The organism is Sphingomonas sp. CFBP 13728 (genome assembly GCF_014841895.1).
Taxonomy (GTDB): Bacteria; Pseudomonadota; Alphaproteobacteria; order Sphingomonadales; family Sphingomonadaceae; genus Sphingomonas.
This window is the reverse complement of record NZ_JACYUS010000006.1, coordinates 57,672-113,293: the sequence shown is the minus strand read 5'-3', so window position 1 is coordinate 113,293 and position 55,622 is coordinate 57,672. Positions and strand designations below refer to the sequence as shown.

Genomic DNA, 55,622 nt, shown 5'->3' with positions numbered 1-55,622 from the left:
CGCCAAGATATCGCGACGGTCAGCGCCGCACGTCAGGGACAATGCCGATCATGAAGCTCCTGCTCTACACCGCCCTCCTCGCCGCCACCGCGACATCACCCGCGGCCGCACAGCTCAAGCTGCCGCGTCTGTTCAGCGACCACACCGTGCTGCAGCGTGATCGGCCGCTGCACGTCTGGGGTTGGGCGCGTGCGGACGCGAACGTTGCCGTGTCGTTGCATGGCCAACGCGTAGTGGCAGTCGCCGACCGCCTAGGCCGATGGGAAGCGTGGTTGAAGCCTGAAGCGGCAGGCGGTCCCTATGTTCTTGTTGTCGACGGAGGTGCAGCAGAGGGTAAGGTCCAGGTACAGGATGTGATGCTCGGCGACGTTTGGTTCGCATCGGGTCAGTCGAACATGGAGTTCCCGCTCAAGGGCTTCGACGGTGCGCCGCTAAAGAATGCCGCCGCGGAGATCGCTGCCGCGACCGACCCGCACGTCCGGCTCCTCCGTATCGAACACAAGAGCAGTTCCATCCCGCTACGCGACATTGGTGCTACCTGGACCACCACCACGCCCGCGACAGCCGCCGACTTCTCGGCCGTCGGCTATTTCTTTGCGCGAGAAATTGCCGCGCGCGAGCACGTGACGGTAGGCGTGATCGACTCGACCTGGGGCGGTACACCTGCGGACAGCTGGGTGTCGACCGAGGCGTTCGCGACCGACGCAACGCTGGCCCCGGCCATCGACGCGCGTGCTCGATTCCAGCAGGACCAGACCGACGCCGACCTCGCCACCATTGCCGAAGCGCGCGAGGATGCTGCCATCGTTGCGTCGGGCGGCAAGCCTCCCCCACACCCTTGGCACCCCCCCGAGGATGCGTACCGGCCGTCATCGCTGTACAACGCAATGGTTGCGCCGTTCACCGGCTACGGCATCAAGGGCGTCATCTGGTACCAGGGCGAGACGAACAGCAATGTCGCGCGGGCGCCATATTATGCCGACCTCTTCCGGGGACTGATCACCGACTGGCGACACAATTTCGCGCAAGGTGCTTTCCCATTCCTCTTTGCACAGATCTCTTCATTTAACTCACCCGAGGAAGAATGGGGTTTGGTACGCGATGCGCAACGTCGTGCGCTTGTGCTGACCGACACAGCCATGGTGGTGACGACCGACGTCGGCGATCCCGGCAACGTCCATCCGGGCGACAAGCAGACAGTCGCCGCCCGACTTGCACTCGCGGCCCGCAGCGTCGCGTATGGCGAGCGCGTCGCGTATCAAAGCCCGCTGTTCCGCCAAGTGAGTGGCGAACCGGGTGGAAAGCGCATCTGGTTCGATCATGCTGAAGGCCTGACGAGCCGGGGCGCAGCAGTCGTGGGCTTCGAAATCGCCGGGCCCGATCGAAGATTTGTTACGGCTACAGCGCGGATCGATGGCGAGAGCGTGGTCGTAACTGGTGCGGTATCGAAGCCCAGCTACGTTCGCTACAATTGGAGCAACGTTGTACCCGGCAGCCTCTACAATGCCGCAGGCTTGCCTATGTCAGCCTTCACCTCTGAAGAGCGCATCCGAGGTCATTTAACTTACCCTTAGAAGAACTCTTCGCCGCCCTGAGCTAACACAACAACGTGAAATTCCCGATGCTGCTTTTTGGCTGAACACCATACCCCGCCTACCCGTACTTTTAATCCAACAATTGTATTAAATCACCAGGAGATAAATTACCACATATCATGTTCCTCGTACCAGAAAGGGTATCGATTCCCAAAATTGCCGATCCTGTTCAAGCAGGTCCGAGCTACCAACTAGCGCGTTGGCTCACGCAATCATCAACGCCGTCTTGGCGGTGTTGCGATTGATCACACCGCGCCACGACACGATCGCGAATTTACGCGAACCACAGGACACAGACCCACTATCGGACGTTCACGCCCCTCCCCTCGCTTCCCAACTTCGGACGCTGGTTCATCTTTGCGAATGAACGATTTCGAAGGGCGGCTATCGCTTGCGAATTCCGTGAAGGGAGAGGAAAGCGGCCAGCCGCTTTTGGTGCTTCGATCGAATAAGCTGACGTCTAAAGGGACTCTTGTTCTTCCAATCTAGCCGACGTCTCAGTCTCGCGCCGCATGAATGTCCAATCGATAAGGGCTTCAATAGACGGCCCAAGTGCCAGACCGATTTCGCTCAGCGCGTATTCGACCCTGGGAGGAACCTGAGGATAGATCGTCCGGGTGACGATCCCATCCTTCTCCAATTCTTTTAGCTGTTGGATCAGCATTTTCTGGTTCACGCCTTCGACACGTCGTTCTAGCTCGGAGAAGCGCAAAGGCGCCCGTGCGGCAAACAATTGGAAGATGATCACCATCTTCCACTTTCCCTCGAGGACGCGGAGGGCCTCGCTGGTCGCCGCAGCCCAGACAAGCTGCTGCTGTGGGTCCTCGCATTGCCAGTCACGCTGCATAGCTCACTTACCTTTTGGTGGGTAACCCACCTTTCGGTAGGTTCTTGCCACTTCTGGTACCTGACCATAATTTCCGGTGCGAAGCAATGATCGCAGAGGAACGACACATGAAGATCGGCATTCTTGGGACAGGGCATATCGGCAAGACACTCGTCACCAGGCTGAGCGAGGCGGGCCATGAGGTAAAGGTGGCCAACTCGCGCGGGCCCGAGACGATCGATCCCGAGCTTCTGTCAGCCGGCGTCCGCGCCGTGACAACGGAGGACGCGCTGACCGACGTTGAAGTCGTCATCCTTTCAATACCTCTCAACCGCATAGCCGGAATTGCACCACTGGTGGCACGCCTACCTGACGAGACGGTCGTGATCGACACCTCCAACTATTACCCGTTCCGGGACTCCAAGATCCAGGCAATCGAAGACGGACAGGTCGAAAGCCTGTGGGTGGCTGAGCAACTTGGCCGTCTGATCGCAAAGGCATGGAATGCGATCGGCTCCGCGTCGCTCGCGAAGAAGTACAAGCCAGCAGGGACACCGGACCGGATCGCCATTCCCGTTGCAGCCGATCGGGAGCGCGATCGGCAGGTTACGATGGAGTTGGTCAGCGATACCGGCCTGGACGCCTTCGATGCCGGCTCGCTTTCGGCCTCTTGGCGTCAGCAGGCCGGCGCCCCGGTCTATTGCACCGACCTGACCCTCGCCGAGATTCCTGCGGCCCTCGACGCTGCGGAGAAGGACAGGCTCCCCAAGCGCCGGGACCTGGCGGTCGCGGTGATGCAGGAGCGCTTGGGTGACGGCACTACGAACCCTGACGAGGACTGGGGCGTTCGCCTCGTCCGCGCCATCAATATGTAAACGCCGCCCGAACCGCTCCATTCCGATAGCCATCTATCTACCAGAGGATCAGACCATGACCCGCGTTGTACGCTTTCACGAATACGGCCCCGCAGACGTGCTGCGCATCGATAACATCGAGGTTCCTGCACCTGAAGCCGATGAGGTGCAGATCGCAGTCAGAGCGATCGGGTTGAACCGCGCAGAGGTAATGTTCCGCAACGGCGCTTACCTGCAAGAAGCGGAGTTCCCCTCACGGCTTGGCTACGAAGCCGCAGGCACGGTCAAGACCGCCGGCAGCGCCGTGTCGGGCTTCGCGGAGGGCGACGCCGTTAGCGTCATCCCGACGCTCGATATGGCGCGCTGGTCTACCTACGGCGAGATCATCAACATCCCGGCCCGCTACGTCGTCAAGCATCCTACCGCCCTCTCGTTTAAGAAGGCAGCCGCCTCTTGGATGCAGTATGTCACCGCCTGGGGTGCGCTGATCGATCAGGCGAAGGTCACGGCAGAGGACTTCGTCATTGTGTCAGCCGCATCGAGCAGCGTCGGCATCGCAGCGATCCAGGTGGCTCGCAGCGTTGGCGCGACGGTGATTGCGACCACCCGCACGAACGCCAAGGCGCAGGCGCTGACTGATGCCGGCGCTCATCATGTGATCGCCACCGCCGACGGCGACCTTGCAGAACGTGTGAAGGAGATCACCAACGGAAAGGGTGCCCGCGTTGTATTCGATCCGATCGGCGGTCCTGCCATCGCCCAATTTGCCGAGGTCATGGCTGTGGGCGGCATTTTGCTGGAATATGGTGCCCTAAGCCCAGACGACGGTCCGTTCCCGCAGTTCGCCGTGCTGGGCAAGAGCCTGACGATCAAGGGCTATCTATACACAGAGATCGTCGGTGATGACGGTGCGCTTGCGCGAGCCAAGGCCTTCATCATCGAAGGTCTGGAAGGCGGCAAGCTAGACCCGCTGGTGTCGCGAACATTCCCGTTCGACCAGATTCAGGAAGCGACCCGCTTCCTCGAGTCCAACGAGCAGATCGGCAAGATCGTCGTGACTGTCTGATCCGCTATCGGGAGGGCCCCTCAGGGCTCTCCCGATATGAACTGGGCGTGGCAGCCTAGCGAATACAACTGGACCGCCGCGTTCGAGCTGAACGAACGGCAGCTTCTGGCTTTACGTATTCGCTCATCGAACGACGGTTAAGGGCGAACGCACCCCGCCTTCCGACTTCCGGCCAGACCCACAAGCCGCCATTCAACGGTACTAAGACGGCTCCCATCTTCGGACGCTCATTCATCGGCCCGCCCTTTGATCTGGCTAGGTGCTTGGTGATCTGAGGGAGATGCGTTCGAGTATCTGCGATGTAATTGCGACCCCGCGTTGGCCGCCGCAGTTGGTAAGCGCCGCGTACCCATGACAGGACTTCTGGTTCGGGTGAACGTCGAACTGCGGCGCCAGCTCGGCCAGCGTCTTCTTGCCCTTCACGGCAGCCAGGGCCACTTTCGACTTGAAGGCCGGCCTGTGGTTCCGGCGTGTTCGCTTCGTCATCTCATCTCCTGTTCGGCAGCCATGCTGGCTGCCTTCAGGCCGAAACTCGACTTAGCAGCCTGTCCAGATTTGCCGAGGCGCCTCTGCTTTCAGCCCGTCATGTAAGGTCAATTCTCTAACTGCGCCGGGCCGGGTTCACCAAAATTTAACCCCAAAACGGCAATTAATAGGGAGAGCTCCCGGGGGGAGATCCGGGAGTAGTCGTAATGCCACAGGATGATGGTGTACTGCCGCGTTGGGCAGTCACGCGGTGGTTGGTTGAATGTGCTGGAGTTGTTCCAGCTGAGATCCGCCCATCCCTGGTTCAAGGATTGTACGGATCGCTCCCGATCTTCCTGGGCGGTGTGTTCAATACGATTCTCGTCTCCTCGATCGTTGCCATTAGAATTCCCACACCGGCGTTCCTCTTCTGGGCTGCGCTGGAGATTGGGCTTGCTACACTGCGGCTTCCGCTGCTCGTCAAAGGGTCTCGCGCCGCGAAGAGTGGCAAACGAGCTCATATCGATCTCTACATATTGGCGGCGGTGTGTTGGGCCGCATCGGTAGGCTATGGTTGCTTCATAACGGTTCTAAGTGGGGACTGGCTTGCTGCCACCCTTGTCGTGCTTTCCGCTGCAGCCATGACTGGCGGCGTNTATCGATGTCGGCTGGCAGGCAACCCGTGCGCTGAGGCTGAGCGTGGGAGCGCAGAACGTCTTCGACATCTATCCGGACGAGAATATCGCCTCAACGGTCTCTAGCGTTGCGGTCGGGAGCAATGGCGCCGACAATGCCGGCACCCAGCCTTACAATGCCGTTTCCCCCTTCGGATTCAACGGCCGGTCCGTGTTTATTCGCGGGAGTCTGAATCTCTGAATCAAGCTGGGCTGCCGATCAACGCGGATCTTCCGCACCGGCGCAGTGTCTCATCCGGTTTGTAGATCGGTTTCTAAGATTGATCCCCGACACCCTCGATCAGAGGGCCAGTATGTTATGGCATATCACACTGGCACGGATGTATTTCGTGTGCGGGCCATCCTCGAGCGACCTCACTTCCCGCAGCGCCGGCTTTTCACCAACCTCTTCAGGAAAGTAGCCAATGTTGCCTACGGCCGAAAAATAACGGGTGCGCCGTCAGCTACGCGAACATCACTCTCATGTGCCTCGCGGCCGTTCGTTCGGCCCTGCGAACTTCGCCAGAGTCCGACGCTCCGAATTGTTGCGGCGCCGCGACCAGCGCATAAAACCGGTCGTGAACAGGATCGTGGGCAGTATACCCGCGACCAGCGCGAGCAGCCGGCCGGTGAGCCCGAACGCCTCACCGCCATGCAGCGGGTGGAGCCAGTTTAGCACCGTGTCGCCGCCACTCTACGCACGGCCGTCACGCACGGCAAGGATGCGACCATCATGGGGATCGAACCAGACATTGGTGCGCGGGAAGCGTCGGCTCGGCTCGCCGGGGCGGGCGAGATTGATACGGACGGCCCCTGTGGGGGTCGCCGGCGTTTCGATCCAGGCCAGCGCACCGTCGGGAAAGCGCCGACGTGCACGCATGATCAGCGCGTCGATGGTCAAGCGGGTGCTTCCGAGCATCACGGCCGGCTTGGGTGTCTGGTAAAGCGGCGAGACGCTGGCGATGATCGGCCTGGTCTGGTCGGGCAGGTCGAGCATCACTCCCGTCGCGGTCACGACCAGCAACAGGATCAGTCCGGCAAGGCCGGTCAGCTTGTGCCAGTCGTATAGTCGCCGGATCGGCAGGGCGTGCGTCTTGAACCGCAACGCGCGCCACCAGCCCCCTGCTCGCGGCCACCACGCCCATATACCGCTCGCCAGCAGCACCAGCATGACGATCCCGGCAATCCCCATCGCGATCCCGCCGGGCTCCTCCAGCAACAGGCGGTAGTGGAGATCGTAGATCCAGGTGACCAGCGTATCACCCCAGAAGCCGGTCCGGATCGTCGTCAAACGCACCGGATCGACCCAGGCAAGCAGCGGCGCAAAGGCGCGTCCGGTCGTTTCCTTCGGTGTGTAGTACCGGACGGGGATCGCGCCGCCCTCCCCCGACACCTCGATCCGCCACGCGCCGGTGCGCGCCGGATGCTCGCGGTGGAGCGTATCGACCACCGCCTGCCACGACGCCGGGCGTGCTCCCGTGGGCACCGCGCGCAGTGCTGGGCTGAGCACAGCGTCGATTTCCGGGTAGAACACCAGCAGGCTGCCGGTCAGCCCGGCAAACGCGAACAGCACGCCGATCGTCAGCCCGAGCCACAGGTGGACGCGCCGCATCGTCACGCGCAGCGAAGGACGCGTCGCCATTTTAGAAGTTCAACCGCACTGCGCCGAACAGGGAGCGCGGGTCCGCCGGCGCGTGAAGCCGCTGCGTGCCGTCGTACCAGACATATTCGTAATGATCGTTCGTGAGGTTCTTCAGCTGCGCCGACAGTTCGAGCTGCGGTGTCACCTTGTAAGCGAGTTCCGCGTTCAGCACGACATAATCGCCATAGCGCCCCTGCGTGTTCGCCGGGTTCAGTTCATAACTCGACTGTCCGTTACCCCAGAACGATACGCGCAAGTTCGGATCCGGGGTTAGGTCCAGCCCGCCCGAAAAGACGTTCTGCGGGACATGGTCGATCGCGTTGCCCGCCTGCGACGGCGTCGCCGGATCGGGCGTCACGATCCGTGCGGTCTGGTGCGAGTAACTGCCCCAGAGCGCAACGCCGCGCACCGGCTTCACGTCGAGCTGGAAATCGACGCCGCGCCTGCGCGTCTTGCCGAGATTGTCGAAATCGCCCGACGGGTCGTTCAAGCGACGCTTCAGTTCGCCGCTCGCGGTCTGCTGCCACAGTGCGACGCGTGCTTCCAGCCAGCGACCGCGCGTCAGTTTAACGCCGCCCTCGAACCCCTCGTTGATCGACGCCGCGACATCGACGACGCGGGGCGCCACCCGATACGCACCCGAGCCGGCACCGATCTGGAAGGTCCGGCCGTAATTGCCGTACACCGTGACGCCGCGCTTGGGCATGATCGCGACGCTCAGCTTGGGCTGGCTGATCGTGCCGTAATCGTTGATCGGCGCCGTCGTGCCCGCGAGCCGGTTGGTGAAATCCCCCTCGACCCGGTCAAGCCGCCATGCGGGCGTGATCTTCAGCCAGTCGGTCGGTTCGATCACCGCCTGCAGATACCCGCCGTACACGGTGAGGCCGAATTTCTGGTCTCGCGTCTGGCTGCTGAGGATACGCCGGTTGGTCAGCCAGCGCAGGCTCTTGTTGTCCTGCACCTGCACGTCGCCGCCCGCCTCTATCATCAGTGCGTCGCTGGCGTGGTAATGCAGCGCGAGCGTGCCGCCATATTGCCATTCCTCGGTCAGCCGGCGCTGTTGCGCGACGTTCGCCGAGAAGCGGACGTAGCGGTCGTCGCGCAAAGAGTTGGCATAGCCCTTGGCACTCAGCGCGAGATCGTCGGTGAGGTCGGAATCGAGGTGCACGCTGTACTGTCCGAGCCGGCGCTTGCCGCCATCGGTTTCCGAAACCGCGTAGGAGCGTCGTCGGTTCGTATAGGCATCGGCATCGGTCAGGTAGCCTGGCTCCTCGGCGGTCGCGTTCGAATGGCGGACGATCGCGCCGAGCCGCGTCGATCCGAAGTCGTAGAACCATTTGGCCGCAAGATTGAGCCGGTCGAGATCGGCATGGTCGCGAAACGCATCGGTGCGTCGGTAGCTGACCAGGTAGTTCTGGCTAAACTGGCCGCGTTCCAGACCCGCGGAGACCTGACCGTCGATCGTCCCGAACGCGCCCGCGATGGCCCGCGCGTCGAGGTAGCTACCACCGATCCGCGTCAGGATGTTCGCGTTGCCCGCGATATTATGCAGGCCCCAGCGCGGATCGGAGGTGCCGCGGACCAGTTCGATCCCGGCGATGTCGAGCGGCGAGACCATGTCGATCCCGGTCATGCCGCCGGCATTGTCGTTGGTCGGGACGCCGTCGATCAGCAGCTTGACCGCGTTGATCTCGCCTTCGCCATTGAAGCCGCGGATCGAGAAGCGGCCCGAGGTGGTGCCCTGGTTAAAGTCGGTCAGCACGACACCCGGCAGCCGCGCGAACAGCTCCCAGGTGTTGTCGACCGACTGGCGCTGGACGATGTTGCCGCCGAGTACGTCGACCGACGTCAGCACATTCTCGGTCGAGCGCGCCATGCTGGGCGCGGTCACGACGATATCGCCGATGGTGAAGCGCGTATCGCCCTCTACCGGCCCCGTCGCGGCCGTCCTTGCGGTATCCGTCTGTGCGGTGGCGGGATAGGCGAGCGCCAGACCCAACATCACGCCTGGCATAGTGAGCATTATCGTCTTCACTTCAGTCTTCCCCTTAATTCGTTACTTCGTCGATCTGCGGGTTCAGCCGTTGGCGGCGAGGGCCTCGGCCTGTTTCCTGAATCCGGCGATCAGTTCGATCATCGGCGCCTTCACCTCGGGACGCGCGGTCTTGAGCGTGCCGGCGTTGAAGGGTGGCTGCGGATCATATTCGCTCATCAGCTGGGTGCATTCGGCGTAGGTCCGGTCGCGCAGTTCGGCGATCATCGTCGGCCCGAAATCGAGCCCCGACGTCACTCCCGCGCCGGTGATGCGGTTGCGGTCGCGCACGACACGCGCGTCGGTCGGGATCGCGCCGAAACCCGCCAGCGCGTTGCGGCACGACCAGTGCGAGGTGGCCTTGTACCCCTTCAGCAATCCGGCCTTGCCGAGGATCAGCGAACCCGAGCAGACGCTGGTGACGTATCTCGCGCGGGCACCGCGATCGGCCATGAATGCAATGGTCGCGGGACCCCGAGCCGCAGAGATCGTCCCGTCGGTGCCGCCCGGCGCGAACAGCACCGTCAAGTCCCGCGAACAGGTGTCGAAGGTGGCGTGCGGCGTGATTGTCACGCCCGCGTCGCTGGTCACCGGTTCGAGCGCTTTCGCGACCAGCATGACCTTGGCGCCCATCATCGATGCGAACATCGACTGTGGCCCGATCAGGTCCATGACGGTCATGCCGGGGTACATGAGCATCGCGATCTGTTCGTCGCCTATCCAGTGGATGCCGTCGCCGCTGTTGCCGGGCATCGCGTGGTTCATGGGCGGCGCCATCGGCGCAGGTTTAAGCCTGGCGGACGCCGTCTGTGCGCCGGCCGCACCCGCCGCCAGCGGAGAGAGCAGCGTCATCAGCGCAGCGGTACGGCGATCGATGTTGGTCATCGATATATCCTTTCAGAGACGCGTCTTGAGCGTGACGAACGCCGAGCGCGGCTGCGTCGGCATCACGACCGGGAAGGCGAAATACTGATAGGTGTCGAAGCTGCGCGCGCCGCCCAGGTTGACGGCTGACACCTGCACAGTGAACCGCCCGATGTCATAGGATGCCTGCGCGTCGATCGCCGCATAGCCCGGCACGGACACGCTGTTGGGCAGCGTGATCTCGCGCGCGGTGAAGGCGGTGACGCCCGCACCCAGCGACAGGCCCTTCGCTGCACCGCGCAGAACGCGATACCGTGCGGCGATACGGCCGCTGTGCCGCGGCACGCGCGGCAACCGGTCGTCGATCAGCGATGTGTTGGTGTCACGGGTGACCGCAGCATCGGTATAGGCGTAGTTCGCGATCATCGAGAACGCCGGGCGCGGTTCCCAAATCAGGTCGGCCTCGATCCCGCGCGATCGCTGCTGCCCGGTCTGCACCGCGAAAAACGGAAAGGCCGGATCGGGATCGGGCGTCGCGACGTTGTTGCGCGTCTGTTCGTACACCGCCAGCGTGCCCGACAGGCCGATGCCGGTCGCCGCAAGCTTGATGCCACCTTCGACGTTGCGCGACGTTTCCGGCCGCGTCGTAAAGCGGCTCATGAGGCCGAACGCGCCACGAAAGGCTGTGGCATAACCGGCATAGAGCGCTACCCCCGGCACGACGTCGACCGTCGCACCGATCCGCGGCGACAGCCGATGATACGTTTCGTCTGTCGCCTGCTGGTCCTCGCGGAACCTGAGCCGCGTGTAGCGAAGCGATCCGGTGAGGTGCAGCCAGCCATAATCGGCCTGATCCTGCGCGTAGATGGCCCGCGTCTCGTATCGGTCCGTCTGCAGGAGACTGGGAGGCAGGATTTCGCCGAACGACACGTCGTAGGTCGGATCGGCGAGGTCGATCGATCCGCGCGTCATGCCCGTGAAGGCCATGTCCGAATAGAAATCGGTATGGTCGTAGCTCGCCCCGACGAGGAACGTGTGCGTCCCGCCCACCATCTCCGTCTTGGCGACCAGGTTCGCCTCGAACGTCGCCTCCTCGAAATGGCTGAGCATGTTGAGCGCGAGCAGCGGATAGGTCGTCGGGGTGGCGGGGTCGGCCGGGTACATGTCCGGATAAATGAAGGTCCCGAACTGCGGCACGCGGCTTTCGTAATAGCGGCCTGTGACGGTCAACCGCACGCCGTCGCCGAAGTCGTGCCGCAAGGTGCCGGTAACCATCTGGTTCGTGGTACTGGACCGCGGCTGACCGTTCGGCGCGCCGGGAAAGGCATTGCGATCCACTTCGCCTGCCAAGGTCTGCGCGGCGGGAAGCCCCGAATATTCCAGTTGCTCACGGCGACCATATTGCCCCTGCACCATCAGGTCGGTCCGGGTGCCGAGCTGGAAAGCGATGCTCGGCTGGACGAAGATCCGCTCGCCCTCGATCCGGTCGACCCAGTGGTCGTTGCTCTGATATTCGCCGGCGATACGCGCGGAAATGCCCGTTGTGATCGGCACGTCGAGTTCGCCGTAAGGATTGAAAGTCGCGAAGCTTCCGGCCCGGATCGCGGCATAGCCCTGAAGCTTGGTTCCGGGGCGCTCGCTTTCGATATTGATGAGGCCGCCAAGCGGCGAGCCGACGCCGCCGCCGTAGAGCGTGGCGCTCGGGCCTTTCAGCACGTCGATCCTGCGGATGCCGACCAGGCTTGCGGGATCGTTGGCCGCCGAAAACGCGCCGAACATCGGCAGGCCATCCTGATAGATCTCCGCCATGAAGCCGCGCACGATCGGCCCTACGGTCAAGCCCTCCTCGGGGCGGTTGCCGACGACACCCGACACATTCGCCAAAGCCTCGCCGAGCTGGCGACGATCCTGTTCGCGCAGCAGCGCGCCGGTCAGCACCTGCACCGACTGCGGCACATGGATCAAAGGCGTGGTGGTGCGCGTCGCGGACGCCGTCTCGGGAACGGCATATCCGTCGCGGATACCCGTGACGACGATCATATCGCCAGCCCAGCTTGGCCCGGCATTGGTCGGTATGGGGTCAATCGGCGCAGTCCGAGCTTCGACGTTCTGAGCGTGCACGGTCGGAATTGAGAAAGACGTACAGGGCGCGGCGACGGCGACAGCCATCGTCGTCCCAAGAAGAGACTTCGGTCGAAACATCGAAAATGCCTTTGACTGGCGCGCGAGCCTTTGGCAGCGCACCATGAACGACAGGGACCCGCCCCCGATGGGAGGCAGGTGCGATTCAACAGGTCAACGGAAGACGGGCGGGCCTTGCGAGGGCGGCCGGAGATGCGGCGTAAGTGCAAGGCGCGGCGATCCGACCGCTCGCGAGCCAACCGCCATGACGAAGGCGATGGCCGCGATCAGCAGGACGGGATCGACCGCCGCGAGCGCGTGCGCCGAAAGGCTGGAGAACGCACACGGCATCTCCGTCCTGCCATGCTCGTCGGACTTGCCTTGATCGGCCATGTCGCCGTGCATTTCCGGCATGGTCATGTCCATGTCTCTGCTCGTGCCAGGGCTAATGGTCTGCGGTGCGAACCCCGAGCAGATCGTGATGGCGATCCGACCGTGCTCGGCGGAGATCATGTAGCCCGACGGGATCAGCAGCTTCAGCGCCAGCGCTGCGACGCAGATCAGCGCAGCAAGGTGGCGATGAGCCAGAACATGGCGGCGAAGTGCGAACACCAGACGCGAGCTAGCCCAGTCATGAGCAACTGTCACTTGGACAGGATGACCTCCCCGTGACGATCGTGCGATCCGAACCTGCCGCCGTTCCATGCGCAATTCCGCACGGGAACATTCGTTGGCAAAGAAGCAAAAATAATCGCGGGTTCCCAATATCATGGGGATATCGAAATGGACTTAAGCACCAGCCCTGCAGCGCACATGAGACATAATGTCACATCGACCAGGGCGACGGCGTGACTTAGCGCGTTCTCATGCCGGCCATTCGCCATCTTGTTCAAAACCGTTCGCTGGCGATAGTCTTGATCCTTGCGGTATCGCTTGCATTACGGCTCGTCGTACCGAGCGGATACATGCCGACGATGTCGCACGGCAAGATGATCGTATCGATTTGCTCGGGCACGATGACCGAGCCGATGGTCCTGGAGGTACCCGGACTGGCGCAGCAGCCGGACGATGCGAGCCACGACGCCCCCGCAAAGCATGACACACCGTGCGCCTATGCCGGCCTGACGATGGCGGCGCTTGCTGCAGTACCGCTCGACCTGCTGATCGTCGCTCTGGCCTTCACGATGGGCAGCGGCCTACGCCCTGGACCGGCACCGGTCGAGACGTCGCGGTACGGGCTTCGACCGTGGGCGCGAGGCCCCCCCTTCCCCCTCTGACCAGTCGTTCATGCGTCTGAACGTCCACTCGGTGGTCTCGTCCAGCTGAGCCGACGCGCGGCGCCCGCTTCGTCAGAGATGCCCGCGTCGATCGCGGGCGGAACAGGATCATCAATGTCTAACTCATCGTCCGTCCGGGCGAGGGCGTCGTGTGCCCGGCGCCAAGGCCCCGTCTCACTGATTGGAAGGGCAGCGGAATGCTGACTCCCGGTGAACGGCGTTTCCGCCGAAAACTCGACATCTTCGTGGTTCTGCTGGTCGCGGTCACCGCGATGCTCCTCATGCTGGAACGCGCGACCGAAGAGCGTGCAGGCGCAACCGATCCGCAGCCGGCCACGAGCACGGCAGGATGAACTTGGTGCCGAGCGCCAGTCGTTCGGCATCGCTCCGTGCCCGGCCAGGTCCGGCACGACGAACAGGCCTCCCATGACAGATTATGCGCTTCTTCTCGCACGGATACAGTTCGCCTTCACGGTATCCTTCCACTTCCTGTTTCCCGCGTTCTCGATCGGGCTCGCCAGCTTCCTGATGACGCTCGAGGGCCTTTGGCTCAGGACCGGGCGCGGCGTGTACGCCAACCTCTACCGCTACTGGCTGAAGATCTTCGCGATCGTGTTCGGCATGGGCGTCGTCTCCGGCATCGTCATGTCCTACCAGTTCGGCACCAACTGGTCGGTGTTCTCCGACCGGGCCGGCCCCGTGATCGGTCCGTTGATGGCCTACGAGGTGCTCACAGCCTTCTTCCTGGAAGCGGGCTTCCTCGGCGTCATGCTGTTCGGCATCACGAAGGTCGGGCGCGGACTGCACTTCTTCGCTACCTGCATGGTGGCGCTTGGCACTCTAATCTCGGCGACCTGGATCCTGAGCGTCAACAGCTGGATGCACACTCCGACCGGCTTCGCGATCAATGCGCAAGGGCAGTTCGTCCCTGCAGGATCGTGGCTGCCGATCATCTTCAACCCCAGTTTCCCTTACCGGCTGACCCACACGGTCATTGCCGCATTCCTGACGACGGCGCTGGTCGTCGCCGCGGTTGGTGGATGGCACCTGCTGCGCGATCGGGCGAACCTCGGCGCGCGCAAGATGCTGGCGATGGGCCTGGGCATGATCGCGGTCATGGCACCGCTCCAGATCCTGGCTGGCGACGAGCACGGGCTGAACACGCTCGAGCATCAGCCGGCCAAGGTGCTGGCGATGGAAGGGCATTACGACGCGCATCCTGACGGAGCGCCGCTCATCCTGTTCGGCCTACCCAGCGACCGCGACGAGCAGGTCCGCTATGCCGTGGAGATACCCAGGCTCAGTTCGCTGATCCTGCGCCATGACCTGAACGCCCCGCTGCCGGGACTGAAGGATTTCGCGCGCAATCGACGTCCCCCGGCAACGATCCTGTTCTGGTCGTTCCGGATCATGGTCGGGCTTGGACTGGCGATGCTCATGCTCGGCGTATGGGGTCTGTGGGCGCGGTGGCGACGCCGGTTGTACGACACGCCCTGGCTGCACCGTGCGGCCGTGGCGATGGGCCCGGCGGGCTTCGTGGCGGTGCTGGCGGGCTGGATCACGACCGAGGTCGGCCGGCAGCCATGGGTCATCTACGGTCATATGCTGACGGCCGACGCTCGCTCGCCGATTGCGGCCCCCGCAGTGGCGACGTCACTTGCCGCTTTCGTCGTCGTCTACTTCGCGGTCTTCGGATTGGGCGTCCTCTACGTCCTTCGCCTGATCGCCAAGCCACCCGAGGCTCATGAGGCTGAACCGCGCCGCACGCCACGTCATGCAGCCGGCATCACGCCGGTCGCGACCTTCGAGCCGACCAACAGGGAGAAGGACGCATGACCGGCCTGACATACAGTCTGGACCTCACGGTCGTCTGGGCCGTCATCATCGCATTCGGCATATTCGCCTATGTCGTCATGGACGGGTTCGATCTCGGCATCGGCATCCTGTTCCCCGGCTTCGAGGTCGGGGCGGAGCGTGACGCCGCGATGAATTCGATCGCGCCGGTGTGGGACGGAAACGAGACGTGGCTTGTGCTAGGCGGGGGAGGGCTGTTCGCGGCCTTCCCTCTTGCCTACGCGATTATCCTTCCTGCCACCTATCCGCTGGTGATCGCCATGCTGCTGGGCCTGGTGTTCCGCGGGGTGGCGTTCGAGTTCCGGTGGCGTGATCCGGTGCACAGACGTTGGTGGGACAGGGCCTTCACGCTGGGTTCTCTGGTCGCAGCGATCGCGCAGGGCATGATGCTCGGCGCGATCCTGCAGGGCATCCGGGTCGTGGGACGTGCCTTTTCAGGTGGATGGCTGGACTGGCTCACTCCGTTCACAGTCCTGACCGGTATCTCGGTAGCGGTCGGCTACGCCTTGCTTGGCGCGACCTGGTTGATCGGTAAGACGGACGGCCCCGCACAGGCCCACGCGCGACGGATGGCCAGGATGCTGGCCATCGCGACGGTTGTTGCGATGGCCGCGGTCAGTGCGGCGACGCCGTTCCTCAGCTATGACTATTGGCGACGCTGGTTCGCGATGCCGGGCGTCTTGCTGACAGCGCAGGTGCCGTTGCTGGTCGTCGTGATCACCGGAGTCCTGTTCTGGTCGATCGCCCGCGGGCGACACAAGCTGCCCTTCCTCGCGTCCCTGGCGCTGTTCCTGTTGGGATACGTCGGACTGGGCATCAGCGTCTTTCCCTACGTCGTGCCGCGTGCCGTCACGATCTGGGCCGCTGCGGCTCCGGCGCAGAGCCAGTTGTTCATGCTGGTCGGGACCGTCGTCATCATCCCGATCATCATCGGGTATACCGGTTGGGCCTATTGGGTGTTCAGGGGCAAGGTCGGCGAGGGGTATCATTGATGGCTACGCCCGGACCCCGGTTCGTCCAACAGTTATGCTGGCTAGCGATGATCTGGACCGCGAGCGTTCTGGCGCTCGCAGCGATCGCCTTCGCCATTCGTACGGTGCTGCTTTAGTTCTTCGCTGTTCGTCCGCTGTGGCGTCGGCAGGGCGGCTCATGCCAGCTTCGTCCCCGATGCTTTGGAACGGGCACCTCGCGATCGCCGTCCGGCCCATCGGGGCGGCATCACCCAACAGAGCGACCGCGGGCTGCAATTTGTGTTCATCAACTACACCCAGCGGTTGGTCGAGCTCGGATCAAGCTCTCGGTTGGGAGAGTCGGGGACAGCTAAGGCAACGCTTTGCCCAGGACGATCAACGGCCTCTACAGGGCCGGGGTCATCCACCACTCTGGACCTTGGCGATCCTTGGATACGTTGGGACACACGACCTTCGAATGGTAGACTGGTTCAATCATCGCCAACCGTTGGAGTCCATCGCCAACATTCGGCCTGCCGACCTCGACGATCGATATCATGGAGTCGCGGACAACATTGATATGACGGCATGAGTCACAACCCGTCGCGTCCAGTAGGCGCGGCGCGGTTCACTTCGATTTTCGGCTGCCGTCCGACCGAGAAGCCAACCGCTCGCGTCCGGACCAGATGGACTCGTTCAACGAGAGAACGGCAAAACCCGCATGATTCACGGCAGTTACGTCTACGGTGTTCATCGCTGCTGACTCCTCACTATCGGCCGTCTCGCCTGATGCTCTCCCGTAAGCACTGCCGTGGGTTTTGCCTACCTTGCCGATGCGGTACGACGAATGGATGACGACAAGACGTTCCTATGCCGGGAGAAGTGCAGCCGACCGCCTCGCCGATCGACGCGCCAGACTTCTCGATGCCGCAATCTCGCTTTACGGTCTGAACGGCTACCGCAACACCAGCATACGCGCAGTCTGTCAGTCGGCAGGTCTCACGGAACGCTTCTTCTACGAGGCCTTCCCGAACAGCGAAGCGCTGCTGACCGCTGCGTTCGAGACATCGGTCGACAATCTCCTAAGGCTGATGACGCCACTTGCGACTGCGGCGGTCGACAGCGACCAGGAGGCGCGCGTCCGTGACCTCTTGACAGCCTACTACGGGAGAGTTGCGGCAAGCCCCGTCGCCGCACGCCTTTTCCTGGTGGAGACGGTTGGAGTCAGCGCGGAACTCGATCGTCTGTTCGAAGGCTCGCTGGTCCGGCTTACTGAGCCGTTGGTCGAAATATGTGATCCGGCACGCTCCGGTCGGTTTTCGCGCCTGCCCCTTCTCCGTCGTGGCGTGGCGGGCGGACTGCTTCACATCGCAACCGCCTGGATCGAATCCGGTTTCGAAAGCCGGCTTGCCGACGTGGTCGAAGCGGCGTTGCCGATCGCGATGCTCTGCCGTCGCTGAACGAGTAGCCGCGACGCTCAACCGCTTTCCGCCGCCGGTCTGAGCGCCGCTGCCATGGCATCGACGAAAGCTCGGACCTTGAGCGAGAGGTGACGAGCCGTCGGGAACAGCGCTACGACCGGCGCGTCCCCTCCCGACCAGTCTGGAAGAACATGGACCAGCGTCCCGGCCTCAAGCTCTGCTGCGACGTCCACGTATGACTTCAGCATGATCCCATGACCCGCGAGACACCAATCGTGAACGGCGTCTCCGTTGTCCGCGCGAAGCCGACTGGGACCGTCGATCACGGCCGAAAGACCATCCGCTCGGGTCAGCCTGAAGGACGTGGTCGTCCCGCCATACCGGAGAAAGGCGTGGCCCGGGAGGTCGTCGGGCGACCGCGGCGGCCCGATCCTTCCCAGGTAGCTCGGCGACGCGAGCAGGATGCGTCGATTGTCTGCGAGCTTCCGCATCACCGCACTGGTGTCGGCCAACGCACCGATCCGGATCGCCACGTCGACCGCCTCGCCTGCCAGATCTATCACCCGATCCTCGAGCGTCAGCGAGACGAGTAGTTGTGGGAACCGATCCGTCAGCTCGCCCAGGACCGGTGCGACGTGTCGTCGTCCGAACGAGACCGGCGCGGTGACCCTGAGGAGCCCGACGGGCTCGAGCCGCCCCGTCGCCAGCGTCTCCTCGCCTTGGCGCAGCGCGTCCAACGCACGCTCGACATCGATCAGAAGTCTGGCTCCTTCTTCCGTAGGGGACAGACTACGCGTCGTACGATTGACGAGCCTCGCCCCTACCCTTCCTTCCAATGTCAGCAATCTCTTGCTGACGACGGCGAGACTGACGTTCATCTCGCGGGCCGCAGCGGACAGCGAGCCTGACGCGAGCACCTTCTGGAAGGTCCTGAGCTCATTCAGATCATTAAGCATTATTATCAACTCCCGGACGACACATCTTCAGTCGACCTAATACCGATCAATCCGGATCGGACAACGCACCATGTCGTTTATGCCTCATGTCCATCATGCCCGATCTGTCACGCCGCAGCGTCGTTCTCGGAGGAACGGCCTTGACGATCTCGTCGGGCGCCTTTGCGAAGGAGCGTAACATGACGACCAAGACTGCGTTCTGGCCCGGCGATGCCCGACTGGCCGTCAGTCTGAGCTTGATGTTCGAGGGCGGCGGCCAGCCGATTTCCGGCGCGGGCGGTCCCATTCCGGAGCCCATCGAGCACGGCCTGCCGGATCTGCCGACCAATGCGTTCTTCGCATATGGTCCCAACGAGGGCATTCCTCGGATACTGGACCTGATGGACAAGCACGGCATCAAGCTGTCGTCGTTCATGATTGGTCAGGCGATCGAAAAGGCGCCTGACCTCGCCAAGGAGATAGTCCGTCGGGGCCACGAGGCTGCAGCCCACGGACGTACATGGCAGAACAGCTATGACATGAAACCCGACGAGGAGCGCCGTTTCATCGGCGATTGCGTTGATACGATCGAGCGGATCACGGGCTTCAAACCGCTGGGATGGAACGCGTACTGGTTACGGAATTCACCTCGCACCCTCGACATTCTCCAGAGTCTGGGTCTCATCTATCATATCGACGAGCCGAGCCGCGACGAGCCGTTCATCGTCCCCCTTGCCAAGGGCGACTTCGTCACCGTCCCGTACACCTTCCATATGAACGACATCTCGTCATTCCCGTTCGAGGGGTGGAATCCGATCGCTTACGAACAGGCGCTGAAGGACGAGTTCGATCAGCTGTACGAAGAGGGCGCGACCAAGCGGCGGATGATGGTCGTGTCGATGCACGACCGCATCTCCGGCCATGCCAACCGCGTACGCGTCCTCGACCGGTTCCTGACCTATGCGCGCTCCAAGCCCGGCGTGTGGTTCGCACGCAAGGACGAGATCGCGAAATACGCTCTCCAGACCAAGGGCATGACCCCGGTCTTCGACCGCGGCCCCGCCACCGAGACGGGTCTGCCCGGCCCCTCACCCAAGGAGAAAAAGTCATGACAGCGCAACTGAACGGACAGCGCATTCTAGTCGTCGGTGCGAGCGGCGGCATCGGCAAAGCGACCGCCGACGCGTTCGAGAAAGCGGGCGCACAGGTATTTCGCCCCGACCAGGAGACGCTCGACATCATCGATGACGGTTCGGTCGATGCGTTCTTCGCCGCGCAAGACGTCTTCGATCACGTGGTCGTGGCGGCTGCGAAGACGAAGACAGGGCCAGTCTCCAAGCTGGCCCTAACGGACGCCCAGGCGGCGATGAACAGCAAGTTCTTTGGTGCTTACCGTGTCGCACGCGCTGCAAAGGTACGCGATGGCGGCTCGATCACCTTCGTGTCAGGCTTCTTGTCCCAGCGGCCCAGTGCTTCTTCGGTACTCCAAGGCGCGATCAACGCCGCGCTTGAGGCTCTCGCTCGAGGCCTTGCGCTCGAACGCGCGCCGGTGCGGATCAACACCGTCTCGCCGGGCCTCGTAGACACGCCGCTCTATGCCGGGATGAGCGACACCGAACGGCAGGCGATGTTCGAGAAGGCAGCCGCACTCCTTCCTGCGGGTCGTGTCGGCCAGCCCGATGACATAGCCGGCGCCATCCTTTTCGTCGCCACCAATCCGTACGCCACCGGATCGACCGTCACGGTCGATGGCGGCGGCACGATCGCAGCCTGAGGAGACCATCCATGCGCGTATTCCTTGCTTTCGCGGCACTGGCCGCCGCCACCCCCTCCCTGGCCGCTCAGGTCGATGACCGCGCAGCAAAGGCGATCGCGAAGCCTCAGGAACTGATCGTCGACAAGGCGCTGCCAGCCACGACCGTCGCAGCGATGCTCAAGCCGGTCGATGCGTTCTACGGTTTCTGGAACAACGGCAGCGCGACATTGCTGAAGGCCGCGCTCAGCCCACGCTTCGTCGACCACACGCTGCCCAAGGGCCGCCCGCAGGGCCCCGCCGGCCCTGCAGCCGCGTCAAAGGCGTTCCTCGGCGCGGTTCCCGATCTGCGGATCGACGTCGTCCAGCGCCTCGTCGTGGGCGACCGCGTCGTAAGCCACCTGCACTTCACCGGCCATTTCACGGGAACGTTCATGGGGACGACCGGCACCGGTCAGCCGATCGATTTCATCGCCACCGACATCCTGCGCGTGTCGAGTGGCATGATCACCGACAACTGGCATCTCGAGGACAATCTCACCTTCCAGCAGCAGATCGGGCTCGTGTCCGCCAACTGAACCAGTTGCCCACCCTGCCAATATTTTTGCGGAGCCACCATGACCACGAAATCACCGACCGGCGTCGCGACGCTGGAGAACCCGATCGTCAACAAGGGCACCGCCTTTACCGCCGATGAGCGCAAGTCGCTCGGCCTGGAAGGGTTGCTGCCGGCGGCAGTCGAAACTCTGGACACGCAGGTCGAGCGCGTACTCGGTCATCTCGGCGCCAAGCCCGATGCGCTGGAACAGTACATCTATCTTCAGGGTCTCTGCGACCGCAACGAGACCCTGTTCTACGCCGTCCTCATGAGCGACCCTGCGCGGTTCGTGCCGATTGTCTATGATCCGACGATCGCCGACGCCTGCCTGACCTATGGCCACGTATACCGCCGGCCGCAGGGCATGTATCTGACGAAACAGATGACGGGGCGGCTGGCCGAAGTGCTCGCCCACTGGCCCAACAGGGACATCCGCTTCATCTGCGTATCCTCGGGCGGGCGTATCCTCGGACTTGGCGACATCGGCGCCAATGGCGCCCCGATCCCGATCGGCAAGCTCCAGCTGTATACCGCGTGCGCGGCGGTACCGCCGGACGGACTGCTGCCGATCCACTTCGATATCGGCACTACGAACGCCAAGCTGCGCGCCGATCCGCTCTACACGGGCCTTCGTGACGAGCCGCCCACTGAGAATGATATCGATGCGCTGGTCGACGAGTTCATGGAAGCCGCAAACGAGGTCTTTCCAGGCGTCTGTGTGCATTTCGAGGATTGGAAGGGCACCGATGCGATCCGCCTGCTCGCGCGGTACAAGGACAAGTATCTCGTCCTCAACGACGACATCCAGGGAACGGCGAGCGTCACCATCGCGGGTCTGACGACCGCTCTCCAGATCAAGGGAGAGAAGCTCGCGGACCAGAAGATCATGTTCGCGGGCGCGGGCTCCGCCGGGATCGGTATCGCCAACATGATCGTCGAGGCGATGCAAACCGAGGGTCTGTCTGCGGATGACGCCCGGGCACGCATCGCGATGTACGACGTGAACGGTCTGCTCGATGCGAAGCGAGATGATCTTAGCGCCTCGCAGAAGGTCTATGCAAAGGATCTGCCGGCGACGAAGAGCCTCGAGGACAGCGTCAAGGCGTTCAAGCCGACGGCGCTGATCGGCGTCAGCACGACGCATGGCTTATTCACTGAAGACGTGGTGAAGGCGGTCGCCGCCAACACGGACAGGCCGATCATCTTCCCGCTGTCGAACCCGACCGACAAGGCGGAATGCACGCCGGAGCAGGCCTATGCCTGGACCGACGGCAAGGCGCTGTTCGCCGCCGGCGTCCAGTTCCCCGACGTGACGGTGAACGGCAAGACCTATCACCCAGGTCAGGCGAACAACTTCTACATCTTCCCCGCCTTTGGCCTCGCCATCTACGCGACGAAACCGAAGCGCATCGACGACAGGATGTGGATCGCCGCGGCGCAGGGATCAGCCGATCAGGTCGACCAGGCCGCGCGGGACAAGGGCATGCTGTTCCCGCCCCAGAGCGACATCCTGGAGACGGAGATCACCACCGCCGCCCGCGTTGCGGAACACATCTTCGATCGCGGTCTCGCCACCGTCGATCGGCCGGACGACATCCGCGCCTGGCTGAAGAGCCAGACCTACACCCCTTCCTATTGAGCGCGATTGAACGAGGAACGGGACATGACGAAACAAAATCACCATTCCGGCGAACATCCGGTGATGAAGGACGTGCCGGTCGGCGTCGATGCGAAGGGCAAACGCAAGGAGTTCGACTCCATGGGCGAGGTCGAGGTTCCTGCGGATCGTTATTGGGGCGCGCAGACGCAACGGTCGCTCCAGCACTTCTCGATCGGCGAGGATCGAATGCCAAAGGCGGTCTACCACGCCTACGGCTACGTGAAGAAGGCCGCCGCCTTGGTGAACGCCAAGGCCGGGCGACTGGAGCAATGGCGCTCGGACGCGATCGTGAAGGCAGCGGACGAGGTGATCACCGGAGACCTCGACCCGCACTTCCCGCTCTACGTCTGGCAGACGGGATCCGGAACGCAGTCTAACATGAACTTGAACGAGGTCATCTCGAACCGCGCCATCCAGCTGCTAGGCGGCGAACTCGGCACGCAGAAGCCGGTCCATCCCAACGATCACGTCAACATGGGGCAGTCGTCCAACGACAGCTTCCCGACCGCGATGCACATCGCGACCGTACTCGCTCTGTCCGACCACATGCTGCCAGCGCTCGACCGCTTCGCCACGGCGATCGAGGCGAAGGCGAACGAATGGATGGATGTCGTGAAGACGGGCCGGACGCATCTGCAGGACGCGGTTCCGTTGACCGTAGGTCAGGAATGGTCGGGCTATGCGGCGCAGGTCCGCGACGCGATGGAGAACGTCAGGCGGTCGTTCGACGGACTGTATCGGCTCGCCGCCGGCGGGACGGCGGTCGGTACGGGCCTCAACGCGCCGGAGGGCTTCTCGCGTGATATCGCGAAGACCATAGCCGACCTGACCGGGCATCCCTTCGTGACTGCGCCGAACAAGTTCGCAGCACAGGGTTCGCTCGACGCCATGGTTTCGGCGATGGCGGCCGTGCGAGGAATCGCAGTCGCGCTGATGAAGATCGCCAACGACATGCGGTGGCTCGCGTCCGGCCCACGCTGCGGTCTGGGCGAACTGCTCCTGCCGCAAAACGAGCCGGGCAGCTCGATCATGCCCGGCAAGGTCAACCCGACGCAGTGCGAAGCGATGGTCATGGTCTGCATCCAGGTGATCGGCGAGGACAGCGCCGTCGCCTTCGCGGGAAGTCAGGGGAATTTCGAACTGAACGCGATGCGCCCGATCATCATCAACAACGCGCTGCACTCGATCCGGATCATCGGCGACATGTGCGACAAGATGCGGACGTTCTCGATCGAGGGGACCGAACTCAACCGGGATTGGATCGACGCTTCGGTCGGCGAGTCGTTGATGCTGGTCACCGCACTGGCGCCGGTTATCGGCTATGACAACGCGGCCCACATCGCCGAGGCCGCCAATGCGGACGGCTCGACCTTGAAGGAGGCCGCGCTCAAGTCCGGCAAGGTCGATGAGAAGCAGTTCGATGCCGTCGTCGATCCGCAAAAGCTCGTCGGCAACGGCGTCGCTGGCGCGTAGCGGGGGTGATAACGTGACGGCTAGGTCCGATCCTGGTGGACACGACGGTCGGACCTATGCGCTGGCGTTCGGACTTCTCGCGGTTGCGGGCGCCGTCGATGCCATCGGCTTCCTGCATTTCCACACCTTCTACGTGTCATTCATGAGCGGGAACACAACACGGGTAGCCTTAGCCCTGGCGCAGACCGACTGGTCTCTGGCTACGCAGGGAGCGATGGTCATTGCGGCCTTCGTCGTCGGCGTCGTCGCCGGCGAACTGCTGATCGGCGCGGCGGCACAACGGCGTCCGTTAGCAATGGTCGTCGAAGCGGTCACCGTTCTGCTCGCGGCCGGGTTTGGATCAGGCCTGACCTCAAGCGTCCTCCTGGCGTTGGCGATGGGTATGCAGAATGCTCTTATCCTGCGGGCGGAGGGCGTGGGCATGGCGCTGACCTACGTCACTGGCACTCTCGTGCATGTGGGGCGGGGCATCGCCGCCGTGTTGGCCGGCCGCCGCGGATGGAATCCGATCTGGCCCTATGCGGGCATGTTGCTCGCTCTCACCTTGGGCGCCGTGGCCGGCACCGCGGCCATGCGGTGGGGCGAAGCGAACGCACTGATCGCCATAGCGATGTGCCTGACGATCCTGACCATTCCGGCGCGGCAGCGTCGCAAGGAGAGATGACGATGATACGTTGCGTACGCATCTGGACAGATGCCGACGGAAACTCCGATTTTGAGGACGGCGCAATCGATCTGTCCGGCACGCACGGTGCCGATACGCTCAGCCCCGTCGCAGCCGCCACCAGCATCTCGTTCCGCGAAACGCCGTCCGGTGGTAATTTTGGCTGGCACGATGCCCCTGCCATGCAGCTCGTCATCACATTGTCGGGAACGTTGCGATTCACCGTGAAGGACGGACGCAGTTTCGCGATCCGGCCCGGCGACGTTCTGTTCGCCCAGGACACCACCGGCACCGGTCATAATTGGGAGCTGCTCGACGAAGAGCCTTGGCGACGGGCGTATGTCATCGTCGAAGATCCCGCCACAGTGCCGTTCACTGCCGGAACGATGCTGTGAGCAGGGTGGCGGATACGGTCGATGTCGTTCTGATCGGCGGTGGCATCATGAGTGCGACGCTTGGCACCGTATTACGGGAACTCGACCCGACGCTTTCGATAGTGCTGGTCGAACGGCTGGGTGGTCCGGCGCGCGAGAGTTCGGACGGATGGAACAACGCGGGCACTGGCCATGCCGCCAATTGCGAGATGAATTATACGCCCGAGAAGGTCGACGGATCCATCGACATCGCAAAGGCGCTCGAGGTGAACGTGGAATTCGATCTTTCACGCCAGTTATGGGCGCACCTGGTCCAGCACGGTGCGATCCCCGACCCGACACGCTTCATCCGCTCGGCACCACACTGCGCTTTTGTCACCGGCGCTGACAACGTCACGTTCCTGCGCAAGCGCCATGCGGCTATGAGCGCGCATCATTGCTTCGCCGGGATGGAATACAGCGAGAACTCTGCAACGATCGCCGAGTGGGCGCCGCTGGTGATCGAGGGACGCGACCCAGCTGCCCCGGTCGCAGCAACAAGGATGATGACCGGCGCCGATGTCGATTACGGTACGCTCACGCACCTGCTGATTGATGCGCTTGGCGCACGGCAAGGCTTCGAGGCGCGCTACGGTGCCGAAGTCGATGCGCTCACTCGGGACGATGACGGCTTATGGACCGTTGGCTATCGCGCACACGGCGACCACGGGGTTTCCGGACAGGTCCGAGCGCGCTTTGTGTTCTCGGGCGCGGGTGGTGCATCGCTGACGATGCTGCAGAAAAGCGGCATCCTTGAAGGCCAAGGCTATGGCGGCTTCCCCGTTAGCGGGATCTGGCTGCGCTGCGACAACCCTGCGGTCGTCGAGCGGCACCGCGTCAAGGTTTACGGCAAGGCTGCGCACGGATCGCCGCCGATGTCGGTCCCCCACCTAGACACGCGCGTGGTGCGGGGCAGGCATTCGCTAATGTTCGGACCCTTTGCGGGGTTCAGCCCGAAATTCCTGCGTGACGGGTCCTATCTCGACCTTGTCCGATCGGTTCGTCCAGCCAATCTGCTGCCGCTGCTCGACGTGGCCGTTCATGCGCTGAAGCTGGAGGAGTATCTCGCCGATCAGGTGGTCTTGTCAGAGCAAGGGCGGATCGACACCCTTCGGCAATTCTACCCGGAAGCCGATCCGGCGGACTGGACCGAGGCGGTCGCCGGACAGCGTGTACAGGTCATCGAGCCCAACGGTCATGGCGGTGGTACACTGGCGTTCGGCACCGCGCTGGTCGGTTCGGCGGACAGCTCCTTCATAGCGCTCATGGGGGCGTCGCCCGGCGCATCGACTGCCGCGTCGATCGCGCTCGACGTCCTGCGCCGCTGCTTCGCAGACCGGCTAACCGCTTGGCTTCCGCGTCTCAGAGCGGTGATCCCGACCTATGGGATCGATCTCAAAGCGGACGCCGAAGCATGCCGGCGAACGCGAGCAGCAACCGCAACCGTACTTGGACTCGCCGACATCACCAAGATCAACCATCGCTCCAAAGGGACCGCCGCATGACAATCCGCCATGTCCGTAATCTGCATCGCATGTTGGCCGTCGCGACGATGGCCGCTTTTGCGGGTCCCCTTCCATCTGCGGCGGAAGGCGGCGCGCGAACACAGATCGGCACGGCCGCTGCGATCGACGTCGTACGCGATTACTATCGTGCGATCGATGCCCACGACTATGCGACGGCTTGGGTGAAGTGGGGAGACCGCGGCCGGCCGGGTCAAACCTACGCCGCTTTCCGGCGCGGTTTCGCCGCGACACGCCGGGTCCGCGTGAGCGTGACCGGCCCCGCCCGGTCCGAAGGCGCGGCCGGATCAATCTACGTGACCGTTCCGGTACGGGTTGACGGCCTGATGACGACCGGTCGGAACCAACGCTTCGATGGAAGCTACGTTGTGCGCCGCGCCAACGCCGTAGATGGCAGTTCGCCATCGCAGCCCCGATGGCATCTGTATTCCGCAACATTGAGGGCGCGGTGATGTCGCGCCTCGCGAAAGCGGTCCGTGTCGGTCACATCGACCTCAGCTTTCACAACGCCGCCGCTCGAGAGGTGGAGGCGATCATCGTCAAGCATGGTCACTTGATAGAACGCAGCGCGGCACCGCATGAGGAGATGTACAGGCGGCTTGGCGCAGGCGAAATAGACCTGCTGGTCGCGGCGTGGCTGCCCGCCAGCCATGGGGCCTACATCACACCGATGCTCGACGCAGTCGAAAAGGTGACCGTCCTGTACGAGCCCTATTGCATCTGGGGCGTACCCGAACACGTCCCGGTATCCGCAGTCGCCTCCATCGAGGATCTGACATCCCCGCTTGCGCTCGATCGCATGGATCGGTTGATCCATGGCGTGAACGTCGGCGCCGGAATCAGCCGCTTCTCGCAGGCGATCGTCGAACAATACGGTCTCGGCGCCCACGGCTATCGATTTGCGCCCGGTAGCGAAGATGACTGTTTCGGCCGCTTCGAACGCGCTGTGGCTGACGGTGCGTGGATCATCGTACCGCTGTGGCATCCGCAATGGCTGCATCACCGCTACCGGATCCGCGCGCTCGAAGATCCGAAGGGCCTGCTCGGCGGCGTTGATAACGCCACGTTGATCGTCCGCAAGGATGCCAAGACGCGGCTGGGCGGGCCCGCGCTTGCCGAACTGTCGGCGCTGTATCTTGGCAATGCGCAGGTCAGCGCGCTCGACGACGCGCTTCACACCTACAGAACACCCTCCAAGAAATCATCAGGAGACCGTCCATGAAAGCCATAGGCTACCACCCTTCGGGGGCGATCGATGCGCTCGCGGCGATCATTGACGCCGGCGTGTTGCGGTCGACCACGACACAGGATGTGGGTCCCCTGACCGCCCAGAACCTGCGCCGCGCCCATGCCATTGTCGAAGGCGGCGATGCCTATGGCAAGACCGTCCTCTCCGGCATCGAATAGGGATATGACGATGAAAGTCGCTCTCGTTTCCGCGCTAGCTGCGAGCGTGCTCGCAACCGGTCCCGTTGCCGCCAAGGATCGGCTGACGCCCGTTTTTTCGTCTGACCTGATCGTTAACGGCGTCGCGACGACGCCATCGGGTCGGACGTTCCTTCCCGTGCAGCCCCGTCCCGGAAAGGGCGACCCTCAGGTTGCCGAACTTCTGGACGGCAAGGCCGTCGCCTATCCAGATGCGACCTGGAACGAATGGAAGCAGGGCGATAGCGGCTCGAACCGCTTCGTCGGCGTGAATGCGCTGCGGATCGGCCCTGACGGTGCTCTATGGGTCGTTGATCGTGGCTCGCCGGGAATCGGCAAGCCGGCCGTCGCCGGCGGCGTCAAGCTCGTCCGCGTCGACATCGCGTCGAACAAAGTGACCCGCACGTACGATTTGGCTGGCGTCACCACCCCCATCAGCTTCGTCGACGACGTGCGTTTCCACGGGCCGAACGCCTACCTCACCGATGCGGGCCAGCCCGGCCTCATCGTCCTCGATATGGCGACCGGCAGAGGTCGCCGTGTCCTCGACGACCATCCTTCAACTGTCGCGCAGACCAAGCTTATGGCGGAGGGGCGCGAGCTGACCGATCCCGCAGGCAAACCGGTGGTGATCCATGCCGACCAGCTGGAGATCTCGCCCGATGGCAAGTGGTTCTACTATCAGCCTTCGAACGGGCGGATGGCGCGGATCGAAACGCGCTGGCTCGACGATGCCTCGCTTCCCCCTGCTGCGTTAGCGGGTCATGTCGAGCGTTTTGCCGACACACCATCGACCGGTGGCACCGCGATCGCGGCGGACGGCACGATCTACCTGAGCGATACCGACAAGAAACGCATCCTTGCCATCGATCCTGTCGGACGGATCAAGACGCTTATCGCCGATCCGCGACTGATCTGGGTCGATGCGATGTGGATCGACGACAAGGGCAACCTGCTGCTGCCTGCCTCGCAACTCAACCGCACCGCAGGCCTGAACCGTGGCAAGGACGCCGTGGTGCCGCCGGTCACGCTCTACAGCCTGGCCGTGAATGCGAAGCCTGCGGGCAACGACCACCGATAGCTCGCGAGGGAGAAAAGACGATGGACGATCCTACCGATCCGTTCCCGGCAGATTCAATCGACGCCGCGGTCGAATCTTCCGCTGAGCAGCGGCTGGCAGAACTCGGCATTGCGTTGCCGGACGCGTCCGACGGCCTGGGCGCCTACGCTCCATGGTCTCGGGTCGGAGACATCGTGACCACCTCGGAGCAATTCCCCTGGAGGAACGGCGCGCTAGGCCATGTCGGTCGCCTTGGGGCGACGCTGACGACGGACGAAGGCTACGACGCCGCCAGACTGTGCGCGATCAGCGCGATGGCCTAGCTTCGCGTAGCCTGCGGCGGTAACCTGGCTCGCGTGCGTCGGATCGTACGCGTCGAGGGCAACCTGTTGTGCACGCCGGACTTCGAGGATCATGCGGCAGTTCTCGATGGGGCATCGGACGTTCTCAACGCGGTCATTCCGTCCCCCCGCGTCACAGTCGCGGCGTCGCCGGAGTTGCCAGCATGCCGCTCGGCGCGCCGGTGCTACTGAACGTTCAGGCGGAGATCGACCCTGCGCTGGCAGATTCAGACGAAATCTGGACGCCGGCTCTCCGCGAGGAGCTTGAAGGCAGCATGCACAACGGCCGCGTCGGAACCCATCTCGTTTCCAAAACAAACGTATTGCGCATCTGGCATGTCAGGCTCGCTCCAGGCGAACGGCTGGGCTTCCACACGCTTGTGCCGGACTATTTCTGGACCGCGCTCACGCCGGGCCATGCCCTCTCCCGAAACGCCGATGGAACGAGCGACCGAGTCGCATAAGTCGGAGGCGATACGCATCACCTCCATTTCGCGGCGGGCCAGTCGATGACGCACGACCTGGAGAACATCGGCGATACAGATCTGCTCTTCGCGACCATCGAACTTCTGGCTAGCTCCAATCCACCGTTTCGGCTGGCAACGGAGGCAGCATCCGCAAGTGCGACACGGGATCGATATTCGGCGCCGATCCACATGCGGGCGCCGGTTACATCAGATAGACAGCCCTCATGAAACGGCTTCAAACCAGCAAGCTGGACATCGCCTACCTCGAAGGCGGGTCGTCTGCCGGCCAACCGATGCTTCTGCTCCACGGCTGGCCGGACGATCCGACGGGACTGTCGGACGTCGCCGAGCGTCTTCAGACGCACGGATTCCGAACGATCGTGCCGTGGCTACGCGGCTTCGGACCGACGCGCTTCCGATCGCCGGAGACCGTACGGGACGGTCGTGCGGTGGCTCTGGCGCGTGATGCGATCGATCTTCTCGACGGTCTTGGCATCGAACGCTGCTCGGTCGTTGGTCACGATTGGGGCGGGAGGGCCGCCTACAATCTGGCTGCGCTCATCCCGGACCGTCTGGACATGATCGCAGCGCTGGCGATCGGCTACGCGCCCAACGGACGCTTCACGACGCCGGGCTACGACCAGGCTCGCCGCTGGTGGTATCAGTGGTACATGAATCACGACGGGGGCGCAGAGAAGGTGCGCGCCGATCCAATCGGTTTCGCCCGCGAGCAATGGGACAGCTGGTCGCCGGAGGGCTGGTACGAGGAAGCGGCGTTCATTCAAACTGCGCGAAGCTTTCGCAACCCTGATTGGGCAGCGATCACACTCCACGGTTATCGTTCAAGCTGGCTGCCTGAACCAGTCGACTTAAGTTACGACGATGCTGCCGGGATCATCGCCGGCACGGCGCGTCTACGTGTTCCGACGCTAATGATTCAGGGAGAGGCGGATGCCTGCGACCCACCAGCGGAGTCCTTGGAGGATTTGGTTTGGTTCGAGGGTCCATATGAACGCATCGTCCTACTTGGCATCGGCCACTTTCCCGGGCGCGAAGCCGCACATCACGTCGCCGATGCGGTGCTGCGCTTTCATGCGCGACATACGACCACTTTGATACGGAGAGGTTTGTGACGCTTCGTTGCGTCCGCTATGCCATGTGGGGCGATGCGACGACGGTCATCGCTTGATCAATCCCGAATCCTCCACGGACTCCCCCGGTTCCTTCGCATCATCGTTAGGATGGACGTACGAAGAACCGGTTCATTCCCGGAATGTCCGAGAGGAAGGTCTCGACCTCGGCGATGCGCCCATCGCGCAACCGGCAGACGGTCGCAAGATGTTCGTCCAACCGGATGCCGTCACGCTCCGCAGTGTTGTGCAGCCCTAGCGCCATGTTGTCGCGGCTGAGTAGAATGTGTTCGAGCTTGAAGGACAGGCCGTAGCTGGCGATCAGCTTAGCGCGATCGATTACCTCGTCCACGCCGGCCGCTTGGCCCGAAATGACGTTGTCGCCTGGTAGCGTCCACGTCGCATCGTCATGGAACAGTGTGCGCATGCCTTCCCAATCCTTTGCGACCAGAGCACCATGAAATGCATTGGCCAGTGCTTCCGAATCCGTCGTCATCGTCACCTCCTTGTTGAAACCAAAAGATGGCTCGGGACCTGGCGATCCGCTATGCGGATGTACGAATGACGGACATCCGGAATCCAGATGCTTTCTGAAGCCCTTCTTCCGCTCCTGCCTTCGCTCGTGGCACTGATAGAGGAACAAAGCGTCACGCGCGCTGCTACAAGGCTATGTGTCAGCCAGCCGAGGCTGTCCGCACGGCTGAGCGAACTGCGCCGCCTTCTTCACGACGATCTGCTCGTGCCCGCAACGGGTCGCCGCGGCCTCGTTCCAACCACCCGCGCCATCGCGCTCGCTGCGGCGGCGCGGGAAGCGCTGAGCCAGTTGGACACGGCGGTTTCCGGCGTCGCCTTCGATCCGTTATCGGCGTCGCGGACATTCACGATCATGGCTAATGACAACGCATCCATCATCGCCGGTGCGCCGCTGATCAATGCGGTTCGGTCGGCATCCGGTCCTGGTGTCCGGGTTGTGCTCCTCAACTATGATCGAGCTCGCCTGCATACCCTCGAGCTTGGCGAACTGGATCTTGTCCTTGCATCTCCGGCTCAGCTTGCATCGCTACCTTCGCTGATCGCCCGGACGATAATACGTGATCGTTTCATGACCGTCGTTGCCGCCGCCGGCCATTCCGGCGGCATGTTAGATCTCGACGAATTCTGCGCGCGAGATCACATCGTGGTATCCGCGACGGGCGGCGGCTTCGACAGCTTGATCGACGCGGAATTGAAAAGACTCGACCGATCTCGAAGGGTCGCGGTGTCCGTCCAGAGCTATCTCGTCGCCATCGAACTCGTCGCGAGAAGTGATTTGGTCGCGACCCTCCCCAATGCCCTGCTTGCCAACCGACCGTTAGACGTGATCCTCGTCGAACCGCCGATCGCGCTCTCCTCGTTCGCACTATCGGCTGGGTGGCACATGAGATCGACGAACGACTTCGCGCACCGCTGGCTTCGTGAGCAATGTTTCGCGGTCGCGTCACTGGATACGACCAGCGACTATCCATCCGAACGGATCATCTAGGTCCCTTTCGACGGAACTCGGCAATGACGTGGCAATTGCATACGGTCGAGATAGGTCCGCCACATCACACGTCCCGCGCGCCATCGACCACGACGACCGAACGGCCGGTGCCGGTACGACGTCCTCACGGGTGAAGCGGTTGATGTTGCAACCGGACATCTGCTTCGATCCGCAGCATCGAGATGCGCGCGGTAGGCCAGATCGGCGGGATCACGACGAGGCTGCCATGACGCTATGCAGCGCCGAGAATAGCCATGAGCATGGTGCAGGCGATCACCGCCCTCGCCGGGTTTGAACCAATGTCGATGCTATGCTGGTCGCAAAGCTTGCGGCACCCAAGCGTGTCGGATGGAACGCACCACCGTCACCCGAACGGGCATATGCGCCGTTGACCCAGGGCGATAGGGAGCAGGCGTCGTGGTCCCTGCCCAGCGTCACCATATCGACCAACGTAGCACCGGCATCATGTGCGGCGTCCCGCGTGGTCTGCGCCAACGTGGTAGCCAAGGCGCGCATGCGAGCGGCTTCGTCCATCGTCAGCCGCAAAAGCGGACAAGCCCCCTGCTCTGGCAGTATCGCCGGGTAGGTCGCTATCACGATGCGCGCACTGGGCGCTTTGCGCCGGACCGTTCGGACGATCGCCCGTATATTTTCGCCGAGTGCGTTCGCGTCGCGCTTGGGATCTGTATGCGACGCGAGCAGCAAGCGGGGCGCTATCCATCCGACGACTCCTCCATCCTTCCGTTTCGCCAGCCCAAGCAGGTCGCCGACATAGTGGAGATCATTGCCGCCCACAGTGAGCGTCACCAGCTTCGTCTGTGCTGTCACGGCCGCGACTTGCGGGCCTTGGAAATATTGTCCGCCGTTCAGGACCTGCGACGCCGTTGCACCGGAGCAACTCATGTCCACCAGCGAAAGACCGAGCCTTCGTGCCAGCAGGTGAGGATAGCTTCCGTTTCCCCTCATGCACCCAAAAGGCGCACCCCCTACACGCTCGCCCAGCCCCGAGCCTGCTGCATAGGAACTCCCCAAGGCGACATAATCGGGACGTCCGGTCGGGCGACGGGTTGCTTGATATGCCAGGAACGCGAGGGCGATGCAGGTTCCGACAACGCACAGCGCCAGAACAATCGCAGCGGCCTTCGCCAGCGTGCGGAAAGGAGACCGCCTCGGGGTCGATGCGCCCCGATTGGAAACCAGGTCAGGCATCGACAACCGCGGCGGCGACCAGCGCCTGCGTCGCCGCCTGGAGGGCGGGCGGGGTGTAGGACAGGGTCTGGGTCATGCCCACGACCAGCAGATCATTCTCGGGATCGATCCAGAACCATGTTCCGGCCGCGCCGTCCCACTGATAGGTGCCGCGGCCCACCGCCACTCCGGCGCGCGTGGGATCGGTAAAGACGATGCCGTTCAGTCCAAAACCCGCCCCCGGCCCGACCCGCTGATGTCCCGCTACGAAACCCCGCGTCATCAGCGCATCAGGAAGATGATTCGTCATCATCAAGGTGACCGCTTCGGTCGAAAGGATGCGCGTGCCGCCGAGTTCGCCATTGCCAAGGAGCATCGCCGCGAACCGCAGATAGTCCGGTGCCGTTGATATCAGCCCCGCCCCGCCCAGCGGCAGCGGGGGCTCGGTCCGGGCTTCGTCGAACATCGGGTTGGGAATCGCCGTCAGCGGCGTATCGGACGGTTTGAGATACAGCGTCGCAAGTCGGCCCGCTTCATCGTCGGGCGTGAAGAAGCGCGTGTCGTCCATGCCCAGCGGCCCGAACAGCCGTCCCGACAGGAACGCGCCCAAACTCTGCCCGGTAAGCCGCTCGACGATCGCACCCTGCACGTCCATGGACAGGCTGTATCGCCACGAAGTCCCCGGCTGATAGGCAAGAGGTAGCGTGGCGAGTCGCGCCATCATCTCGCGTAGGTCATGCGCTTCCCACACTCCGGCTGTTTGATATAGGGCATCGACGGGGTCGCCGGGGGGTGAGAGACGGGTGCCGTAGCTGAAACCGGCGCTATGCGTGAACAGGTCGCGCAACGTCGGTGCCCGTTCCACCGGCACCGTGATCAACCCGCCCGCGGCGTCGCAGCCCGTGCTCACCCGCAGTTCGGCGAACTCCGGCAGGTGTTGCGCGATCGGATCGTCGAGAGCCCAGCGTCCCTCATCCCAAAGCAGGAGCATGGCGACGGCGGTCACCGGTTTCGTCATCGAGAACAACCGGTACAGATCGTCGATCTCGGCGCGTGCTTCGGTACCGACGTCACGATACCCCAACGCCGACGCGTGACAGAGCCGCCCGTGCCGAGCAACCAGTACGACCGCGCCTGCGATGGTGCCGTCGTCGATGTGCGCCTCGATCGCCGCATCCATCGCCGCCAGCCCGTCGCTGGAGAGACCGACCACTTCGGGCTTCGTGTCGGCCCACATCAGATAAGTCCCGATCGGGCGATCGCACCCAGATGGTGGGCACTGGGCTTTAATGTACGGGCGAACGTTTCGTAATCGACATGCACCAGCCCGAACCGCTCCTTGTATCCTCTCGTCCACTCGAAATTGTCCAGCAGGGACCAGCAGACGTAACTGCGGACCGGAATGCCGTCGTCGATGCAGCGCCGCACCTCCGCCACCGCAGCGTCGATGTAGGCCACGCGACGAGCGTCGTCGTTCGTGGCTATCCCGCTTTCGGTGACTAGTATCGGGCGACCGATCCGTTCGTGCGCGAAGCGGATCGTGGCGCCCAGCGCCTGTGGATAGAATTCGTAGCCTGCCGCCGTCAGTTCGGCCCCGGCAGGCGGTGCGATCTGACCGGCGGGACCGACTAGAACTCGCGTATACGTTTGAACGCCGACGAAATCCGCGGCGCGGGCGGCTTCGATCCACGGGCCGTACATGGCCGTCGTGACCGCTTCGGCCGCATGTCCATCACCGACCCCTTGAACGTCCTGCATGGTGAGCGTCACGCCGACCGGATAGGATCCCGGACCTGCCTTCATCGCCGCCATCGCCTTGGTCTGCGCGTCCAGCATCACGGGTTCGCACCGCGCCAGCGGCGCGAACAGCAACGACGAGAAACGGTCCGACCCCGAAGCGCGCGCGCATTCCAGGAGCATCTCCTCGGCGGTAGCGCCGATGGCGGTTCCGCCCCGCAGCAGGATCAGAAGTCGCTGGATGTTCGCCTCGTTGAACGGCGTGGCATAGGCGATCAGGTCGCCCAGCGCCGCTGTCGTCCGCTCGACGTAGCGCGCGAACAGGTCCGCACCGTCGGCGACCTCGAAACCGCCCCGTGCCGCGAACCAGCGCGGGACGGTGAAGTGGTTGAATGTGACGATGGGCGCCAGTCCGCGTGCATGCAGCGCCTCAAACGCGCGCCGATAATGGTCGAGCGCAGCGCGCGAAAAGCGCCCCGGCTCGGGCTCGATGCGGGACCACTCCACACCTATGCGATGGCAGTTGAAGCCAAGGTCGGCGGCGATGTCGAAATCCGTATCGAACCGGTCCCAGCTGTCGCAGGCGTCACCGGATGGCTCGGCGTAGACGGTGGGAACCACGGTTTCACACAGCCATGCGTCGCTGTTGACGTTGTTGCCCTCGGTCTGGTGCGCCGAGATCGCGGATCCCCAGAGAAAACCGTCGGGAACGGGGCGGCGCGCGCGGTCGGTCAACGGGAAATCCTTCATCGTTAGGTATCGAGCGACGGGTAGAGACGCAGCATCGTCTCCGAGAGAACCCGGAGCGACCGATGCACGCCGTCGGTATTCTTCATGAACGTCGCCTCGATTGCGAGGCCTCGCACTGCGGCGACGAAGAGTTCGTGCATCGCCTCCGACTCGGGATGCGGTTCGAGCCCAGCCGCACGGATCCGCTCCACGCTCCAGTCATGGGCTTGGCGGTCGATGCGGCTTTGAAGACGACGCAGCGGCTCGCCCAAGTCCGGTTCCGAGCGCGAAGCGAGCATGATCTCGATGACGGCGATGCCGGCGGGGCGGCTGATGACCGTCCACATCGTCTCGGGCAACGCGAGCAGCCAAGCCGCCGGATCCATGTCGGCGATCGTCCGGCCGTACAGCGCGCCGTCCTCCTCGAACACCGCCTCGACCACAGATAACATCAGATCGGTCTTGGCCGGGAACTGATGGGTCATCGCACCGCGACTTACGCCGGCCTCGTCCGCGACCGTGCTGATCGTCGTTGCGCTGTAGCCGGTCCGGTTCAGGCAGACGATCGCCGCCTGTATTAGTTTTGCGCGGGTTTCCGCGGTGCGCTCGGCTTGAGGGCGTCGCTGGCGGCTTGGAGCAGCGGGATCGGTCATGGTCCTTACCCTAGCCATGCGCCGGGGCGGCGTCAGCATACCCTGCGTCATGCCAGATGCTCACGCCAGAACGCCGCCATGTCGGCCCAAGCAGCGACGCCTTCCGGAGTCTCGGCGAGTAGGGGTTGGAAGACGTGCGGCATGCCCTCGAACAATTCGAGTCGGGACGTTCGATCGGCGGCACGCAACGACCGGTGGAACCGGACACTGTCGCTCAGAAGCACCTCACGGGTACCAGCTTGGATTAGCGTCGGTGGATAACCCGGCGCGAAATCGGCGTGCACGGGTGAAACGAGAGGATTGCGCCACTCGGCCGGATCAGCGTAGCCGCGAAGGGCGGGCTCAAGCATCGCACGATCGAGATAGTCGACTTGCGCGAGGGTTCGGTTCGTGTCGCCCTCACCTGCCAGATCGAGCACTGGCGACAACAGCACGAGAGCTCGAGGCATCGGCACGCCGCGATTCCGCAATATCAACGTAGCCGCCGCCGCTATGCAGCCCCCGGCACTGTCTCCGAACAGCCCGAGCACTCGACCTTCGCGGGAGACGATCTCCGTCCACGCGATCACGACCTCTTCGAGGATACGACGATGATCCGCCCGCGGGACAAGCGTATAGTCGATCGAATGGACGACCCGTCCGCTCGACGCCGCTGCCAGTGCTGCGGTCAACCGCGACGACTGCGCCGAACCACTGACGAAGCCGCCCCCGTGGACGTACACGAGCGATGTGGTGGCAGGATCGTGAGCTTGAGGCGTGACGGTCAGTACCGGTACGCCCCCTGCGTCCCACCTCGCCAGCGTCGGCGCGAGTCCGGCAAGCGGAGCCGCTGCGATCTGTTCGGCCCAAGCGGCGCTACGCGCCGCCGCTTCGTCGAACGCTTCGAGAGTGTCCGGTGGAGCCTGCGCGGGCATCGCCGACAGAGCTGCCCCGACCATGCGCAGGATCATACCCGCCTGAGGCGAAACCGACGCTGCAACGAACCGGCGTGGATCCTCGCTCATGTCAGAACCGGGCATCAAGGCTAAGCCCGATCACACGCCGCGACTCCGGACCGCTGATCTGCGAATACGCGCGAGGGTCACGCTGCTGCGCGGCGACCGGCGTCGCGAAGCGCGACGCCGCGCGATAGGTGTCGAAAAGGTTGCGGCCGAACACCGAAAAGCCGAAACGCTCGCGGTCGAACCGCACGCCCACGCGAGCACCGAACAGGGCCGCGGGATCGTTCTGCGCGATCGGATTGAACGCCGCATCCCAATAGACCCGGGACGAATAGACCATGTCCGCCTGGACGAAACCTTGAATCGCGCTCGTGAGCGCCGCAGCATATTCGCCGGAGGCCGTCACCTTCCACTCGGGCGCGCCGATGAGCCGATTGCCGCCTGCGTCGTCCACCTGACCGCGCACAACGCCGCCGACGATCTGTGGCACACAGCCCTGCGCCAACGTCTGTCCTTGCGCGCATGCGACCAGATAGCCGTCGCCGTAGCGTGCATCGTTGTAGACCGCGCCGACGTTCAGACTGAGCCCGCGCGCCGGTCGACCGTAGATGTTCAGCGAGACGCCTTTGCTAGTGAGCGACGGAGCGTTCCCAAAGATGAAGGCCGCCGCCGCGGGATCGAAGAACTGCGCCTGGAAATCTTCAACCTTGGTGTAAAAACCGGCGAGGCTGGCGGTCAGGCGCCCACCGAACGCGGAGGCCTTGACGCCCACTTCGCCCGACTTCGGGATTTCCGGTCGGACGAGGATCGGCGTCGTCTGGCCGCCCGCCTGATCGTTGATCGACGGTCCCTTGTAGCCGCGCGTGTAGGTCCCGTAGACCATCACGTCACGGGTGACGTCGAACTGAGCGCCCAACTTGTATGAGAAGTAGTCGTCGCTGACGTCGCCCATCACCGGCGCGATCGGTCTGATCGGCGCTACGGCCCCCGTCGCCAAGGTTCCGACGCTTCGGGCATACACGTCCTCATTGCCGTAGCGAGCACCGCCGATCAGCCGGAAGGCCGATCCGATCCTGACCGTGGCCTGGCCGAAGGCTGCGACGCTCGTCGTCTGCGCATGCGTCGTCAGCCGCTGACCAAGCGGGAACGGGATGCCGAGATCGGTTCCGATGGGACCGAGCTGCTCGACGTAACCATCGTATTCGCTGTCGAAGTAGTACAGTCCACCGACGTATTCGAGGGTACCGCCGCTCGGCGACGTCAGCCTCAGTTCCTGGCTGACGTTGTGCGTGCTGAGCGGACCTACCTGATTCAACCGGTATACCGGCACACTGTCGACGTCGTACGCAGTCACCTTGCCTTCCACCGCGCGATAGGCGGTGATCGAGGTGAGCGTATGCGTCCCGATCTCAAGATCCGCCTGCGCCGAGAAGCCGTAGCTTTCGGTCCAGCCGCGGTTGCCACCGTCGATGCAGCCCTGCTGGTTTTCCTCACCAACGGTCACGCCGCATGCCGCCAGCCGCTGGGTCAGCCGGCTGCCGGGTGTGGAGGAGTAGACGGACCACGGCGTGCCGCCCCGCTTGTCCGCATTGCTGTAGTCGCCGGCCAAATTGATCGTGATCTGAGAAGTGGGCTCCCACAGGAATCTAGCTCGGCCGGCATAGTTGCGCTGGCGGACCCAGCTTCGGTCGGTGAGGTTGAAATGCGACTCGGGAGCCTGCGCGAACGAACCAGCGACGCGCAGCGCGGCGTTGTCCGCGATCGGAAGGTTGATCACCGCCCGCCCGATGTAGTTCTCGCGCGTCGCAATGTCCGCGTGCGCTATGACTTCGACCTTGGTCGGATCGGGTGCGTTGGTGACGATGTTCAGGACGCCGGCAGACGAGTTGCGCCCGAAGAGCGTTCCCTGCGGACCCTCGAGGACCTCGACGCGTGCGACGTCGAACAGCAGTGGCGGATTGGTGGACGTACCGGCCAGTGCGACGTTGTCGACAACCACGCCGACGCTGCCCTCCGACGAACGTGAGAAGGAGACGCTGCCGATGCCGCGGATGCTTAACGCACCAAACGGTCCCGCTGTGTTGAGAGCGGCCGCGCTACGGGTGAGATCCGAGACCTCATTGACGTTCTGCCGGGTCAGTTGTTCGCCGGCGACCACACTGACGCTGATCGGCACGTCCTTCAGTCGCTCCTGCCGCTTGTTGGCGGTCACGACGATATCGGTGGCTTCGATCTCCCCGCGACTCGGGTCTGGTTTCTGAGTCGTCGGACGCTCGGAAACCATGCCGCCCTCCTGCGCGCGCACCGGTGTCCAAGCCATCGTACAAGCCGTGCCGCATGCGAGCACCGCGATCATCGTCGAACGCTTCATCTTCCTCTCCCCGCGACGATCGAATGCCGTCGATAGCCGACCGCTAAACGAGAACTTGCGAACCGTCCATTCTTTTTGTTGCTTAGCTGAAGTTCGATGCTAAGCCTTGCTCAACGATAGAAATGGAGAGGGTGATGGACCGAGCGCCGAACGGCGGGGTCGTCGGCGTTGCGGCGACTGACGGAAGCGTTGACCCGGCGGGGCGTAAGCTGACGCCACTGCCGACGCATTTGAAGCTCGGCTATGCAGCCGGTGCGCTGCTTGACGGGATCGCCAGTCAGGGCGTCACCATCTTCCTCTTCTTCTACGTGACCACGGTCGTCGGCGTGCCGGCCGCGTTGGCGGGCATCGCGTTAGCCGCCGGGCTCGTCGTCGACGCGCTTGTCGATCCGCTGATCGGCTCGCTTTCGGATGGTTGGCATTCGCGGTTCGGGCGTCGACTGCCATTCATGGCGGCCGGATTGCCAGGAACGATGCTGTTCCTGGTCCTGATATTCTCCCTGCCCGCGGGCTGGAGCACCGTCGCGATATTCGCTTGGCTGACGGTTCTGTCGATCGGCCTGCGCATCTCGATCTCGCTGTTTCTCCTCCCTTACAACGCGGTCGGCGCGGAACTCAGCGACGACTATGCCGAGCGATCGTCGATCGCCGTCTGGCGTTGGGGCGGAGCGATGGCAGGTGCGCTCAGCGCCGTAGTGCTGGGCTTCGGCGTATTCCTCGGCGGCGTCGAGGGACCATCACGACGCGCGGGCTACACGCCTCTCGCCCTCACCTTAGCGGTTATAGCTGGCGTCGGCGCATTGATCGCCATGCGTGCGCTGTTGACGATGCGGGATCGCCAGCATCCTCCGCTGCCAGGTACACGGCGCATCCATGAGCGGCTTGCGGGTGAGGTTGCTGAGATCTTCGGCAACCAGTCATTCCGCACCTTGTTCGTCGGCGCGCTGCTCCTCTTCACGTCGTTGGCGATCCACAGCACGCTCGGGCTCCATTCCAACACGTACTTCTGGCGCATGACGCCAAGCCAGATGCAGTCGGTGACGCTGTCGCTGTTCAGCGGGCTGCTGCTCGGCGCACCGCTGGCCGGGCCGATGCTGAAGCGCATGGAGAAGCGGACCGTACTGCTGATCGGGATGGTCGGCCTCTCGCTGTCGACGTCGCTGCCCACGGCGCTGCGTCTCGTTGGGCTGTTCCCGTTCGAAGGTCGTGCCATGGTCACGATCCTTGGCGTGACGGTCTTCGTCGGGGGCGCTCTGATGGCCGCCGCGGCGATCTCGTTCGCGTCGATGATGGCGGACGCCGCCGACGAACACGAGCATCTCTTCGGCGCTCGACGGGAAGGTCTGTACTTCGCGGGCTGGGCCTTCGCCACCAAGGCGGCGGCCGGGATCGGCTCCTTGGTCGCAGGGGTCGCGCTGCAGGCGATAGGCTTCCAGAGCACGGGAAGCGGCCATGCGGCGCTGGGAGCAGATACCGTTAGGTGGATCGGCATCATCAACGGGCCGGGTGCCGGTCTGCTGGCGCTAGCCGCCGCATCGACCTGCCTCTTCTACCGTCTCGATGCGCGCAAGCATTCCGCCATCCTGCGGGATCTGATTCAGCGGCGGCAGGACGCCACGTCCCACGCATCGGAGACTGCGGCATGAGCTGGCTAGGCATCGAGACCGGCGGTACCAAGATCGTCGCTCGCCTCGTATCCGCGCAGGGCGTCACCCGCGCGGAGCGGCGCTGGGCGACGACAACTCCCGCAGCGGCGTCCAGGGACCTCACCGCGTTCGTCGCGGAAACCGACGAGACGCAGGATCCCCTGACAGCAGTCGGCATGGCGGCCTTCGGCCCATTGCTGATCGACCCCCACCATCCTGATTACGGCCGGATGCTCGATACCGCCAAGCCCGGCTGGACCGGCAGCAACCTGCGCGCAGATCTGACGCAGGCGCTGGGCGTGCCCGTGGCGATCGACACGGACGTGAACGCTGCCGCCTTAGCCGAACGCGCACGGGGCGCAGGACGGGGTTGCTCCAGCGTCGCTTACATCACCATCGGCACCGGGATCGGGGCAGGTCTGGTCAGTGCGACCGGCGCGTTGCACGGCGCGATGCATCCCGAGATCGGTCATCTGCGACTCGTCCGGCGACCAGGCGATGCGACGCCTTCAACCTGTCCGTTCCATGCCGACTGCGCGGAGGGACTTGCCGCCGGTCCCGCCGTCGCTCTTCGGCTTCGTCCCGAAGAGACGCTCGCGGATCGGCCGGACGTGCGCGAACTGATCGCCGACTACCTGGCTCAGCTATTGGCGGCCATCGTGCTGGCTTGGTCACCTCACCGTATCGTCGTCGGGGGCGGCGTGGGTACCGCGCCGACGATGCTCGCGGCGGTACGCGCGGCCTATGCGGACGCATTCGGCGGCTACGGCGTCGGTCCCGTCGCGGGCGCGGACGACTTCATCCGCTCCGCGAAGCTGCAGCATGCCGGACTCGATGGCGCGATCCTGATGGCTCGAACGACCGCCGTCACGATCGCAACCAGGAGTTTCGCATGACGAACGACGTCTCACTGCCGTACTGGGCGATCGGTCCGTTCGCGCCGCCCAGCCGGATCCTTGAGGAACGGTCCCACGCGACGTTTCCCTGCCCCGTATCTGGCAAGACCGTTGCCTGGGCCGAAAAAGACATCTTCAACCCCGGTGCAGTGGTGCATGATGGGCGTATCTGCCTGCTGGTGCGCGGGGAGGACGTCGAGGGGCGATATGCAGGCACGTCGCGCATTGGCCTCGCGACCAGCAGCGACGGTCTTCACTTCGATCTCGACCCGGAACCCGTCCTGTTCCCCACAGACGACCGTTGGCAGGCGTGGGAGTGGCCGGGCGGCATCGAAGACCCACGTGTCGTCGCCTCGCCAGAGGGTGGCTACGTATGCACGTACACGGCGTTCGACGGCAAGGCAGGATGTCTGTTCGTGGCGACCTCGCCCGACCTTCGTAATTGGACCAAGCACGGTCCCGCCTTCGCAGAATCTCCCTACGTACGTCGCCCTACCAAAGCTGGCGCAATAGTGACGATGCTCGTCGGCGGCGTGCTGGTCGCGGCGAAGATCGATGGCCGATACTGGATGTACTGGGGCGAAGGCATGGTCTTCGCCGCAACGTCGACGAACCTCATCCGGTGGACCCCGCTCGAAGCGGAGACCTCGCCGGACCGCTACTTGACTTGGGACCCGACGTCGAACGGGCCGATGGGTCACTGGGTCCTTGATCGAGTGCCCGGTCCCAACGGACTGCGCGCGATCGCCGGCCCCCGTCGTCACCGCTTCGATTCTCTACTGACCGAACCGGGACCGCCAGCCGTGCTGACCCAGGCCGGCATCGTCCTGATCTACAACGGCACGAACCACTTCGACGGCGGGGTCGGGGATGCGCCTCCCTTCGCCTATCAGCCCGGCCAGATGCTGTTCGACGGAAACGATCCGACCGCGGTGATCGGACGTCTGGCCGACCCGTTCCAGCGTATTGATCCAGCGGAAGCGGCGGGTCAGGTCGGCAACGTGTGTTTCGCGCAGGGGCTCGTCGCCTTCCAAGAACGCTGGTGGCTGTACGTCGGGCTTGCCGACTCCCGGCTCGGTGTTTCCGAAGGGCCGCCAATCGAATCCAGCCATCGTGCGTGAGCCGGCCCGACTGATCGCCGCGGCCACGCTGATCGTGTCGAGCTGCGGTGAGCCGTCCGCCACGGAAACGGCGAACGTGGCAGTGGTGGTGATCGATGGCGCGCCGGCAGCCCAACCGGCTCGTCTACGGAATGCCGCCCGAACTGCGGTCGCGGATGGTCCCCGTTTTTCGGTTTCCGCAGCCGCGCTCGACAACGACGGCGGTCTGCGACCGCTGCCGCCCGCTCCGATGCCCCAGCATACTCCGCTTAGAGCGCCCACCGATTCGGAATGGCGGCTTGCGCAGAACGATCACTGACGAACCTCTCCAGGAGACGACCCATGACGCGCTTCACCCTGTACAATCGCGCTGCACGCTGGCGCCCCACGCTGTTCACGATCGCCGCGAGCCTCTTCCTCTGGGCAACGCCAGCCAGCGCGCAGGACGGATGCTCCGATGCGCTGACGCCCGGCGACTATAGCTGCACGATGGAGTGGGCGGGGCGGACCCGCAGCTACCTGGTCCACGTTCCGGCCACCTATGCGGGTGACACCGCGGTGCCGTTGCTGATGGATCTTCATGGCTATCTCGGCAGCGCAAAGAAGCAGCAGGGAAAGTCCGGACAGCTAGCCCAGTCGGACCGTCGCGGTTTCGTCGCCGTCTGGCCGGAGGCGCTTAACAAGGGCTGGAACGGCTATGGATGCTGTGGCGATTCCGCTAAGCAGAACATCGATGACGTCGGCTATCTGCGCGCCTTGGTCGCCCGGCTTCAGGCACAAGGCCGCATCGACCGCACCAGAACCTATGTTACCGGACATTCGAACGGCGGATCTATGACCCAGCGGATGGCGTGTGAGGCATCCGATGTCTTCCACGCCGCGGCGCCCGTGTCCTTCCCGTTGAACACTACGACGGACTGCCGCCCGATTCGTCCGATCACCGTGGTCGAGTTTCACGGCACGGCGGACGAGATCGTCAGCTATTACGGCGTCGGCCTTTTCGGCTTCCAAGGGGCCCGCAAGAGCCTGGCGACCTGGGCCGGCCTCGACGGATGCAGTGGCGAACCCGTGCGCACCCAGTTGAAGGGCCTCAGCCGGGACGAGACCTTCACGGAATGCCGGGGTGGTACGCGCGTCGGACTGGTATCGATCGCGTACGCATTCCACGAAGTCTACGGCAACGCCGACGTCGATATCGCGGACTACATCTGGAGCCATGTGTTCAACGACGTTCCTTAACGGTTAGCCGCAGAGCGGCTGCGGCCAAACTGCGCGAGCAGCGTCGGGTAATTGCCGCGCTGCTCGGCCAGTTCGAGGAGAGCGGCGAAGGGCCGATTTCGCTCACCGATCCCGACGCGGGCTTGATGGTCGCACATTCGAAAGTGACGGTCGTTACCACGCGCAGCTAGCGTCGATGCCAAGCACAGACTGACCGTCGAACAGCACGTCACCAACGCCTGCAACGACATGGGCCTGCTGGCACCCGCCGCCAGTGCGGAAAGGGGTTGCTTGAAGTCGAGCGGATCGATGCGGTCGCCGACATGGGATACCGCAAGGTCGAAGACGTCCGGGCGTGCGAGGCGCCGGCATCACACCGTACATCCCCCGCCCGCACCGCGGCACCGTAATCGCACTTCGGATCGTATCGTCATAACCACCTCGGCCGGGGCTGAACCCAGCACCTGTCCACCGCGTGGACTAATGACGGAAACCCTCGTGTCACTAGGGCACAATGCCCAAGTGACACAGCTTCCTGATCACGATAGCTCTCCGTCGTGCCCGCGATCCGCCGCCTCCTTGCTCAACGTCATCTTGCCGTGCTGCTATGTGTCGCTGTGCTGCTGTTGAAGCTGCTCGTTCCGACCGGGTACATGATCGCGAACGACCGCGGTGCGATCACCATAGTTACTTGCTCGGGCATGACGACCGAAGCGATGGCGATGCCCGGAATGGGCGACGACATGGCTACGATGAAGGCAGCGATGCCCGACCACGCGCCGTCTACCGATCACGGCAAGACCGAGATGCCCTGCGCCTATGCCGGTCTTTCCGCACAGATCCTCGGCGCCGTCGATCCCGTCATCCTGTTGGCCGCCCTCGCCATCGTCGCCGCGTCGGCCTTGCTGACAGCGCCCGGGGCGACGCTGCAACCACATCCGTATCTGCGCCCACCGCTGCGTGGACCACCGCTCTCGCTGAACTGACGATCGTCCGCTCACCGGCATGGCCGGATGCAGCGGCACTGTCACCGTGCACCCGGCACATGACCGGGTGTGCGTGCAGCCTCGTCACGTCGATCGACTGACCGGGAGGCGCCGACGCCATGTCGGCAACCGGCCCCCCGCGCACGATCGACGGAGCCTTTCGCGAGAAGGAGATCATCAATGTTTCGCAGCCTGTTCTTCGGGGCGATCGCCCTGTGCGCGCCGGTGCCGTCGTTCGCGCAAGTCGCGCCGGCACCGTTCTCGCTTCCCGCCCTCCCCTATGCCGCCGACGCGCTCGATCCTGCGATCGACGCTCAGACGATGACGATCCACCACGACAAGCATCATCAGGCCTATGTCGATGCGCTCAACAAGGCCGTGTCGGCCGATCCGTCGCTTGCCGGCCGATCGCTGGAGGCGTTGGTGGCGAAGGCCGGTACCCTCCCCCCGGTCGTCCGCGACAACGCCGGCGGTCATTGGAACCACCGCTTCTTCTGGGAGACGATGGCGCCCGCCGCACGGACCGGGCAGCCCTCCGCCGAGCTCGCAGCCGCGATCGACCACCAGTTCGGTTCGCTCGCTGCGTTCGAGGTCGCTTTCAGGGGGGCCGGTACGAAGCGGTTCGGTTCGGGCTGGGTCTGGCTCGTGGTGAAGTCGGATGGCACGCTCGCCATCACCTCCACCGCCAACCAGGATAATCCGCTGATGGATGTCGCCGAGGTGAAGGGCATTCCGGTGCTGGGCAACGACGTGTGGGAACACGCCTACTACCTCAAATACCAGAACCGCCGCGCCGACTATCTCGATGGCTGGTGGCGGGTGGTGAATTGGAAGGCGGTTTCGGACCGCTTCGCCGCTGCGCGTGCGCGCTGACCCCCTATAAAAGGAATTAGAATGACCTATCGCATCGCGCTGGCGCTCGTCGCCACGCTCGCCGCCCCTGCCCTTGCGCAGGACGTCCGCAAGGGCTCGCTCACCATCTCGCAGCCCTGGTCGCGGGCTACGTCGCCCCGTGCCACGGTAGGGGCGGGCTTCCTGACGATCCGCAACGCCGGAGCGCGAGGAGACCGGCTTATTTCCGCCACGTCGCCGCGCGCGGAACGCGTCGAGATCCACACCATGTCGATGGACGGCGGGGTCATGCGGATGCGCCAGCTCGTCGATGGTCTCGCAGTGCCGGCAGGCGGCACTGCGACGCTCGCACCGAGCGGCAATCACATCATGCTGATCGGCCTGAAGTCTCCCCTCAAGGCAGGCGAACGGGTTCCGGCGACGCTGCGTTTCGCACGGGCGGGAACAGTGACCGTGCAGTTCGTCATCGGCGGGGCGGGGGACTCAGCGCCGGCCGCGCAGCGTGGGGGGCACAAGTGATGTCGGATCCACGCACGCGCGGTCTGCTGCGCGGTACCGCTCTGGCAACCGCCCTCACGCTCGGGCTGGTCGTGACCGTCACGGGATGTTCGCGCCAACCCAATGCCTCCGGCAATAGCGCCACGACATCGCAACGCGCGGGACCGGGCGGGTCGTTCACACTGGTCGACACCAAGGGGAAGACGGTCACCAACGAAACGCTCAAGGGCAAGCCCTACGCGATCTTCTTCGGCTTCACGCGTTGCCCGGATGTGTGCCCGACGACGATGGCGCGCATGGAACTGCTCCGCAAGCGGATCGGGACCGGCGCGGACAAGATGAACGTCGTGTTCGTCTCGGTCGATCCCGAGCACGACAAGAAGGAGGACATCGCCAGCTTCCTCTCGATGTTCGATGCGCCGGTGATCGGTCTGACCGGAGACCCAGCCGAGCTGAAGCGGATGGAGAAGTCGTTCAAGATCTATGTCGAACGTGTGCCGCTGCCGAACGGCGATTACACGATCGACCACACGGCAAGGATACTCCTGTTCGATCGTGACGGGCAATTCGTCGACACGATGGACGCGAAGGAACCGGAGGCTCAGGCGGTTGCCAGACTGAAGCGGCTGATCGATGCGTAGATTCTTGGGAATGGCGAGCGCTTTTGCGCTCGCCGGCTGCGGCATTCCGAACACGGTCGTCGACAGGGGACGCATCGCCCAGGCAACCGAAGCGCACTTCGGGAGTGCGCGGTTTCCGATCGAGCTTGGTCCGGTCGTCATAAGCGGCGATCACGCGATCGCGGACTGGACCCAAGGCGACTTTGGCGGTCGGGCCTTGTTCGAGCGGGGAACGTACGGTTGGATGCTGGTGCTCTGCAGCGGTGACTCCATCAGGCGGGCGGAGAATCTGAAGCGCGCCGGCGTGCCCGACTTCAACGCCGGCTGGATCGCTGACCAGCTTGCCAAGGCGGAAGCCGAACTGCCTCCCGAGCACCTGGCTCGCATGAAGCGCTTCGTAGGCACGGCGCAGGACCACGAAAACTATCTGAAGACACTCGAGGGGAAGTGATATCCGGATCGAGCTCAGCTCTACCTTACGATCTTGCGGAAGGTTTCACGGCTTTCATCCTCCGGCGTGATCGAACGAGGTCAGGATCGGGCACGGTCCGGCGGAACCGCTGGCGCATTCGCGTGCTAGCCGTCGAAGCGAGTCCCGTGCCTTTTTCAGCGCCTCGATCTGCAAGCCCAGCGCAACGAGCCGCTCCTTCGCGAGCGCCCGGACCCTTGCCCGATCCTCGGTGGCATCGAGCGCCAGCAGTTCGCCGATCTGCTCAAGCGTGAAACCGGCTGCCTGCGCGGAACGGATGAACCGAAGCCTACGAACATCGTCGTTGTCATAGCGCCGGATACTCCCCGACTGGCCGCACCCGTCCGGTCGAGCCGGCGTCTCGAGAAGGCCACGCCGTTGATAGTAGCGCACCGTCTCGACGCCCACATCGGCCGCGCGCGCCAGCCCGGCAATGGACAATCCAGGCATCCCTTGACTCCGTACCATGGTACGGACCCTATATAGGTGACAGTTCAATGATGCTACACGAAGGCCACTGCAAATGACGTTGATCGGCGAACCCCGCCAAGCCGTTCTCTACCGCATGGTGATGGACCAGCACGTGTGTCCCTATGGCTTGAAGGCGAAGGACCTGCTGCGCCGAGAGGGCTACGCCGTGGAGGATCGCTGGTTGCGCACGCGCGCCGATACCGATGCGTTCAAGGCGCAATACGGTGTGAGGATGACGCCGCAGACCTTCATCGGCGGTGAACGGGTCGGTGGATACGACGATCTGCGCCGACATCTCGGCAAGACCGTCGCCGATCCCAAGGCGACCACCTACCGGCCCGTAGCGGCATTGTTCGCCATCACCGCGTCGATGGCTCTGGCTGTCAGCCACGCGGTATATGCCACGCCGTTCACGCTGCAGGCTGCGGCGTGGTTCATCGGGTTCAGCATGACGGTACTGGCCTTGTTGAAGCTCCAGAACATCGAGAGCTTCGCTACGATGTTCCTCAACTACGACCTGCTGGCGAAGCGCTGGGTGCCGTATTCGTACGTCTATCCGTTCGCCGAAGGACTGGCGGGCGTACTGATGATCGCAGGGGTGTTGACCTGGCTGTCGGTGCCGATCGCGCTGGTCATCGGTACGGTCGGCGCGGTGTCCGTGGTCAAAGCCGTATATATCGACCGACGTGATCTCAAGTGCGCGTGTGTCGGCGGATCAAGCAACGTTCCGCTCGGCTTCCTGTCGCTGACCGAGAACCTGATGATGATCGCGATGGCGGCGTGGATGGGGCTTTCGGTTCACCCAACGCTGTGATCGGCATCCTCGAAAGCATGACCGGGCTGGGAATGAGCCCGGATCAATGCTCCTTTCGGCGTTGACGTTCAGTTGCGGGGAACGCGGACGATTTCGAATCCGCCCTTGATCGATCGCATCTGCAATCCCGTACCGTCCAGCATGGCCTGCAACGCCTGTTGAGGCACCATGGTGCCGACGACCGGCTTTGAGCGCTTGCCCTTGGCCAGCTTCGTGCCGGAAATCGGGCACCTGGTCGTGAGGCGCAGCTGGTTGATCGCCCGGTCCAGTCGATCACCCGGGATGGCGATGGCGACCGGTTCATTCCGGCAGTCATACTGCAGACCCTGAGCGCTGACGTTGGCGCCAATGCCGGTCACCATCACAGCCAATGTTGGAATTACCAGTCGGGCGATGGAGGTACGCATTCGCTTGATCCTTATGTATGCGAGATGGCCGTCGCGGGCCGCATGCCGTGACGGCAATCCTCTCTAACGGACTGTCATTTCAGTCCTATGAACAGGTAGGTGCCTCGTTGACCCGATGTACCGCTACCGAGCGCATACGCTCGGCTTGTACGACACCAATTTTGAGAACCAAGTGCCCGATGGCGCAAAACCAGTGATCCAAGTCCTTTACGCCACCGTTTCGTCGGCAGACAGATCGTCGCATAGGTGGCAATCAGGAATCCCCATGCAAGACTTCAATCGACGGACAGCGCTCATCTCCGCAGCCGTGACACTAGGTGGGCTCGCACTCGCTGGCAGGGCCGCGACCGCCGGACAGGCCGCCAAGACATCCTCGCTCTTCGACGCCTCCAAGAACCCAAATCCGGAGAGAATAGCGCCGTACAAACCAAGGTTCGGTCGCTCGAAGCCTCTCGTCGCCATCGTCGGCTTGAACGAGGGCACGATCATCAGCGATTTCTGCATTCCGTTCGGCGTAATGGCACGCTCGGGCGTGGCCGACGTCGTATCGGTGTCGGTGACCCCTGGTCCGGTGAAGATGCAGCCGCTCACCTTCCAGCTGCAGACGACCGTGGACGAATTCGACAAGAGCCATCCCGAGGGCGCTGATTACATCTTCGTTCCGGCCGTCGAAAACGACAGTGATGCGGGCCTGCTGCGGTGGATCAAGGCGCAGGCCGGCAAGGGCTGCACCGTGATCAGCATCTGCTACGGTGCCATGGCGGTCGCCAACACCGGCCTGTTCGACGGCCACCGGGCGACCTCGCACTACAGCAACGAAGAGATGCGGGTACGGCGTTTTCCGAACGTGAATTGGCAGAAGAACATCCGCTACGTCGCTGACGGCAAAGTGGTCTCCAGTGCCGGCGTCAGTGCCTCGATGCCGACCTCGATCGCGCTCGTCGAGGCTATCGCCGGTCCCGCCAAGGCCGCCCAGGTCGCACGCGACGTCGGCATCGACGGCTGGAGTTCGAAGCATGACAGCGACGCGTTCCAGTCCGATCCGGGTAATGCGGACATGCCGGCACGCGATGCGAAGCCCGACGTCAAGCTCGGCATCCCGGTAAAGACGGGAGACGACGAGATCGCGCTGGCGTTGACCGCGGAATCCTACAGCCGGACGGGGAACACGATGGCCTACGCCGTCGCGGCAAGCGGAGCTCCCATGCGACTTGCACACGGGCTGGTCCTCCTGCCCGATCTGGTGGCGGGAGGCCCCACGAAAGTCGATCGCACCCTTGCCCCGCTCGAAGCGCATGAAGCCACTCGCGCGCTGGACATCGCGCTGGCCGACATCACTAAGACCTACGGTCCGAAGGCCGCGCGTCATGTCGCCCTGTTCATGGAATATCCCGGACCGAAGTAATCCCGGGCACCATTCAGGTCGTCGGCCGATCCCCGCTCGCGAACCGTCGTCGGTAATCGGATGGGGAGAGGCCGACGATCCGATTGAAGACCTTACGGAACGCGCTCGGATCCGTGTAGCCGACCTCCCAGCCGATCTGATCGATCGCAAGCCCGGTATCACGCAGCTTCGCTCTCGCGATCGATATCCGCAAGCGCTGCCAATAGTCCGTCGTCGTGTGGCCGGTCGCCTTCTGGAAGCGCCGCAGGAACGTCCGGTCCTCCAGTCCCGCCTGCGCCGCTAGCGTCGGGACGTCGACGATCCTGCCCTCACTGCCGTGCAGGAACTCCTGCACTTTCAGGATCGCATCGTCCTTGTGACCGAAGTGCGGGCAGAAGCCGCTGTAGTAGCTCTGCGGCCCGGCGGATCGATCAGAAAGCTGCGCGCCACCTCGATCATCACGGCATCACCGAGAAACCGGTCGATGATCGTCAGGCATAGATCCGCCCACGCCATGACACCGCCAGCGGTCATGATGTCACCGTCGTCGATGACGATCCGATCCGTGTCGAGCTTCGTCTGAGGAAAGCGGGCGCGGAAGCGATCCTCATAGGCCCAGTGCGTCGTTACGGTACGACCGTTGAGGAGACCCGTTTCGCCAAGCAGGAACGCGCCCAAGCATACCGAGGTCAGTACGGCGCCGTCCGCGTGCCGTTCTTGCAACCAACGCGTCACGACCGGCTCCGTATCGTCGGCCCGGCCGTCCAGTGCGGGGGGAAGGATGCAGATGGATGGAGTCGTGGCATGAGAAGCCGAGGAATAGACCCGTGTCAGCGTACCCCTGGCGCCCATGGCAGCCCAATGGCTCACGACCAACGTATCACCAGACGCTGGATCCGACCTCGCCGCCGCGCGATCGGCGGCGATCAGCAAGTCGGTCATGCCAAGGACCGCCGCCAGCTGTGCGCCCGAGTACATCACGATGGCAATCTCGATCATGTCGCAATCAACCCGGTCTTTATCGTCACTGCCACTGATAAACTCGCGTGCCGACCGATAGAAGGGTTCGATTCTAAAAGGAGCAAGGTAATGGAAAAGCGCGCCCTCATCGTGGTCGATCTTTAGAACGAGTATCAAGCCGACGGTAAGTTACCACTGGAGAACCTGGACCAGGCCATCGGGAATGCGAAGCGCGTCCTCACTGCCGCGCGGGACCGTCAGGACCAGATCGTCCACTTCCGCCACGAGACCCCAGGTTCCGCAGATGCACCGTTCGCGGCCGGCACGAACGGTACGGATATCATTGCTGCCATGGCACCCGTCGATGGCGAGACCATTCTGTCCAAGCATTACCCAAATTCCTTCCGCGACACCGGACTGAAGGACATCCTGGAAAAGGCGGGCGTCACGGACGTAGTGATCGTCGGCGCGATGAGCCACATGTGCATCGATGCCACCGCGCGCGCCGCATTCGATTTCGGCTACGGTGTGACAGTTGTCGGCGACGCCTGCGCCACGCGCGCGCTGGCCAGCGATGGCGTGGACGTCCCGGCCCAACAGGTCCACGCGGCATTCATGGCTGCGCTTGCCTTCGCCTATGCGGAGGTCGTGCCAACATCGGTGTTGCTTGCCGACTGACTTGCGGATGGAGGGGGCATCCAAACTGACGCCCCCCAATTCGCCGGCTTGTCGCCTTCCTAAATGCCCATGTCGGTTAGCCACTGCTCCACGCTGCGCGGGCATAGGCCGAGTTGCTCCTGCGCGCTGGTGCCGGCAGCCATCACGTTATCAGGCATTTGCAGCAGCGTGGTATAGAAGCCCGCGATGTTCACGGCAGCAGGACCGATCAACGGTTCGAGCTGCGCGCCGAATGCTTCGGGAGACAGCGCCTCGAACCGTATCTCGCGAGCAAGATGCGTTGAGAACGCATGGGCCAGTTCCGGTCCTGTCAGACCTGGAATATGGCCGATGCCGACTATGCCAGTCACGGAATGGTCGGTCAGCAACCGTTCCGCCGCGATTGCCACATCGAGGTGTGAACTCCACGACACGGCGAAGTCTTCGCGCATCGGGTAGGGCAGCACGCCTTCCGACTTCACCGGCCCGATGACCATCGGCAGCAGCAGGTTTTCCAGATACTGGCGCGGCGCGATGACGGCATGAGACACGCCGCTGTCGGCGACGCCGCGGAGCAGCGTTGCGATAGCACTGTCTGCGGATGCCTGCAGTACGCTTTCGGGCTGATCAACGATCGCGCCGCTGGTTGAGATCACAACGCGCTTCGGCCGGGCGACGCCTATGGCCTCGACAATGTTGTTCGCCTGTTCCAGCCGCGCGGATTCTGCCGCCTGCGGCAGATGTACGAACACGCCGTCCGCATCGGTGTAAGCGGCGATCAGCGACTTGGTCGAACCGTTGTCCACGGTGATGGCAGGCCTGTCTTGCGCGCTGGCGGGACCGCGCACCGCAGCAAGCGCAGCGCGATTGGATGCGAGAAGCTGCTTGTAGAGGGGCGCGCCCTGCGCTCCGGTCGCGCCATGGATGATGTAGGACATGCGGTGCTCCTTCTCGATGACGCCGGCTTATCTGCCGACACGGATGAGTTTGATGATTTCGGCTCCGGCGCAGCCTATAACATTCGCGGCAGGACATCGCTTCCCGCGCGTGTGTCGAAATACCGGTGCTTCACGACACCAGCGACATGCAGCCCGATCAAGGCCAGAAGCGTGTAGGCCATGACTCGGTGCAGCCACTGGAAAACCGCGAAGTGGGCGTCGTCCTTGGGCAACAACTCCGCAACGGGAATGCCGAAGAAGGTGACCCCGTCACTATGGCTGTAGCTGCTTGACATAGCGTAGCCCATCAACGGCACTGCCACGAGCAGCACGTACATGGCGGTATGGGCCAAGGTCGACAGCCGCTGTTCCCAGATGGCAATCGCGGCATCGGGTGGCGGCAGCGCAGTTCGCAATCGGATCGCGATCTGGGTGACGATGAGGCCGAAGACCAGCAGCCCGAACGACTTGTGGGTCGGATAGAACGTGCCGTATTTTGACGGAACCGTATCGTCGAGCCGGGTCATCCACCACCCTGCACCGAGCAACCCGATAACCAGCAGCGCACGGCTCCAGTGCAGCAGTCGCAAAACAAGGGGATAGCGCGAAACTTCTCGCCCCGAAGTGGTCACCATCAGTGGCCCATCGTTCCGGAACGAGACGCCACCCACGGTTACTTGCTCACCGAAAAGCCGCCGTGGATCATCCGGCCTCTGAGCGGCGTATTCCGCAACATGCGGACCAGTGCCTGTTCAGGCGTCAACCGCCCCTTGATCAGCACGGTCTTCATGCTGCGCGTCGAGCGGCCTCTTACCCGATCCGTGTCGATCGAAACCGGGCAACGGGTGACACTGGTGAATTTGGCCAACGCCTTGTCCAACGGCATCGACGCGATCGCGATCGGAATCCTGTCATTCTGACAGTCGTAGAAGCTGGCGTCCTGCGCCTTGCCGGCATGTGGCAGTAGCGCGACGAACCCAATTGCGATCGGAAGAAGGAACTTGGACATGAAATCATCCTTTGACTGAAGCAGGACTTGCCGATGGTATGACCCGTCAGGACGGGTCGCCTCCTCAGCGGCGGTACTGAGCGATGATCGGTCCGATCATCCCTCGGGCGGCGTCTCGCATCTGCGATGAAGCAGCATCCACGGTGCCTGTGCGGAACGGAGGGTGCGGGTCATACTCGATCGCGAACTCCGCTAGTTCGCCTGCTTCGCGTCCAAACGCGTCTGCCGCAACCAGCAGCGCCACCTCGAAGCTACCGATGCCGGGGCCAGCGGTATAGAGATTGCCGTCGACCGCGGCCCCCGAGCCGGACGCCAGCACCTTGGCTGCGCCAAGGTCCTCGAGAAGCCGTTCGGCGGCAAAGTTGCTTGCGACCGTCCGGCCCTCGATTAACCCGGCCGCACCCAGTAGCGCGACGCCATTGCAGACGCCGATGACATATCGCGCGCTTTCAGCCGCCTTCCGGGTGAAAGCG

At 63.6% G+C, this 55,622-nt stretch carries 61 protein-coding genes and 1 pseudogene (2 of these 62 cut by a window edge); 38 read left to right on the top strand and 24 right to left on the bottom strand.

Annotation, left to right across the window (positions count from 1 at the left end; translation table 11 throughout):
- Positions 1–1,574 carry the 3' portion of a sialate O-acetylesterase gene (locus IFT67_RS18320; protein ID WP_197983155.1) on the top strand. It extends 55 nt beyond the left edge of the window, so 1,574 of the gene's 1,629 nt are visible here — the last part of the coding sequence; the start codon falls outside the window, past its left edge; its stop codon occupies positions 1,572–1,574.
- A gap of 481 nt (positions 1,575–2,055) precedes the next feature.
- Here IFT67_RS18320 and IFT67_RS18315 read toward each other — a convergent pair whose 3' ends face one another.
- Complete coding sequence (locus IFT67_RS18315; RefSeq protein WP_192239529.1) at positions 2,056–2,442, bottom strand: winged helix-turn-helix transcriptional regulator; 387 nt, start codon at positions 2,440–2,442, stop codon at positions 2,056–2,058.
- 86 nt (positions 2,443–2,528) lie between these two features.
- On the opposite strand from IFT67_RS18315, the gene IFT67_RS18310 reads away from it, so the two are divergent.
- Both IFT67_RS18310 and IFT67_RS18305 read left to right on the top strand, forming a co-directional pair.
- Complete coding sequence (locus IFT67_RS18310) at positions 2,529–3,296, top strand: NADPH-dependent F420 reductase (protein WP_192239528.1); 768 nt, start codon at positions 2,529–2,531, stop codon at positions 3,294–3,296.
- A gap of 55 nt (positions 3,297–3,351) precedes the next feature.
- Positions 3,352–4,341, top strand: coding sequence for a zinc-dependent alcohol dehydrogenase family protein (locus IFT67_RS18305; protein WP_192239527.1), 990 nt, complete (start codon positions 3,352–3,354; stop codon positions 4,339–4,341).
- Positions 4,342–4,704: 363 nt separating this feature from the next.
- Here the strand turns inward: IFT67_RS18305 and IFT67_RS18300 are convergent.
- The 7 genes and pseudogenes from IFT67_RS18300 to IFT67_RS18270 all read right to left on the bottom strand — a co-directional run.
- Positions 4,705–4,827, bottom strand: a pseudogene (locus IFT67_RS18300) (transposase); the annotation flags it as partial.
- A 1,134-nt stretch (positions 4,828–5,961) separates the two neighbouring features.
- Entirely contained in the window at positions 5,962–6,159 is a 198-nt protein-coding gene (locus IFT67_RS18295; protein WP_192239526.1) for a PepSY domain-containing protein, read from the bottom strand.
- A gap of 15 nt (positions 6,160–6,174) precedes the next feature.
- Complete coding sequence (locus IFT67_RS18290) at positions 6,175–7,122, bottom strand: PepSY-associated TM helix domain-containing protein (RefSeq protein WP_192239525.1); 948 nt, start codon at positions 7,120–7,122, stop codon at positions 6,175–6,177.
- A 1-nt stretch (position 7,123) separates the two neighbouring features.
- Positions 7,124–9,157, bottom strand: a complete 2,034-nt coding sequence (locus tag IFT67_RS18285) for a TonB-dependent receptor (protein ID WP_342344990.1) — start codon at positions 9,155–9,157, stop codon at positions 7,124–7,126.
- 42 nt (positions 9,158–9,199) lie between these two features.
- Entirely contained in the window at positions 9,200–10,039 is an 840-nt protein-coding gene (locus tag IFT67_RS18280) for a DJ-1/PfpI family protein (protein WP_192239524.1), read from the bottom strand.
- A 12-nt stretch (positions 10,040–10,051) separates the two neighbouring features.
- Positions 10,052–12,058: a TonB-dependent siderophore receptor gene (locus tag IFT67_RS18275; protein WP_192239523.1), complete on the bottom strand. Its 2,007-nt coding sequence runs from the start codon at positions 12,056–12,058 to the stop codon at positions 10,052–10,054.
- Between the two features lie 255 nt (positions 12,059–12,313).
- Positions 12,314–12,751, bottom strand: coding sequence for a hypothetical protein (locus IFT67_RS18270; RefSeq protein ID WP_192239522.1), 438 nt, complete (start codon positions 12,749–12,751; stop codon positions 12,314–12,316).
- A 353-nt stretch (positions 12,752–13,104) separates the two neighbouring features.
- Here IFT67_RS18270 and IFT67_RS18265 point away from each other — a divergent pair, with 353 nt between their 5' ends.
- The 6 genes from IFT67_RS18265 to IFT67_RS18240 all read left to right on the top strand — a co-directional run bounded on the left by IFT67_RS18265 (position 13,105) and on the right by IFT67_RS18240 (position 17,680).
- A complete protein-coding gene (locus IFT67_RS18265; protein ID WP_192003475.1) occupies positions 13,105–13,416 on the top strand; it encodes a hypothetical protein in 312 nt (103 codons plus the stop codon).
- Between the two features lie 197 nt (positions 13,417–13,613).
- A complete protein-coding gene (locus IFT67_RS18260; RefSeq protein WP_167398894.1) occupies positions 13,614–13,769 on the top strand; it encodes a hypothetical protein in 156 nt (51 codons plus the stop codon).
- 73 nt (positions 13,770–13,842) lie between these two features.
- Positions 13,843–15,252 (top strand): cytochrome ubiquinol oxidase subunit I, encoded by a 1,410-nt coding sequence (locus tag IFT67_RS18255; protein WP_192239521.1) that lies wholly within the window; start codon positions 13,843–13,845, stop codon positions 15,250–15,252.
- The gene (gene cydB / locus IFT67_RS18250; protein ID WP_192239520.1) at positions 15,249–16,262 is read left to right on the top strand and encodes a cytochrome d ubiquinol oxidase subunit II; all 1,014 of its coding nucleotides are present in this window, start codon (positions 15,249–15,251) and stop codon (positions 16,260–16,262) included. Before IFT67_RS18255 ends, cydB begins: the two co-directional genes overlap by 4 nt.
- Positions 16,262–16,378, top strand: coding sequence for a DUF2474 family protein (locus IFT67_RS21015; protein WP_192099488.1), 117 nt, complete (start codon positions 16,262–16,264; stop codon positions 16,376–16,378). Before cydB ends, IFT67_RS21015 begins: the two co-directional genes overlap by 1 nt.
- Before the next feature lie 693 nt (positions 16,379–17,071).
- Entirely contained in the window at positions 17,072–17,680 is a 609-nt protein-coding gene (locus IFT67_RS18240) for a TetR/AcrR family transcriptional regulator (protein WP_192099489.1), read from the top strand.
- A gap of 17 nt (positions 17,681–17,697) precedes the next feature.
- Here the strand turns inward: IFT67_RS18240 and IFT67_RS18235 are convergent, their stop codons facing one another.
- Positions 17,698–18,597 carry a LysR family transcriptional regulator gene (locus tag IFT67_RS18235; protein ID WP_192099490.1) on the bottom strand — a complete coding sequence of 300 codons (900 nt, stop codon included), beginning with the start codon at positions 18,595–18,597 and terminating at the stop codon, positions 17,698–17,700.
- Positions 18,598–18,776: 179 nt separating this feature from the next.
- Between IFT67_RS18235 and IFT67_RS18230 the strand changes: the two genes are divergently transcribed.
- From IFT67_RS18230 to IFT67_RS18155, 15 genes are all read left to right on the top strand, one after another.
- Positions 18,777–19,688: a polysaccharide deacetylase family protein gene (locus IFT67_RS18230; protein WP_192099491.1), complete on the top strand. Its 912-nt coding sequence runs from the start codon at positions 18,777–18,779 to the stop codon at positions 19,686–19,688.
- On the top strand, positions 19,685–20,350 hold the full coding sequence (locus IFT67_RS18225) for an SDR family oxidoreductase (protein WP_192239519.1): 666 nt from the start codon (positions 19,685–19,687) through the stop codon (positions 20,348–20,350). Before IFT67_RS18230 ends, IFT67_RS18225 begins: the two co-directional genes overlap by 4 nt.
- A gap of 11 nt (positions 20,351–20,361) precedes the next feature.
- Positions 20,362–20,907: an ester cyclase gene (locus tag IFT67_RS18220; RefSeq protein WP_192099493.1), complete on the top strand. Its 546-nt coding sequence runs from the start codon at positions 20,362–20,364 to the stop codon at positions 20,905–20,907.
- Positions 20,908–20,946: 39 nt separating this feature from the next.
- Positions 20,947–22,566, top strand: coding sequence for an NAD-dependent malic enzyme (locus tag IFT67_RS18215; RefSeq protein WP_192239518.1), 1,620 nt, complete (start codon positions 20,947–20,949; stop codon positions 22,564–22,566).
- Between the two features lie 63 nt (positions 22,567–22,629).
- Entirely contained in the window at positions 22,630–24,060 is a 1,431-nt protein-coding gene (gene fumC, locus IFT67_RS18210) for a class II fumarate hydratase (protein WP_197977947.1), read from the top strand.
- On the top strand, positions 24,008–24,724 hold the full coding sequence (locus IFT67_RS18205) for a YoaK family protein (RefSeq protein WP_192099496.1): 717 nt from the start codon (positions 24,008–24,010) through the stop codon (positions 24,722–24,724). The genes fumC and IFT67_RS18205 overlap by 53 nt, the downstream gene beginning before the upstream one ends.
- Positions 24,725–24,726: 2 nt before the next feature.
- Positions 24,727–25,119 (top strand): cupin domain-containing protein, encoded by a 393-nt coding sequence (locus tag IFT67_RS18200; protein WP_192099497.1) that lies wholly within the window; start codon positions 24,727–24,729, stop codon positions 25,117–25,119.
- Positions 25,120–25,124: 5 nt separating this feature from the next.
- The gene (gene mqo / locus IFT67_RS18195; protein ID WP_197983153.1) at positions 25,125–26,642 is read left to right on the top strand and encodes a malate dehydrogenase (quinone); all 1,518 of its coding nucleotides are present in this window, start codon (positions 25,125–25,127) and stop codon (positions 26,640–26,642) included.
- The gene (locus IFT67_RS18190; RefSeq protein ID WP_192099499.1) at positions 26,639–27,112 is read left to right on the top strand and encodes a hypothetical protein; all 474 of its coding nucleotides are present in this window, start codon (positions 26,639–26,641) and stop codon (positions 27,110–27,112) included. Before mqo ends, IFT67_RS18190 begins: the two co-directional genes overlap by 4 nt.
- On the top strand, positions 27,076–27,882 hold the full coding sequence (locus IFT67_RS18185; protein ID WP_244647514.1) for a glycine betaine ABC transporter substrate-binding protein: 807 nt from the start codon (positions 27,076–27,078) through the stop codon (positions 27,880–27,882). The genes IFT67_RS18190 and IFT67_RS18185 overlap by 37 nt, the downstream gene beginning before the upstream one ends.
- Positions 27,879–28,067: a hypothetical protein gene (locus IFT67_RS20455; protein ID WP_244647513.1), complete on the top strand. Its 189-nt coding sequence runs from the start codon at positions 27,879–27,881 to the stop codon at positions 28,065–28,067. The genes IFT67_RS18185 and IFT67_RS20455 overlap by 4 nt, the downstream gene beginning before the upstream one ends.
- 10 nt (positions 28,068–28,077) lie before the next feature.
- Positions 28,078–29,166, top strand: a complete 1,089-nt coding sequence (locus tag IFT67_RS18175; protein WP_192099549.1) for an SMP-30/gluconolactonase/LRE family protein — start codon at positions 28,078–28,080, stop codon at positions 29,164–29,166.
- A gap of 20 nt (positions 29,167–29,186) precedes the next feature.
- Complete coding sequence (locus IFT67_RS21010; RefSeq protein WP_192239517.1) at positions 29,187–29,468, top strand: RidA family protein; 282 nt, start codon at positions 29,187–29,189, stop codon at positions 29,466–29,468.
- Between the two features lie 182 nt (positions 29,469–29,650).
- A complete protein-coding gene (locus tag IFT67_RS18160) occupies positions 29,651–29,950 on the top strand; it encodes a hypothetical protein (protein WP_192099501.1) in 300 nt (99 codons plus the stop codon).
- Positions 29,951–30,177: 227 nt separating this feature from the next.
- Positions 30,178–31,086 (top strand): alpha/beta fold hydrolase, encoded by a 909-nt coding sequence (locus IFT67_RS18155; protein WP_192239515.1) that lies wholly within the window; start codon positions 30,178–30,180, stop codon positions 31,084–31,086.
- A 103-nt stretch (positions 31,087–31,189) separates the two neighbouring features.
- On the opposite strand, the gene IFT67_RS18150 is transcribed toward IFT67_RS18155, so the two are convergent.
- Entirely contained in the window at positions 31,190–31,579 is a 390-nt protein-coding gene (locus tag IFT67_RS18150) for a nuclear transport factor 2 family protein (protein WP_192239514.1), read from the bottom strand.
- Between the two features lie 87 nt (positions 31,580–31,666).
- Here IFT67_RS18150 and IFT67_RS18145 point away from each other — a divergent pair, with 87 nt between their 5' ends.
- The gene (locus IFT67_RS18145) at positions 31,667–32,605 is read left to right on the top strand and encodes a LysR family transcriptional regulator (RefSeq protein ID WP_192239513.1); all 939 of its coding nucleotides are present in this window, start codon (positions 31,667–31,669) and stop codon (positions 32,603–32,605) included.
- A gap of 273 nt (positions 32,606–32,878) precedes the next feature.
- Here IFT67_RS18145 and IFT67_RS18140 read toward each other — a convergent pair whose 3' ends face one another.
- Genes IFT67_RS18140 through IFT67_RS18115 form a run of 6 tightly spaced genes read right to left on the bottom strand, consistent with a single transcriptional unit; the run spans position 32,879 to position 40,224 of the window.
- Positions 32,879–33,814, bottom strand: coding sequence for an SGNH/GDSL hydrolase family protein (locus tag IFT67_RS18140; RefSeq protein ID WP_192099505.1), 936 nt, complete (start codon positions 33,812–33,814; stop codon positions 32,879–32,881).
- Positions 33,807–35,030, bottom strand: coding sequence for a serine hydrolase domain-containing protein (locus tag IFT67_RS18135; RefSeq protein WP_192099506.1), 1,224 nt, complete (start codon positions 35,028–35,030; stop codon positions 33,807–33,809). Before IFT67_RS18135 ends, IFT67_RS18140 begins: the two co-directional genes overlap by 8 nt.
- Positions 35,030–36,265: a glycoside hydrolase family 1 protein gene (locus tag IFT67_RS18130; RefSeq protein ID WP_244647512.1), complete on the bottom strand. Its 1,236-nt coding sequence runs from the start codon at positions 36,263–36,265 to the stop codon at positions 35,030–35,032. Before IFT67_RS18130 ends, IFT67_RS18135 begins: the two co-directional genes overlap by 1 nt.
- Positions 36,266–36,282: 17 nt before the next feature.
- Complete coding sequence (locus IFT67_RS18125; protein ID WP_192099508.1) at positions 36,283–36,912, bottom strand: TetR/AcrR family transcriptional regulator; 630 nt, start codon at positions 36,910–36,912, stop codon at positions 36,283–36,285.
- A 47-nt stretch (positions 36,913–36,959) separates the two neighbouring features.
- Positions 36,960–37,916, bottom strand: coding sequence for an alpha/beta hydrolase fold domain-containing protein (locus IFT67_RS18120; RefSeq protein WP_192099509.1), 957 nt, complete (start codon positions 37,914–37,916; stop codon positions 36,960–36,962).
- Between the two features lies 1 nt (position 37,917).
- Complete coding sequence (locus IFT67_RS18115) at positions 37,918–40,224, bottom strand: TonB-dependent receptor (RefSeq protein WP_197983152.1); 2,307 nt, start codon at positions 40,222–40,224, stop codon at positions 37,918–37,920.
- Between the two features lie 134 nt (positions 40,225–40,358).
- On the opposite strand from IFT67_RS18115, the gene IFT67_RS18110 reads away from it, so the two are divergent.
- The 10 genes from IFT67_RS18110 (at position 40,359) to IFT67_RS18065 (ending at position 48,491) form a co-directional block, all read left to right on the top strand.
- Entirely contained in the window at positions 40,359–41,870 is a 1,512-nt protein-coding gene (locus IFT67_RS18110) for an MFS transporter (RefSeq protein ID WP_192099510.1), read from the top strand.
- Positions 41,867–42,766, top strand: a complete 900-nt coding sequence (locus IFT67_RS18105) for an ROK family protein (protein WP_192099511.1) — start codon at positions 41,867–41,869, stop codon at positions 42,764–42,766. The genes IFT67_RS18110 and IFT67_RS18105 overlap by 4 nt, the downstream gene beginning before the upstream one ends.
- Positions 42,763–43,887: a glycoside hydrolase family 130 protein gene (locus IFT67_RS18100; protein WP_192099512.1), complete on the top strand. Its 1,125-nt coding sequence runs from the start codon at positions 42,763–42,765 to the stop codon at positions 43,885–43,887. Before IFT67_RS18105 ends, IFT67_RS18100 begins: the two co-directional genes overlap by 4 nt.
- Positions 43,880–44,185 carry a hypothetical protein gene (locus IFT67_RS18095; protein ID WP_192239511.1) on the top strand — a complete coding sequence of 102 codons (306 nt, stop codon included), beginning with the start codon at positions 43,880–43,882 and terminating at the stop codon, positions 44,183–44,185. The genes IFT67_RS18100 and IFT67_RS18095 overlap by 8 nt, the downstream gene beginning before the upstream one ends.
- 23 nt (positions 44,186–44,208) lie before the next feature.
- On the top strand, positions 44,209–45,105 hold the full coding sequence (locus IFT67_RS18090) for a CE1 family esterase (protein WP_192099513.1): 897 nt from the start codon (positions 44,209–44,211) through the stop codon (positions 45,103–45,105).
- Positions 45,106–45,641: 536 nt separating this feature from the next.
- Positions 45,642–46,070 carry a DUF2946 family protein gene (locus tag IFT67_RS18085; protein WP_342366484.1) on the top strand — a complete coding sequence of 143 codons (429 nt, stop codon included), beginning with the start codon at positions 45,642–45,644 and terminating at the stop codon, positions 46,068–46,070.
- Between the two features lie 180 nt (positions 46,071–46,250).
- Entirely contained in the window at positions 46,251–46,943 is a 693-nt protein-coding gene (locus IFT67_RS18080) for a superoxide dismutase (RefSeq protein WP_192099514.1), read from the top strand.
- Between the two features lie 21 nt (positions 46,944–46,964).
- Positions 46,965–47,441, top strand: coding sequence for a copper chaperone PCu(A)C (locus IFT67_RS18075; protein ID WP_192099515.1), 477 nt, complete (start codon positions 46,965–46,967; stop codon positions 47,439–47,441).
- The gene (locus IFT67_RS18070) at positions 47,441–48,061 is read left to right on the top strand and encodes an SCO family protein (protein WP_192099516.1); all 621 of its coding nucleotides are present in this window, start codon (positions 47,441–47,443) and stop codon (positions 48,059–48,061) included. The genes IFT67_RS18075 and IFT67_RS18070 overlap by 1 nt, the downstream gene beginning before the upstream one ends.
- 10 nt (positions 48,062–48,071) lie before the next feature.
- Positions 48,072–48,491: a copper uptake system-associated protein gene (locus IFT67_RS18065; protein ID WP_192099517.1), complete on the top strand. Its 420-nt coding sequence runs from the start codon at positions 48,072–48,074 to the stop codon at positions 48,489–48,491.
- A 54-nt stretch (positions 48,492–48,545) separates the two neighbouring features.
- Here the strand turns inward: IFT67_RS18065 and IFT67_RS18060 are convergent, their stop codons facing one another.
- Positions 48,546–48,959 carry a MerR family transcriptional regulator gene (locus IFT67_RS18060; RefSeq protein ID WP_192099518.1) on the bottom strand — a complete coding sequence of 138 codons (414 nt, stop codon included), beginning with the start codon at positions 48,957–48,959 and terminating at the stop codon, positions 48,546–48,548.
- Between the two features lie 73 nt (positions 48,960–49,032).
- Here IFT67_RS18060 and IFT67_RS18055 point away from each other — a divergent pair, with 73 nt between their 5' ends.
- Positions 49,033–49,794, top strand: coding sequence for a glutaredoxin family protein (locus tag IFT67_RS18055; RefSeq protein ID WP_244647511.1), 762 nt, complete (start codon positions 49,033–49,035; stop codon positions 49,792–49,794).
- A gap of 68 nt (positions 49,795–49,862) precedes the next feature.
- Here the strand turns inward: IFT67_RS18055 and IFT67_RS18050 are convergent, their stop codons facing one another.
- The gene (locus IFT67_RS18050) at positions 49,863–50,201 is read right to left on the bottom strand and encodes an STN domain-containing protein (protein ID WP_192099519.1); all 339 of its coding nucleotides are present in this window, start codon (positions 50,199–50,201) and stop codon (positions 49,863–49,865) included.
- 145 nt (positions 50,202–50,346) lie between these two features.
- On the opposite strand from IFT67_RS18050, the gene IFT67_RS18045 reads away from it, so the two are divergent.
- Entirely contained in the window at positions 50,347–51,606 is a 1,260-nt protein-coding gene (locus IFT67_RS18045; RefSeq protein ID WP_192099520.1) for a DJ-1/PfpI family protein, read from the top strand.
- Between the two features lie 13 nt (positions 51,607–51,619).
- Here the strand turns inward: IFT67_RS18045 and IFT67_RS20755 are convergent, their stop codons facing one another.
- Positions 51,620–51,940: a helix-turn-helix domain-containing protein gene (locus IFT67_RS20755; protein WP_342450649.1), complete on the bottom strand. Its 321-nt coding sequence runs from the start codon at positions 51,938–51,940 to the stop codon at positions 51,620–51,622.
- Between the two features lie 2 nt (positions 51,941–51,942).
- Entirely contained in the window at positions 51,943–52,722 is a 780-nt protein-coding gene (locus IFT67_RS20750) for a GlxA family transcriptional regulator (protein ID WP_244647510.1), read from the bottom strand.
- A gap of 18 nt (positions 52,723–52,740) precedes the next feature.
- Here IFT67_RS20750 and IFT67_RS18035 point away from each other — a divergent pair, with 18 nt between their 5' ends.
- A complete protein-coding gene (locus IFT67_RS18035; RefSeq protein WP_197977949.1) occupies positions 52,741–53,223 on the top strand; it encodes an isochorismatase family protein in 483 nt (160 codons plus the stop codon).
- 59 nt (positions 53,224–53,282) lie between these two features.
- On the opposite strand, the gene IFT67_RS18030 is transcribed toward IFT67_RS18035, so the two are convergent.
- The 4 genes from IFT67_RS18030 to IFT67_RS18015 form a co-directional block, all read right to left on the bottom strand.
- Positions 53,283–54,140: an SDR family oxidoreductase gene (locus IFT67_RS18030; RefSeq protein ID WP_192099521.1), complete on the bottom strand. Its 858-nt coding sequence runs from the start codon at positions 54,138–54,140 to the stop codon at positions 53,283–53,285.
- A 74-nt stretch (positions 54,141–54,214) separates the two neighbouring features.
- A complete protein-coding gene (locus IFT67_RS18025; protein ID WP_192099522.1) occupies positions 54,215–54,775 on the bottom strand; it encodes a cytochrome b in 561 nt (186 codons plus the stop codon).
- Positions 54,776–54,813: 38 nt separating this feature from the next.
- Complete coding sequence (locus tag IFT67_RS18020) at positions 54,814–55,149, bottom strand: STN domain-containing protein (protein ID WP_192071794.1); 336 nt, start codon at positions 55,147–55,149, stop codon at positions 54,814–54,816.
- Positions 55,150–55,213: 64 nt separating this feature from the next.
- Positions 55,214–55,622: the 3' portion of a DJ-1/PfpI family protein gene (locus tag IFT67_RS18015; protein WP_192071795.1), read on the bottom strand. It continues 299 nt past the right edge of the window; only the last 409 of its 708 coding nucleotides appear in the window; its start codon lies beyond the right edge, outside the window; its stop codon occupies positions 55,214–55,216.

What these genes read in the sequence shown, in the direction of transcription:
- IFT67_RS18315 (WP_192239529.1), bottom strand. Translation starts at nt 2,442, where the DNA reads ATGCAGCGTGACTGGCAATGCGAGGACCCACAGCAGCAGCTTGTCTGG.
- IFT67_RS18310 (WP_192239528.1), top strand. Translation starts at nt 2,529, where the DNA reads ATGATCGCAGAGGAACGACACATGAAGATCGGCATTCTTGGGACAGGG.
- IFT67_RS18305 (WP_192239527.1), top strand. Translation starts at nt 3,352, where the DNA reads ATGACCCGCGTTGTACGCTTTCACGAATACGGCCCCGCAGACGTGCTG.
- IFT67_RS18290 (WP_192239525.1), bottom strand. Translation starts at nt 7,122, where the DNA reads ATGGCGACGCGTCCTTCGCTGCGCGTGACGATGCGGCGCGTCCACCTG.
- IFT67_RS18280 (WP_192239524.1), bottom strand. Translation starts at nt 10,039, where the DNA reads ATGACCAACATCGATCGCCGTACCGCTGCGCTGATGACGCTGCTCTCT.
- IFT67_RS18275 (WP_192239523.1), bottom strand. Translation starts at nt 12,058, where the DNA reads ATGATCGTCGTCACGGGTATCCGCGACGGATATGCCGTTCCCGAGACG.
- IFT67_RS18265 (WP_192003475.1), top strand. Translation starts at nt 13,105, where the DNA reads ATGCCGACGATGTCGCACGGCAAGATGATCGTATCGATTTGCTCGGGC.
- IFT67_RS18260 (WP_167398894.1), top strand. Translation starts at nt 13,614, where the DNA reads ATGCTGACTCCCGGTGAACGGCGTTTCCGCCGAAAACTCGACATCTTC.
- IFT67_RS18255 (WP_192239521.1), top strand. Translation starts at nt 13,843, where the DNA reads ATGACAGATTATGCGCTTCTTCTCGCACGGATACAGTTCGCCTTCACG.
- cydB (WP_192239520.1), top strand. Translation starts at nt 15,249, where the DNA reads ATGACCGGCCTGACATACAGTCTGGACCTCACGGTCGTCTGGGCCGTC.
- IFT67_RS21015 (WP_192099488.1), top strand. Translation starts at nt 16,262, where the DNA reads ATGGCTACGCCCGGACCCCGGTTCGTCCAACAGTTATGCTGGCTAGCG.
- IFT67_RS18240 (WP_192099489.1), top strand. Translation starts at nt 17,072, where the DNA reads ATGACGACAAGACGTTCCTATGCCGGGAGAAGTGCAGCCGACCGCCTC.
- IFT67_RS18235 (WP_192099490.1), bottom strand. Translation starts at nt 18,597, where the DNA reads ATGCTTAATGATCTGAATGAGCTCAGGACCTTCCAGAAGGTGCTCGCG.
- IFT67_RS18230 (WP_192099491.1), top strand. Translation starts at nt 18,777, where the DNA reads ATGACGACCAAGACTGCGTTCTGGCCCGGCGATGCCCGACTGGCCGTC.
- IFT67_RS18225 (WP_192239519.1), top strand. Translation starts at nt 19,685, where the DNA reads ATGACAGCGCAACTGAACGGACAGCGCATTCTAGTCGTCGGTGCGAGC.
- IFT67_RS18220 (WP_192099493.1), top strand. Translation starts at nt 20,362, where the DNA reads ATGCGCGTATTCCTTGCTTTCGCGGCACTGGCCGCCGCCACCCCCTCC.
- IFT67_RS18215 (WP_192239518.1), top strand. Translation starts at nt 20,947, where the DNA reads ATGACCACGAAATCACCGACCGGCGTCGCGACGCTGGAGAACCCGATC.
- fumC (WP_197977947.1), top strand. Translation starts at nt 22,630, where the DNA reads ATGAAGGACGTGCCGGTCGGCGTCGATGCGAAGGGCAAACGCAAGGAG.
- IFT67_RS18205 (WP_192099496.1), top strand. Translation starts at nt 24,008, where the DNA reads ATGCCGTCGTCGATCCGCAAAAGCTCGTCGGCAACGGCGTCGCTGGCG.
- IFT67_RS18200 (WP_192099497.1), top strand. Translation starts at nt 24,727, where the DNA reads ATGATACGTTGCGTACGCATCTGGACAGATGCCGACGGAAACTCCGAT.
- IFT67_RS18190 (WP_192099499.1), top strand. Translation starts at nt 26,639, where the DNA reads ATGACAATCCGCCATGTCCGTAATCTGCATCGCATGTTGGCCGTCGCG.
- IFT67_RS18185 (WP_244647514.1), top strand. Translation starts at nt 27,076, where the DNA reads ATGGCATCTGTATTCCGCAACATTGAGGGCGCGGTGATGTCGCGCCTC.
- IFT67_RS20455 (WP_244647513.1), top strand. Translation starts at nt 27,879, where the DNA reads ATGAAAGCCATAGGCTACCACCCTTCGGGGGCGATCGATGCGCTCGCG.
- IFT67_RS18175 (WP_192099549.1), top strand. Translation starts at nt 28,078, where the DNA reads ATGAAAGTCGCTCTCGTTTCCGCGCTAGCTGCGAGCGTGCTCGCAACC.
- IFT67_RS21010 (WP_192239517.1), top strand. Translation starts at nt 29,187, where the DNA reads ATGGACGATCCTACCGATCCGTTCCCGGCAGATTCAATCGACGCCGCG.
- IFT67_RS18160 (WP_192099501.1), top strand. Translation starts at nt 29,651, where the DNA reads ATGCCGCTCGGCGCGCCGGTGCTACTGAACGTTCAGGCGGAGATCGAC.
- IFT67_RS18155 (WP_192239515.1), top strand. Translation starts at nt 30,178, where the DNA reads ATGAAACGGCTTCAAACCAGCAAGCTGGACATCGCCTACCTCGAAGGC.
- IFT67_RS18150 (WP_192239514.1), bottom strand. Translation starts at nt 31,579, where the DNA reads ATGACGACGGATTCGGAAGCACTGGCCAATGCATTTCATGGTGCTCTG.
- IFT67_RS18145 (WP_192239513.1), top strand. Translation starts at nt 31,667, where the DNA reads ATGCTTTCTGAAGCCCTTCTTCCGCTCCTGCCTTCGCTCGTGGCACTG.
- IFT67_RS18140 (WP_192099505.1), bottom strand. Translation starts at nt 33,814, where the DNA reads ATGCCTGACCTGGTTTCCAATCGGGGCGCATCGACCCCGAGGCGGTCT.
- IFT67_RS18135 (WP_192099506.1), bottom strand. Translation starts at nt 35,030, where the DNA reads ATGTGGGCCGACACGAAGCCCGAAGTGGTCGGTCTCTCCAGCGACGGG.
- IFT67_RS18125 (WP_192099508.1), bottom strand. Translation starts at nt 36,912, where the DNA reads ATGACCGATCCCGCTGCTCCAAGCCGCCAGCGACGCCCTCAAGCCGAG.
- IFT67_RS18120 (WP_192099509.1), bottom strand. Translation starts at nt 37,916, where the DNA reads ATGAGCGAGGATCCACGCCGGTTCGTTGCAGCGTCGGTTTCGCCTCAG.
- IFT67_RS18115 (WP_197983152.1), bottom strand. Translation starts at nt 40,224, where the DNA reads ATGAAGCGTTCGACGATGATCGCGGTGCTCGCATGCGGCACGGCTTGT.
- IFT67_RS18110 (WP_192099510.1), top strand. Translation starts at nt 40,359, where the DNA reads ATGGACCGAGCGCCGAACGGCGGGGTCGTCGGCGTTGCGGCGACTGAC.
- IFT67_RS18105 (WP_192099511.1), top strand. Translation starts at nt 41,867, where the DNA reads ATGAGCTGGCTAGGCATCGAGACCGGCGGTACCAAGATCGTCGCTCGC.
- IFT67_RS18100 (WP_192099512.1), top strand. Translation starts at nt 42,763, where the DNA reads ATGACGAACGACGTCTCACTGCCGTACTGGGCGATCGGTCCGTTCGCG.
- IFT67_RS18090 (WP_192099513.1), top strand. Translation starts at nt 44,209, where the DNA reads ATGACGCGCTTCACCCTGTACAATCGCGCTGCACGCTGGCGCCCCACG.
- IFT67_RS18080 (WP_192099514.1), top strand. Translation starts at nt 46,251, where the DNA reads ATGTTTCGCAGCCTGTTCTTCGGGGCGATCGCCCTGTGCGCGCCGGTG.
- IFT67_RS18075 (WP_192099515.1), top strand. Translation starts at nt 46,965, where the DNA reads ATGACCTATCGCATCGCGCTGGCGCTCGTCGCCACGCTCGCCGCCCCT.
- IFT67_RS18070 (WP_192099516.1), top strand. Translation starts at nt 47,441, where the DNA reads ATGTCGGATCCACGCACGCGCGGTCTGCTGCGCGGTACCGCTCTGGCA.
- IFT67_RS18065 (WP_192099517.1), top strand. Translation starts at nt 48,072, where the DNA reads ATGGCGAGCGCTTTTGCGCTCGCCGGCTGCGGCATTCCGAACACGGTC.
- IFT67_RS18060 (WP_192099518.1), bottom strand. Translation starts at nt 48,959, where the DNA reads ATGCCTGGATTGTCCATTGCCGGGCTGGCGCGCGCGGCCGATGTGGGC.
- IFT67_RS18055 (WP_244647511.1), top strand. Translation starts at nt 49,033, where the DNA reads ATGACGTTGATCGGCGAACCCCGCCAAGCCGTTCTCTACCGCATGGTG.
- IFT67_RS18050 (WP_192099519.1), bottom strand. Translation starts at nt 50,201, where the DNA reads ATGCGTACCTCCATCGCCCGACTGGTAATTCCAACATTGGCTGTGATG.
- IFT67_RS18030 (WP_192099521.1), bottom strand. Translation starts at nt 54,140, where the DNA reads ATGTCCTACATCATCCATGGCGCGACCGGAGCGCAGGGCGCGCCCCTC.
- IFT67_RS18025 (WP_192099522.1), bottom strand. Translation starts at nt 54,775, where the DNA reads ATGGTGACCACTTCGGGGCGAGAAGTTTCGCGCTATCCCCTTGTTTTG.
- IFT67_RS18020 (WP_192071794.1), bottom strand. Translation starts at nt 55,149, where the DNA reads ATGTCCAAGTTCCTTCTTCCGATCGCAATTGGGTTCGTCGCGCTACTG.